Source organism: Aromatoleum diolicum, assembly GCF_012910955.1.
GTDB lineage: Bacteria > Pseudomonadota > Gammaproteobacteria > Burkholderiales > Rhodocyclaceae > Aromatoleum > Aromatoleum diolicum.
On sequence record NZ_WTVQ01000008.1, the window covers coordinates 112301 to 156794 of the forward strand.

A 44494-nucleotide genomic window follows, 5' to 3' on the forward strand; every position below is an offset into this window, starting at 1 on the left:
GCCGCCCCACCTGTCCGCCCAATACGCTGCGACGGTGAGCCGTACCCACGGATCGTTGCTGCTCGCGATCACCGCACACGGAAAACCGAGCTGCCCTTGCGGCAACCACGGCCCAAGGTCATCGCCATGGCCGGCCGACAGTTCGTCGCACAGACCCAACGGACCGAAGCGCGCCGGGTCCGCGGGCGCGACCAGCAAGGCTCCGGCGACCCGCTCCGGCCGGTCAGCGGCTGCGACAACACTGGCGAGACAGCCGAAACTGTGGGCAACGATCCACACCGCGTGCGCCGCCCCGTCTATCTCGCGGCGCACGGCGCCCGCCCAGCGAGCCAGCACCGGTTCGTCCCAGTCGATTCCCGTCACGCGGCGCGCATCGGGCAGCTGCGCCTCCAGCCAGGTCTGCCAGTGAGTAACGCCACTGCCGTGAAAGCCCGGCACGATCAGGGTGGTGTGTCGCATGATGAGGTTTCCCGCGTGGCGTGAAAGTACCTGGCTTGATCGGCGAGGCTCACTTGGCGAAAATCTGGTCGAAGACCCCGCCGTCATCGAAGTGCGTCTTCTGTGTCTTCGTCCAGCCACCGAACAGCCCGTCGATCGTGAAAGTCTTGATCTTCGGGAAGCGCGCCACGTCCTTCGGATCGGCCAGCTCGGGCTTCACCGGGCGGTAGTAATGTTGTGCCGCGATCTTCTGTCCGACCGGCGAGTACAGGTATTCGAGATACGCCTTGGCCACTTCGGCGGTGCCGCGCTTGTTCGCGACCCCATCGACTACCGTGACGGGTGGTTCGGCAACGATAGACACCGATGGCACGATGATCTCGAACTTGTCCGGGCCCAGTTCGTTCACCGACAGGAAGGCCTCGTTCTCCCAAGCCAGTAGCACGTCGCCGATGCCGCGCTGGACGAAGGTGTTGGTTGCCCCCCGCGCGCCCGAATCGAGCACCGGCACATGCTTGAACAGGTCCGTCACGAACGCCTTCGCCTGCGCCTCATCGCCGCCCGCCTTCTGCAGGGCGTAGCCCCACGCGGCAAGGTAATTCCAGCGTGCTCCGCCCGACGTCTTGGGGTTCGGCGTGATCACTTCCACGCCCGGCTTCACCAGATCGCCCCAGTCCTTGATGCCCTTCGGATTACCCTTGCGCACCAGGAATACGATCGTCGAGGTGTAGGGCGAACTGTTGTGCTGCAGGCGCTTCTGCCAGTCGGCCGGAATCTTGCCCGTTTTCGTCGCGATCGCGTCGATGTCGTAGGCCAGCGCCAGCGTCACGACGTCTGCTTCCAGTCCGTCGATCACTGCACGTGCCTGTTTGCCGGCGCCACCGTGGGACTGCTTGATGCTCACATCCTGGCCGGATTTCGCCTTCCAGTACTTCGCAAATTCGGGGTTGAACGCCTGATAGAGCTCGCGCGTCGGGTCGTATGACACGTTGAGCAGGGTGGTCTCCGCCTGAGCGCCTCCGGCGATGCCGGCGGTCAATGCCAGGGCGAGCAGACTGTGGCGCAGAAGACTGGATTTCATGACGACTTTCTCCGATGAAATTGATTTCGACAGGAGAAAATCTACCGTTCGGCGCCTATAACCCGAACCAAGAAAAACAGAAATGGTTATTCATAAATGACTTGGCCTCCATGTCGCGTCGCGAAATGGAGGCCACATTGGCCAGGCCGCGTCGGGTCTGGCAAACGCATCGTGCGGCGATCAGCCGGCGAAATTCTTCGCGGCGAAATCCCAGTTCGCGAGGCTGTTCAGGAAGGTCGCGACGAAGTCCGGCCGGCGGTTGCGGTAGTCGATGTAGTAGGCGTGTTCCCACACATCGATACAGAGCAGCGCCTTGTCGCCGGTCGTCAGCGGGGTGCCGGCGGCGCCCATGTTGACGATATCGACGCTGCCGTCGGCCTTCTTCACCAGCCAGGTCCAGCCGGATCCGAAGTTGCCCACGGCCGAAGCGGTAAACGCCTTCTTGAAGTCATCGAAGGAGCCCCACTTGGCCTTGACCGCATCAGCCAGCGCACCGCTCGGCTCGCCGCCGCCGTTGGGCTTCATGCAGTTCCAGAAGAAGGTGTGGTTCCACACCTGGGCGGAGTTGTTGTACAGGCCGCCGGCCGGCGCCTTCTTGACGATCGCCTCGAGATCGAGGTTCTCGTATTCGGTGCCCTTGATCAGGTTATTCAGGTTGGTCACATAGGCCTGATGATGCTTGCCGTAGTGGAATTCCATGGTTTCGGCCGAGATATGCGGGGCCAGCGCGTCTTTTGCGTAGGGCAGCTGGGGTAGCGTGTGTTCCATTTGTCTCTCCTGTTCAATAGTCAGGTTTGTTGGGATTAAAGCCCGACTATTCTAGTCGGGCTTTGACAAAAGTGGCAATCCCGTGGCGCAATGCCCGGCCGTGCGTGACCGGACTGACGGACCGGCATGACGGGTATGACGGCCATTTCCGTCGTTCATGCTTCCGTACTGTTTACCGTAGCACGCAGACGGCCGTTCGCGAGCTCGACCGACACTGCCTTACCCACATCCGTTTCTGTTGCCGACCGCAGAATGCGGCCTTCGGCATCACGCGTGATGCTGTAACCGCGTGCGAGCACCGCTTGGGGGGCCAGGTGCTGCAAGTGTGCAGACAGCGCCGCGAGCCGCTCGGTGCGCCGCTGCAGCAGGTTCTCGCCGGCCTGTCCAAGACGCCTTGCCGCCCGGGCGCAGCGCTCCATTTCGCGGCGGATGTCCGGTCGCCGCGCCTCAAGCCGCAGGCGCAACATCCGCTGCCCGGCAGTCAGGCGTTCCATGCGGCGCGCCATGGCTGCCGCGAGGCGCACCCCCAGGCGCTCGCTGCGCTCCTGCGCCTGCGCCAGCCGCTCGCGCGGATGGACGAGTCGCAGCGCCGCGCGGTCGAGCCGCTGGGCGAGCGTGTGCATGCGCCGCTGCATTGTCCCCGACAGCGTCTGTTCGAGCATGGCAAGGCGCCCGCGCGCAGCGTGATAGCCGGCACTCGCCAGCTCCGCCGCGCCGGTCGGCGTCGCGGCACGCACATCCGCGGCAAAATCGGCAATCGTGAAATCCGTCTCGTGCCCGACGCCGCTCACCACGGGCACCTCGCACGCACGGATCGCCCGTGCCAGCGTTTCGTCGTTGAATGCCCACAGATCCTCGATGCTGCCGCCGCCGCGGACCACCAGCAGCAGATCGATACCATCTTCCAAGGCGCGCTCCGATGCCTTGCGCACCGTATTGGCCAGTCTCACTCCCGCGCCCTCGCCCTGGACCGGGGCAGGGTAGAGCACCACTTCCATATGCGGCGCACGGCGCCGCAGCGCCGCCAGCACGTCCTGCCATGCCGCCGCCGCCGGCGAGGTGACGACGCCGATACGCCGCGGGTAATGCGGCAACTCGCGCTTGAGTGCCGCATCGAACAGTCCCTCGCCAGCGAGTTTCTCCTTCAGGCGCAGGAAGGTCTCGAACAGGTTCCCCTGTCCCGTCTGACGCAGCGCCTCGATGCCGAGCTGGAAGTCACCTCGCGCCTCATACAATGTGACCAGCGCGCGTGCATCCACCCGCATGCCGTTTTCGAGGCGAAAAGGCAGCAACTGGGCGCGATTGCGCCACATCGTGCAGCGAACCTGCGCCTGCGCATCTTTCAGCGTGAAATACAGATGGCCCGACGGCGCGCGTGTCAGGTTGGAGATTTCACCGCTCACCCACAGCAGCGGGAAGCGTGCCTCCAGCGTTTCGCGAGCCAGCCGGTTGAGGGTCGACACACTCAGGATGCGATCCTGGTCGCGCCCGTTGTTCATGCCGTCCAAACTCGTGGAAAGATCGTTTTGCATGGCGCGGATTGTAGCGGAATCCACAAGCACGACGGCTTGTCAATGCCGTCCTCAAAAAACCTTTCAATTCAAGCTTGTATTTATAAGTGTTTGTTTTTAAGTGAATATTTTGTTGCACAATTTTTCAGCAAAGTGACAAAAGGCTTGTGGCGACAGACCTTTCGGACACTCCCGGCGAAGAATCCACAAACTTATCCACAGCTTTTGTGGATTCTTGTGCCGGGCGATGACATGGGACTGCGCTCTTGCCCTGCAGGCCCCCGGGCGTTAAAGTTCCGCCTTTGCCTTTGCGGAGTTTCATCGCGTGTTTGCGCTCATCCAGGCCTCGGGTTGGACGATCTGGCCTCTGTTGCTGGCATCCGTCATTGCGGTGGCCCTTATCATCGAACGTCTGGTGACGCTGCGCAGATCCAAGGTCGTACCGTCGAGCTTGCTCGACAAGATTGTGGTCGATCTTCGCCAGAAGGGCGTGTCCGCAGAGATGGCAAATCGCGTCGAGGCCCATTCGCCGCTCGGTCGCGTGCTGGCCGCCGGCTTGCGCAATGTCAACAGTTCGCGCGAGGTGATGAAGGAGTCGATCGAGGAAACCGGTCGCGCCGTGACGCACGAACTGGAGCGCTTCCTCACGACGCTTGGCACGATCGCATCGATCAGCCCACTGATGGGGCTGTTCGGCACCATCGTCGGCATGATCGACATTTTCGCGTCGCAGGGTGCGGGCGGCGTCACCAACCCTCAACTGCTCTCACAGGGTATCTCGATCGCACTCAACAACACCGGCCTGGGGCTGATCATCGCGATCCCTGCCACCATTTTCTGGCGCCATTTCCGCGCGCTCGTCGACAGCTTTGTCATCGACATGGAGCAACAGGCGATCAAGCTGGTTGAAGTGGTTCATGGCGAACGCCGCTGATCGGGTGTGAGAATGAATTTCCAGCGCGGCAGGCGTGAGGAGGCACCGGAGATCAACCTGATCCCGCTCATCGACATCATGCTGGTCCTGATCATCTTTCTGGTGCTCACGACCACTTTTTCGAAAGTGTCCGGCCTCGAGATCAACCTTCCGACTGCTGATTCCGAGGCGGCGCCGGACAGCGCGCCCGCCGAGATCGTTGTCGCGGTGAATGCTGCCGGTGACGTCCTCGTCAATCGGCAGCCCGCCGGTGGCAAGGACATCAACGCGATCGCCGCCGCACTCGGTCGCGCAGTGCCTGCGGGCGGAGGCGAACCGCCGGTCGTGGTGATCAACGCTGACGCCAAGGCCGCGCATCAAAGCGTAATTGACGTGATGCAGGCGGCTCAGCGTGCCGGTCTGGGGCATATCACTTTCGCCATTCAGGCGCAGTCCCCCTGAGGCGCCTCGCCTTGGGGCAAGAATTTCGTCGCCGGCGCTGAGTGATGCCGCACAAGGCGCCTGCGTTCTGGCAGTCACCCTCCCTCTTCGCTGTCCTGCTGCTGCCGCTGTCCGGGGTGTTCGCCCTGTTGAGCGGCTTGCGCCGTCTGCTGTTTCGCCTGGGGGTGCTGCGTGCTGTGCGTCTGCCGGTGCCGGTGCTGGTCGTCGGCAATATTGCCGTCGGCGGCAGCGGCAAGACGCCGGTGGTCGAATGGCTGATCGGGTGTCTGCGTGCTGCCGGATTTACGCCGGGCATCGTCAGCCGCGGCTATGGCGGCCGTGTCACTGGCGTTGCGGTCGTGCCGCCGGATGGTGATCCGGAAATTTTCGGAGACGAACCGGTATTGCTCGCCCGCCTTGTCGCCTGTCCCGTTGCAGTGGGGGCGGATCGCCCGGCCGCGGCGCGGGCCTTGCTGGACGCGCATCCCGGCTGCGATGTGATCGTCTCCGACGATGGTTTGCAGCACTATCGCCTTGCGCGCGACGTCGAAGTGGCGGTCGTCGATGAAAATACCCTTGGCAATCGCTGGCTCCTGCCAGCTGGACCGCTGCGCGAGGGGCTCGCCCGCTTGTGCGCCGTGGACGCAGTGCTCGCCCACGGTGAACTCTCGCCAGCGATGGCTCGGCAGCTCGGCGGCTGTCCAGTGTTCGCGATGCGTCTTGAAGGCGCAACGTTTGTCGCGCTCCGGCGCGGTGGCGAGCGCTGCGGCGCCGACGCCTTTCGCGGGCGTCGCGTGCATGCCGTCGCTGGCATCGGACGTCCGGAACGTTTTTTCGCTCAATTGGAGCGGATGGGGCTGGACGTGATCCCGCACCCGTTTCCCGATCACCATCATTTCACCGCATCCGATCTTGATTTCGCTCCCGGCGAACCGAAGATCCTCACCAGCAAGGATGCGGTAAAATGCACAGCTTTCGCGCCCGCCGACACTTGGGAATTCCCGGTCACGGCACATATCGCCGCGGGCGCCGCCGAACACATCCTGGAGAAACTGAGGCATGGACGCCAGACTGCTTGAAATCCTCGTGTGCCCCATCTGCAAGGGCCCCCTCGACTTCGTCAAGGACAAGCACGAGCTGGTCTGCAAGGCTGACCGTCTCGGCTTTCCGATCCGCGACGGCATCCCGGTGATGCTTGAAGAAGAAGCGCGCCAGCTCGGCGCCGAAGAAGTCGACGCCCTGCGCCGCTGAAGATGGCCGGCTTTCACGTCGTCATCCCGGCGCGCTACGCCTCGACACGTCTACCGGGCAAGCCGCTGGCCGATATCGGCGGCAAGCCGATGGTCGTGCGCGTCCTCGAACGGGCGCGCAAAGCCGGTGCTGCGTCAGTGTGGGTCGCCACTGATCACGCCTCCGTACTAGATGCCGTAAAGGCTGCCGGTGGCGATGCGCTGATGACGCGCGCCGACCATGCCAGCGGCACCGACCGACTCGCCGAAGTGGTTGACGCCCTCGGCTGGAGCGCCGACGACATCGTCGTCAACGTGCAGGGCGACGAGCCGCTGATCGAGCCCGCATTGATCGCCGCGGTCGCCCGTGCGCTGGCCGACACGCCGGACGCCGCGATCGCCACCGCGGCGCATCCGCTTGGCGACGCAGCGGAGTTCTTCAATCCCAACGTCGTCAAGGTCGTGTGCGATGCGCGCGACCACGCCCTGTATTTCTCACGTGCGCCGATCCCGTGGGCGCGCGACGCGTTTGCCGCGAGTCGCGAGGCGGTTCCCGCCGGTTTGCCGGTGCAGCGGCACGTCGGCATCTACGCCTACCGCGCCGCCTTCCTGCGACGCTACGCCGGACTCGCGCCATCACCATTGGAGCACTGGGAGGCGCTCGAACAGCTGCGCGCGCTCTGGCACGGTTACCGGATCCGTGTGTTGTCGGTGGCAGAGGCGCCCGCCGCGGGTGTCGATACGCCCGAAGATCTGGAACGCGTAAGGGCGGTGTTTGACCGGGCGGGTCGAGTCGAGTAAGTTTCGGGCTTCATTTTTCACATAACGATGCGGCCGTGGCGATGCGCCGCATGACAGGGAGGATGGTAAATGCGACTGATTCTGTTGGGACCGCCGGGCGCCGGCAAGGGTACTCAAGCGAACTTCATCAAGGAAAAGTTCGGCATTCCGCAGATTTCCACCGGTGACATGCTTCGCGCCGCCGTCAAGGCCGGTACTCCGCTGGGCATCGAAGCCAAGAAGGTGATGGATTCGGGCGGCCTCGTTTCCGACGACATCATCATCGGCTTGGTCAAGGATCGTCTGAAAGACGCCGACTGCAAGTCCGGCTACATGTTCGACGGCTTCCCGCGCACGATTCCGCAGGCCGACGCGATGAAGGACGCCGGCGTGCCGATCGATTTCGTGCTCGAAATCGACGTGCCCGACAGCGAGATCGTCGAACGCATGAGCGGCCGCCGCGTGCACGTGGCCTCGGGTCGCACTTACCACGTCAAGTACAACCCGCCGAAAGTTGCGGGCAAGGACGACGTCACCGGCGAAGACCTGATCCAGCGTGACGACGACCGCGAGGAAACCGTCAAGAAGCGCCTCGAGGTGTACCACGCCCAGACCAAGCCGCTGGTCGAGTACTACACCAAGTGGGCCAATTCCGGTGTCGCCGGTGCGCCGAAGGTCCGCAAGATTGCCGGCCTCGGTGCCGTCGACGAGATTACCGCGCGTGCTTTTGATGCTCTGAAGTAAGCAGGAATTTTCACCTTCAGCGCGGCGAGCGGCGGGATTCATCCCGTTCCCTCGCCGCGTTTGTTTTGCTCAGTGCGCAGGCCCGATGAAGAAAGCCAATCTCCTCTATGCTCAGTCGGGCGGCGTCACTGCCGTCATCAACGCCACTGCCGCGGCAGTGATCGAGGCTGCACGCGCGCGGCCGGACGCTGTCGGCACGGTGCTCGCAGCGCGCCACGGCATTCTCGGCGCGCTTGCTGAGGATCTGATAGATACGGCTGTGCTTGGGCCGGCCGACCTGCGTGCGCTTGCCTGTACTCCTGGCGGTGCCTTCGGTTCCTGCCGTTTCGACCTCGATCCCCCCGAGGTCAATCCTGCCCAGTACGATCGCCTGTTCGCGGTGTTTGCGGCCCACGACATCGGCTATTTTCTCTACAACGGCGGCAATGGTTCGATGGATACCGTTGCCAAAATCTCGCGTGCCGCCGGCCAGCGCGGCTATCCGGTGGTGAGCGTTGGTGTGCCCAAGACGGTGGACAACGATCTAGAAGGCACCGATTGCTCGCCCGGCTTCGGTTCTGCCGCGAAGTATGCCGCCACCGCGATGCTCGAAGCCGGGCTTGATCTTGCCGCAATGGCCAGCCGCAGCGGTCGCGCCTTCGTGCTGGAAGTCATGGGGCGCAACGCCGGCTGGATTGCCGCCGCCACCGCGCTTGCTGCGCGTAATCCCGACGAGCCGCCGCACATAATCCTGATGCCCGAAGTGCCATTCGACGACGAGGTATTCCTCGCTGCGGTCGAAGACACCGTGCGGCGCCTCGGCTACTGTGCGGTCACCGTCTCCGAAGGTATTCGCCGCGCCGATGGCACCTTGCTGATGGAGCAGGAGCACGACGTCAAGGGGCACATTCAGCTCGGCGGGGCAGGGCAGTGCATTGCCCGCCTGATCCACACCCGGTTTGGCTACAAGCACCACTGGGCCATTCCCGACTACCTCCAGCGTGCCGCGGGGCATCTGGTATCGGCCACCGATCACGCGCACGCGCGCGCCGTGGGGCAGGCCGCCGTCGATGCCGCGCTGGTCGGGCACGACTGCGTCATGCCGGCGATCCGGCGCCTGTCGGACGAACCCTATCGCTGGGAGGTCGTACCGGTCGACGTCGCAGCGATCGCCAATCTCGAACGTCGGTTGCCCGCGCGGTACATCCGCGCCGACGGCCTCCACGTCACCGATGCCGCGCGCACTTACCTGCGGCCGCTGATCGAGGGAGAAGTGTTCCCGGCGTTTGCCGGCGGCGTACCGGATTACCCGCGCTTCGCCATGCCCGGCATTGCGTGCAGGCTGCCGCCATATCGTCCCTGACCCACTTTTTCGAGTGAGGATACAAAATCGTGCCGACCATGAAAATCATCTCGTTCAAGGCCATGTTGCTGGCCGCCTGTCTCTCCCTCCCGTGCGGGGCGGCAATCGGTCGGACGCTGCCGCTTCCAGCCGGTCTCGTCAGCCTCGGCAGCGAGCAAGGCGCACACCTTCTGCTCGACAGCGAGGCGCGGCAGGCGTACTGGCCCCTCAGCCTGCAGTTCGTGACGCAAAAAACGCAAACATATTGCGGTGTCGCGACGATCGTGATGGTGCTCAATGCACTCGAGGTTCCCGCGCCGACGGCCCCGGGCATCGAGCCGTTCACGGCTTTCGATCAGGACAACTTCTTCAACGAGCGCACCGACGCGATTCTGCTGCGGCCCGTCCTGGCGAAGATCGGCATGACGCTCGATCAGATAGGCGGGCTGCTTGGCGCCTATTCGGTGAAAGCAGACGTCCGCCATGCGGGCGACGGCGGCCTCGACGAATTCCGTACACTCGCGGTCCGCTATCTCGGTACGCCGGGCAGATACGTGATCGTCAACTACCTGCGCCGGACGATCGGCCAGGAGAGCGGAGGGCACATCTCGCCGCTTGCGGCGTATGACGCGGATACGGACCGTTTCCTGATCCTCGACGTGTCCCGCTACAAGTATCCGCCGGTATGGGTCAAGGCGGCCGACCTCTACGCGGCAATGAATACGCCGGACTCCGACAACGAGAACCGGACTAGAGGTTACGTTCTCGTAACGGCCGGCGACTGAGGGACCGCCGAGCCCCTGCACGGCGCCGCCGAGCCTTCCACCGCGCCGATACCGGATCCGGGCGCTGTCAGTCGTTCCGTGCCGGCCGCTCTCGCGCCGACGCAGGCGGTGTTGACCGGCTGGGCCGCGTCGACTAGGTTTTGTAGTTCTTACCGCCGAGGGAGCTCCGATGAAAACCACGGGCCTTCACGCGTGGGCGTATCTGGTGGCCTGCGTGATCGGGGGTGTCGCGCTGCTCCCTGCGCACGCACAGGCACCGGTCGAGCCCGTGTCGGCATTCGGATTCGAGCCGAAACCGGCCGTCACGGCGCAGCATGCGATCGCGGTAACTGCAAACGCCCACGCGACCGACGCCGCGCTCGCGATTCTGCGCGAGGGCGGCACTGCGGCCGATGCCGCGATCGCAGCGGCGCTCGTGCTGAACGTCGTCGAGCCGCAGTTTTCCGGCATCGGCGGCGGCGGTTTTCTGCTGCATTTCGACGCTCGCAGGGCCCGCGTGAGCGCTTGGGACGGCCGGGAAACCGCACCGATGGCGGTTGATGAGCGCCTGTTCCTGAATGTTGATGGCGAGAAAATGGCTTTCTACGATGCCGTCGTCGGTGGCCGCTCGGTCGGTGTGCCGGGGCTGCTGCGCATGTTCGAGCAAGTACATGCCCGTCACGGGCGGCTGAGCTGGACGAGGCTCTTTGCGCCGGCGATCCGGCTCGCCGAGGACGGTTTCGCGGTTTCGCCCCTGTTGAGCGCGCTGGCCGCGCGGGACCGGTATCTCGCGCACGATCCGGCTGCGCGGGCGCTCTTTTTCGATGCGACCGGCCGGGCGCTGGCGGTCGGCACGACCCTGCGCAATCCGCAGCTCGCGGGGGTCTTGCGGCGAGTCGCGGACGAGGGGGTCGGGGCATTCTACGGCGGCGACATCGCCCGCGACTTGGTCGCGGCGGTCAACGCAGCACCGAATCCAGGGGCGCTTTCATTGAACGACCTTGCGAGTTATCGCGCGCTTGAGCGCGCAACCCTGTGCGCGGGCTACCGGGCGCATCGGGTTTGCGGGATGCCGCCGCCCAGTTCGGGCGGGGCGACGGTGCTCGCGATGCTCGGCATGCTCGAGCGCTTTCGGCTCGCCGAGATCGCCCCGGATTCGGCCTTTGCGGCGCATCTCTTCAGCGAAGCCGGACGCCTTGCGTTTGCCGACCGCGATGCGTGGTACGGCGACCCCGATGCGATGACGGTGAGGCCGGATCGCCTGCTCGATCGCGCCTATCTCGCCGGGCGCGCGGGGCAGATCCGGCTGTCAGGCAGCCTCGGTCGTGCCGCGCCAGGGACCCCGGCGCAAGGGGCTGTGCGCCCGGTCACCCGGCTGAGCGCCGAGCTGCCGGCGACAACGCATCTTTCGGTCATTGATGCCGAAGGCAACGCGGTATCGCTGACGGCGTCGATCGAAGATACGTTCGGCAGCCGCCGCATGGTGCGGGGCTTCCTGCTGAACAACCAGCTCACCGATTTCTCGTTCGCTGGGACCGACGAACGCGGCCCCCACCCGAACCACGTGGGTCCCCGCAAGCGGCCGCGCAGTTCGATGGCGCCGACACTGGTCTTCGATCCGACGGGGCGCCTTTTCGCCGTCACCGGCTCGCCCGGCGGTAGCCAGATAATCAACTACGTCGCCGAGAGCCTCGTCGGCCTGATCGACTGGAAGCTGCCGCCGGACCGGCTCCTCGTCCGACCTCACGCCGGCAGCCGCAACGGACCGACCGAAGTGGAAGACAGCCCGGATGGCCGCGCGCTCGCTGTGCGGCTGACGGCATTCGGGCATGAGCCGGTGATGCGCGAACTCCCCAGCGGCCTGAGCGTGATCGTTCGCGACGGCTCGGGCTGGACCGGAGCGGCAGACCCAAGGCGCGAGGGGGTGGCTGCTGGCTACTGATTCAGGGCGAGGTCGCGGGATTGAGACTGTAGAGACCGACGAGCTTGGCTTCCGCCAGTACATGCCCCGCGATCGCATTGCGCACTTGCGCACCGCCGAACTGTCCCTCCAGCGCGCAGCACTCGACGTCGAGCGCGTACAGCGTGAAGACGTAGCGATGCACCAGCTCGTCATTCCACGGCGGGCACGGGCCATCGTAGCCGTAATAGTCGCCGCGCATGGCTTCGTCACCCTCAAACCAGGCGGTGTAGTCATTGATGCCCTGACGGCTGCCGTAGGCTGCGGCGGGGCCGGGCTTGCCCCCCGGGGTGACCTCCCGCGAGAAGCTGCCCGTCTCAATCTCCCGCAGATTGGCAGACAGGTCGATCAGCACCCAGTGAAAGAAATCGACCCGCGGCAGGCTTGCCGGCACATTGCGACCTTCCTGATTCACGTCGTCGCCCTTGCTCGGGACGTCGGGGTCATGGCAGATCAGTGCGAACGAGCGAGTGCCGGCCGGCACGCCGCTCCAGGCCAGGTGGGGATTGCGGTTTGCGCCGAGGCACACATGCCCGTCAGCGGCCGGAATGCAGAACGAAAATTCTCCGGGAATGCGCGAGCCGTCGGCGAAACTTTGACTGGTCAATTTCATGCTGCTTGACTCCTGGTCTTGTCGGTCGGGGAGAAGCAATCAATCTGCGTCATTGTAGTGCCTCGCAAGCCACGCTGTGCCATCTCGCCGAGGCGCGATGCGGCGCTGGCTCTAGCCGGCGGTGCGACGGCGAAAATCGCGCACCCTGGTCCCCAAAGCAAACAGCGTCGCGAAATATGCCGCGATGCCCGCGGCTACCACTGCGGTGAGGCGCAGCGCACGTGTCGCCGCATCCTGTTTCAGCCATGTGGCCTCTTCGCCCATGCCGAACCATAGCACTCCACCGAGTACCGCAAGCGCCGCGATCAGACGCAGGGCATACACTCCCCAGCCGGCCAGCGGCCGATATACCGCACGCCGGCGCAGTCCCCGGTAGAGCAGGCCGGCGTTCAGCAGCGATGCCAGTCCGATCGACAAAGCCAATCCGGCATGTTTCATGGGCACGATGAACGCCAGGTTCATCAACTGCGTTGCCGCCAGCGTGATCAATGCAATCTTCACCGGAGTGCGGATATCCTGCCGCGCGTAGAAGCCCGGCGCCAGGATTTTCACTAGGATAAGCCCTGTCAGGCCGACGCTGTAGGCGACCAGTGCGAGCCGCGTCTGCAGTACGTCATTGGCGGTGAATGCGCCGTGCTGGAACAAGGTGGCAATAAGCGGCACCGCCAGCAACGCCAGCGCCAGCGCCGCCGGTAATGTCAGCATCAGCGTCAGCCGCAAGCCCCAGTCGAGCAGCGACGAAAACGCCTCCGGTTGCTCGTCGGCATGCATTTTCGATAGGCTCGGCAGCAGGATCGTCCCCAGTGCGGCGCCCAGCAGGCCCGCTGGAAACTCCATCAGGCGGTCGGCGTAATACAACCACGAGACGCTGCCGCTCGCCAGGAACGACGCGAAAATCGTGTTGATGATCAATGAAATCTGGCTCACCGAAACGCCGAGCATTGCCGGCAGCATCAGCTTCGCCACGCGTCGCACGCCCGGGTCGGAGAGGCTCAGGTCGAAGCGCGGCAACAGCCCGATGCGCGCAAGCGGACGCAACTGCAGGGCCAGTTGCAACACCCCGCCGATGAAAACCGCCCAGGCCAGTGCCAGCACTGGCGGGTCGAAGTAGGGCGCCGCAAACAGCGCCATGCCGATGAATGAAAGGTTCAGTAATACTGGTGTAAATGCCGGAATCGCAAAGCGGCTCCATGTATTGAGCACGCCGCCGGCGAGCGCCACCAAAGACATGAACAAGATGTACGGAAAGGTGATGCGCGTCAGTTCGACGGTCAGTGCGAACTTCTCCGGCTCCGCGGCAAAGCCTGGGGCCGAAACCTGGATAATGAATGGCGTCGCCATGATCCCCAGTGCCGATACTGCGGTCACCGCGAGGCCCAGTACCGTCGCCACGCGGTTCACCAGTCGATGGGTTTCCTCCGTCCCCTGGCGATTCTTGTACTCTGCAAGAATCGGTACGAAGGCCTGGGAAAACGCCCCTTCGGCAAACATCCGCCGCAGCAGGTTGGGGAGACGGAAGGCAACGAAGAATGCGTCGGTGGCCATGCCTGCGCCGAACGCGCGTGCGATCACGAAGTCGCGGACGAAGCCGAGAATGCGCGAAAGCAGGGTCATGCCGCTGACGGTGACGAGGGCGCGCAACAGGTTCATCAGGGGGCCGGCCGTGGAAAAAGACGCGATGATAGCCGCTGGCGACGGCCAGCGCACTTGCGTCGAATGATTCAAGGCGGTAAACTCGCGCGCTTTCAAGAACCAATTAACGGAAGAACATTTATGGCCAATTCGGCACAAGCCCGCAAGCGCGCCCGTCAGGCGGTCGTGGCCCGCGCTCACAACGGCAGCCTGCGTTCACGTCTGCGTACCGCGATCAAGGCTGTGCAAAAGGCCGTCGTCGGTGGCGACAAGGCCGCGGCTCAGGTCGTGTTTCGCACCTCGATGAGCACCATCGACAGCATCGCCGACAAGAAGATCATCCACAAGAACAAGGCCGCTCGCCACAAGAGCCGCCTGTCGGCCGCAATCAAGGCGATGGCCGCCTGATCTGCCTGCTTCGGTGGTAAATAAAAACGGCGACTTCGAGTCGCCGTTTTTATTTGGTGTTCGGATTTGAGTGGCGAGGGATGGTCCCGCGTCGCCCTGACGCGAGCGCTTACACGCCAGCCTGATCGTTATCGATCGGTTCCATCTTGAGGTTGTTGTCGTTGGCGAAATTCACCATGAACTTGAACGCCAGCGGTTCGATATCGTAAAGGCGTGCATCGACCACGACAGTCTTCTCGCCCTTCAACGTGCAGCCGGGGCGAACATAAGGGGAGTACATCATGCGATTGTCGGCGCCAAATGCCGACATGATTCCGCACAGCCTGTCCGCCCAGTCGCTGGGTCGGAATGTTTTTCCCTCTCGCGTGACCCCGATGATGATGAAGCTTTCGATCAATTGGTTCATATGGCGCGACTTTGCGGCTGCGGGAATTTCCGGAGTGCGGTGCGCAGGCTGAGGCTGGGCTTGTGGCGCCGCACGAGACGGGGCGGATTCTAGCAGAAAACGCTTTCGTGATTCCGTCATGCGGTCTACAAAATGGCATTGTTCCTGGCGTCGCAAGCTACTCTGGCGAGCGCGTTTGTCGGTCCCCGAAAGCGTTTTTCGTGAGGTGGGTCAATCGGCAGCGAGCCTATACAATCCGGGCTCTTTGGCTTACCATCCAAGCTTCTACCATTCACGGCGGCGCCTGCCGCCGTGTGCGTTTCTGCTTCATCCTGATCGGGGTTATCCATGTCGCATCTCATGAACACCTACGCCAGATTGCCGGTTGCTTTTACGCATGGCGAGGGCGTCTGGCTCTTTGATGAGACGGGCAAACGTTATCTGGACGCCCTCTCCGGAATCGCGGTATCGACGCTCGGGCACAACCATCCGCGCCTCGTACGCGCGATTGCCCAGCAGGCGGCAAGCGTGCTCCACACTTCGAATCTGTACCGCATTCCGCTACAGGAAGAGCTCTCCGACCGCATCGCCGACTTGTCGGGCATGGACGAAGTGTTTTTCTGCAATTCGGGCTGTGAGGCCAATGAGGCCGCGATCAAGCTCGCGCGCTTCTACGGCCACAAGAAAGGTGTTGAGCATCCGGCCATCATCGTGATGGAAAACGCTTTTCACGGTCGCACGCTGGCCACCCTGTCCGCAACCGGCAACCGTAAGACCCAGGCGGGCTTCGAGCCGCTGGTGGCAGGTTTCCTGCGCGTGCCGTACAAGGACATCGGGGCGATCCGTGCGGTAGGCGAGCATAACCACAATGTTGTCGCCGTGATGCTGGAAATGGTGCAGGGCGAAGGCGGCATCAACATCGCCGACGACGCCTTCCAGCGCGAACTGCGTGCCGTGTGTGACGAGCGCGGCTGGTTGCTGATCTGCGATGAAGTCCAGTGTGGCGTCGGCCGCACCGGTCACTGGTTCGGCTTCCAGCAGGCCGGTGTCAAACCCGATGTGATGACCCTTGCCAAGGGGCTCGGGTCCGGCGTGCCGATCGGCGCCTGTGTCACTGCCGGGCAGGCCGCGGGGCTGTTCGGGCCGGGCAATCATGGCTCCACCTTCGGTGGCAACCCGCTGGCGTGCGCGGCGGGGCTTGCCACGCTTGCAGCCATCGAAGAGGACGGCCTCATGCAGAACGCGGTCAAGGTCGGAGACGCGATCCGCACCGGCATGCGCGAGGCGCTCGCAGGTGTTTCGGGCCTTGTAGACATCCGGGGTCGCGGCCTGATGATCGGTATCGAACTGGATCGTCCCTGCGGCGATCTGGTCCGTCAGGCGCTCGACGCCGGCCTGCTGATTAACGTCACTGCAGAACGCGTCATTCGCCTCCTGCCGGCGCTGATCTTCACCGAGCAGGATGCCCAGACGCTCGTGTCCAGGCTGGCTCCGCTGGTGCGCAAGCACCTTGCGCAATGAGGTGCGCGCGATGAATCCGCCCCGACATTACCTGCAGTTCAAGGACTTTACGCGCGAGGAATATCAGCACGTTTTTGATCGCACACGCTGGATCAAGGACAAGTTCAAGCGTTACGAGCCCTACCATCCGCTGTTCGACCGCACGCTGGTGATGATCTTCGAGAAGGCCAGCACCCGCACCCGCCTGTCCTTCGAGGCCGGCATGCAGCAACTCGGCGGCTCGGCGATCTATCTCAATACGCGCGATTCACAGCTTGGTCGCGGCGAACCGGTCGAGGACGCTGCACAGGTCATCTCGCGCATGAGCGACGTCGTGATGATCCGCACCTTCGAACAGGACATCATCGAACGCTTCGCGGCGAACTCGCGTGTCCCGGTCATCAACGGCCTGACCAACGAATATCACCCCTGCCAGATCCTGGCTGATATCTACACCTTCATCGAGCACCGCGGCTCGATCCAGGGCAAGACCGTCGCGTGGATCGGTGACTCCAACAACATGTGCAACACCTGGCTGCAGGCAGCCGAGTTGCTGGACTTCAATGTCCATGTGTCGACCCCGCCGGGCTATGAGGTCGAGCCGGAGCGCGCCGGCCTGTACGGCACGGGCCATTTCGAGCAGTTTGCCGATCCGATGGACGCCTGCAAGGGCGCCGATCTGGTCACGACGGATGTATGGACGTCGATGGGCTTCGAGGCGGAAAACGACGAACGGATGAAGGATTTTGCGGACTGGTGCGTCGACGCTGAAATGATGGCGGCCGCCCGTCAGCATGCAGTGTTCATGCACTGCCTGCCCGCCCACCGCGGCGAGGAGGTGACCGCCGAAGTCATCGACGGCGTCCAGTCGGTGGTGTGGGACGAGGCCGAAAATCGCCTGCACGCCCAGAAGGCGTTGATGGAATATCTGGTGCTCGGCAAGGTTGAAGACTGAGCCGGCCCAAAAATAGCGAATCCTGGCCGCGTGACTGCGGCCTGCCTGTTGAGCGGAAATCGAAAGAGCGGAAATCCAAATGAGCGACGTCAAAAAAGCAGTGCTCGCCTACTCGGGCGGGCTCGATACCTCGGTCATCCTCAAGTGGCTGCAGGACACCTACCAATGCGAAGTGGTCACTTTCACCGCCGACCTGGGTCAGGGTGAAGAGCTTGAGCCCGCGCGCCAGAAGGCACTGAAGTTCGGCATCACGCCCGAGAACATCTTCATCGACGACCTGCGCGAAGAGTTCGTGCGCGACTTCGTCTTCCCGATGTTCCGCTGCAATACCGTCTATGAAGGCGAGTACCTGCTGGGGACCTCGATCGCCCGTCCGCTGATTGCCAAGCGCCAGATCGAGATCGCCCGCGCCACCGGCGCAGATGCGGTGTCCCATGGCGCGACCGGCAAGGGCAACGACCAGGTCCGCTTCGAGCTGGGCTACTATGCCCTGATGCCCGGCGTGAAGGTCATCGCCCCGTGGCGTGAGTGGGATCTGCTGTCGCGCGAAAAGCTGCTTGCGTATGCCGAGAAACACGGCATTCCCATCGAGATGAAGCATAAGCAGGGCGGCTCCCCGTATTCGATGGACGCCAATCTGCTGCATATCTCCTTCGAAGGTCGTCACCTCGAAAACCCGGCTGCGGAGGCCGAAGAGTCGATGTGGCGCTGGACCGTGTCGCCGGAGGCCGCACCGGATGCCGCCGAATACGTCGACCTCGAATTCGAGCGCGGCGACCTTGTGTCCATCAACGGCACGCGCATGAAGGCGCACGAACTCCTCGGCAAGCTCAACGAACTCGGCGGCAAGCACGGCATCGGCCGTCTCGACCTGGTCGAGAACCGTTACGTCGGCATGAAGAGCCGTGGCTGCTATGAAACGCCGGGGGGCACCATTCTGCTGCGCGCCCACCGCGCGATCGAATCGATCACGCTCGACCGCGAAGTCGCCCACCTCAAGGACGACCTGATGCCGCGCTACGCCAGCATGATCTACAACGGCTATTGGTGGAGTCCGGAGCGTCAAGCGCTGCAGGCGCTCATCGATCAGACGCAGCAGGCGGTCAACGGCTGGGTGCGCCTCAAGCTCTACAAGGGTAATGTCATTGTTACCGGCCGCGATTCGAAGACCGACTCGCTGTTCGATCCGACCATCGCCACCTTCGAAGACGACCAGGGCGCCTACAATCAGAAGGACGCGCACGGCTTCATCCGCCTCAATGCGCTGCGCATGCGCATCGCGGCAAACGCCAAGACCAAGCGAGGCTAGGGAGATGTCTCGATGAACGGCGACCCGATCATTTTCGGGCTGACCATTGCGGAATTCGAGGACTACTCGCTCAAGATCCTGCTGTCCGCTCTGATCCTGTACATGCTGTTCATTATCGGCAATCTCGCCCGGCAGTCGAAGGCCGGCCGCTATGGCACGATCTGGCTGTTCGTGGCGCTGGGTCTCGGCTTCGTCGGCTTCGTCGCCAAGAGTTTCATCCAGAAATTTATGGGTATCGAATAGGGAAGCGACATTTCATGAGCATCACCGAAAAATTCGACGGCGTCGCCGTCACCACCAAAGCGAACGTCTATTTCGACGGCAAGTGCATCAGCCACGCCATCACTCTGGCCGATGGCACCCGCAAGTCGGTTGGTGTCATCCTGCCCGCTACGCTTACCTTCAATACCGGTGCCCCGGAAATCATGGAAGGCGTCGCCGGCAGCTGCCGCGTGCGTCTGAAGGGCCCCAATGGTGAAATGGGCGAATGGAAAACCTGGGGTGTCGGCGAATCCTTCAACGTCCCCGGCAATTCCAGCTTCGACATCGAAGTTGCCGGCGAGCCGTATCACTACGTCTGCCATTTCGGCTGACCGGAGCCAGCGATGCCATCATTCGACATCATGTCTGAAGTCGATCTGCCGTCGCTGCGCAACGCCGTCGACGTCGCAAATCGCAAGATCACCGGCCGCTACGACTTCAAGGGCAGCGACGCACGGGTGGAGCAGGGCGACAAAGTCCTCACCCTGTTCGGTGACAGCGACTTCCAGATCGAGCAAATCACCGCCATCCTGCTGCCCGAGATGACCAGCAAGAAGATCGACGTGCGCTGCCTCGAATACGGGGATCTGCAAAAGGTTGGCGGCAACAAGCTCAAGCAGGAACTCAAGGTTCGGGTCGGTGTCGAGCAGGAGTTGGCAAAAAAGGTCGTCCGCCTGCTCAAGGACAGCAAAATGAAGGTCCAGGCTGCCATCCAGGGCGACGTCGTGCGTGTCACCGGTGCCAAGCGCGACATCCTTCAGGACGCTATCGCACTGGTCAAGAAGGAGGTCACGGATTTCCCGCTGCAGTTCGGCAACTTCCGCGACTAATCACTCGTACGCCGGAGGCGTCATGAACGTATCCGCACTCGCTTCAGCCGCCTCCGCCAATGTAGCCACCGTCCAGGCCCAGGCCTCGCTGCTCGTCCTCAAGAAGGCCATGGACCTGCAACAAGCCAACGCCGCGCAACTCCTCAAGGCCCTTCCTCCGGCTTCGGGCCCGACGCCTGGGGCCACGGTGGGTGGGACCATCGACACCTTCGTCTAGTCTTCGCGCCACGGCGCGTCCTGCATAGCTCGTCACGGATGGGCTTTGCATACCATTTGGGTTTGCAGTTTGGGCGCGTTCGAGGCCGATTCGTCGCCTGTGCGCTCCCGCACACGCGGGCGCTCGCCAACCTGTTCGCAACGGTTCGCATTTTTTCCCCCGCCCTACGGCACTCCCTGGAGTTGTTGCTATTTGTCATAATAAAAAATTCAAATAGAATGCTCGCTTCATCTTTGTTGGGAGCGTGGCGATGTATGGGGGGTCACCGCTGATAGAGCGCGAGCGGTACCGAAGGGTTTTGCAGTGGCCCGGCCGTCGAATGGTTCGCGGGTGTACCGGCTATTCGGTAGTCGAACTCGTCGTGGTGCTGGCCATTGCGGCAACCCTTTCGGCCATTGCGCTACCGTCTTTTGCGCGCCTGCTGGCAGAAACACGGGTTGCAGAAGCGTCGAACGACCTGTTCGGGGCCGTCCTTTTGGTGCGCTCCGAGGCGCTCAAACGGCATCGTCGTGTCGTCATGTGCACGAGTGCGGATGCGGTGGACTGCGCCCAGGATATCGGTTGGCACAGCGGCTGGATCGTCTTCGAGGATCCGAATGAAAACGGCAAGCGTGACGGTGATGAATCCCTGTTGCAGGTAGGGCAGGCACGTCCCGGGCAGGTGAGGATGACTGGGACGGACAAGCTTGGCAATTACGTTTCGTACGTCGCATCCGGGCGGACGGAGCAGTTAAGCGGCGCGTACCTGATGGGCACGCTGACTATCTGCAGCGAAGGTGTCGCGAAGAAGATCGTCATCAACCACGCTGGCCGCCCGCGTCTGGCCGGGGCAAGCTGCTAGCGGTCTCTGCAGCGGCGCAAGTAAAAACGGGCGCGGGCCGTTGGTCGAACGGTCCACTCCCGCGCGTACGCCAGACTGCTAGTCTATTTTCTTGTAGCGATAGACCTTCGTTCGGTCCTTCTTGATAGGAATCGGCGGAAGTTTGACTTCCAAGGCAGAGCCTCCCGGTGCATCCGGTTTGCCGCCAATGATGAACGGGACGATGGTGCCGTTCACGAGGACGGTTCCGGTAACCGCGGAGGGGGGGAGGCCGCCGCCGACAAACTCTTCAGAGCGGGTCGTGCCTTCAGGTGCCAGCCCGCTGCACGTCGCACCGCCATGAAGGAAGCACGCCGCATAGCCGCGCGCCGTGCCTAGCGACGAACATTTATCCTTGTTTTTCGCCTGGAAAGTGCTGAAGTTGACAAAGCCTCCCACAGTTGCCGGCGTCGTCACGACCTGCTCGTTAGGCCCTGCGTCACTCGTGTCGTCCAGATCGATGACCCAGCCGCGTGGCCGCGTAAAAATCGATGAGAATACGGGCGTGTAATCGAGTGTCGTCTTGGTGGTGTTCATCAATTCACAGCCGCCGTCGAGGATTGTGTCATTCGGGGCGTCGCAATCTTTCCCGTTGTCGTCGATCGTATCGAAATTTGTTACGACGGCGTATTCATCCCAAAAGCCGTAGAAGCGGTTCTTCGTCTTTGCAGCGGCTGAAGTGTCCAGCGGTTTCTCGCGGTTGCCCGAGCCAACGAGGACGACGTTGAAATTTCCGACCGTGACAACGTCCGGTGCATAGAGAAATTTCCGGTTGCGGATGTTTTGAGTTGACCAATCTGCGATCGTCGCTACCTTGGTTACCGTCCAGTGGCTCTGATCCTGTGTTGCCGGGCCGGAGGGGTTGGTCAGATTGATCCGCCACACATTGCCGGACGTATCGACTGCGTAAATCAGATCCGAGAACCCGTCGCTATTGGTGTCGATGGGAACCACGTCTGCGACGATCCGCCCCGCCGAGGTGCCGAGGTCGATATAGCGGAGCTGCGTACCGGATTTTGCGTCGAGTACGAAAATGCCACTTCCGGTCTTGGCTGCCGAGCAGTCGCGCGGTTCCGTGTCTTCGCAGGTGTCGTAGCCGGCACCAAAAACGGTGTATAGCTTGGACTGATTCTTTACGCGGACGACCCTCGGCGCCGACCAGGTTTGACCCAGCTTGGCCACGTCGCCAGCGCCAAAACAATTGCCCGACTGGTCGCAACCGAACCGCCACAACGGTTTTGGGGCTTCATCAGCCGGATGTGCTGTCGCGTCGAATGCGTATATCATTTTACCGCCTCGGCGCATCGAGGGGTAAATATACGTCACGCGGGAACCTGTGCCGTCGGCGTTTGCCGGACCAATGTAGGCGCCGATCGAGCCGTCGAAGAAAAAGTCCTTCGGCGCCGTGGGGTCATCCTTGAAAGTCACAAGTGGAAAATTAAGCCGATTCCGCTTTAGGCGCGACCTGAATTCCGGTGCGAGGAATGCCCACAATTCGGTACCGCTGCGCGCAGCGGTTTCCGACTTGTTGCCATTGACGGCCCTGAACAGGCCGTCGTCGGCGCCGTAAAAAACAACGATGTCATCCACGCCGTTGCTGCCGTAATTGATCGCCAGCGGGCGGGAGTGCACCACCCCGCCATGGATAGTCGGACGCATCACGCTGCTGCCGCGCTGATACTGTTCGTTCACCGAAGTCGTGGCCGTGTTGTAGCCGTCACCGACGTTGTCGCCCCGAATCCAGAGATCATCGTCGCCAGGCGTCGCTCCCGGAAAATCGACACTCGTTGTGCAATTTGCCGGCGCAGAGGCGCAGGTCTGGATGTTTCGCGAACTCGTGGGCGTGATGTTGCGCAGCTTTTGGGCAACACCGCCGCGCTCGACGACCCGGCCGTCCGGACGGTCGTTGAATTCGAACTTGAAGTCGAATGAGGGACAGCTTCCATCCGGGATGTCGTAGTCTGGGGTCGGAGATTCCGTCACCGTCTTCCAGTACTCGCCCGAATCGCTGGTCCAGAAACTGCGCGCGCAGGCCTGCAGGAAGCCCGTGTTGGCGTTGTCGATGGCTGCTTCGCCGTCGGCGTCAGCGAGGAATAGCGAGCGCACGGTGACGCTGCCGACGGGCGTTTCCTCAAGTGCGAACTGATACTGCTTCAGGTTGCCTGCCCAGCGCGGACGCCCTTTCCCGTCAGGCCGGAACATGCCGATGAATACCTGGTTCAGGTAAGTGCCCTGCGTATTCACGCTGATCGGCAACGACGCGGACGCGAAGGAACTGTTTACTGCGGAAATTTGCGTAAGAATGGTTTTCAAACCGTCGATCAGTGCCTGCAGGTCGCCATTGACCTTGACTGCTCCGCCTACGCCGGACCCCCCATTCCTGGCCATGCTGTTCAGAAGTGCCGTCTGGGCGAGGTCTTCGCTCTTGTTGAAGACGTTTATCGTGAACGTCTTGACTGGCTGGTGCCCGGTTACCTCACTCACATCGGTAAGCGCCAGAAACTGAGCCCATTCGTCCGCAAACCGGACCGTGTTTGTGTTCGTTACATAAAGTTGCGCGGGCTTCAGTCCCAGTCGGCTCATGACCAAATTGGACGGCGGGGAGACCTTTGTGTCCGTTGTCGGTTCCTGGTTCGGGAAGCTGTTGCCAACGAGGACGATGTAGTTGTTTCCGCAGGAGTCGGCGGAAATCGGGCTAAGGTATTCGTTCTTGGACGGCGTCTTGAAGGCGGTTTCGTCCTCAAGCGTAGTTCGCAGCGAATACGGTGCTGGACCATATCCTTTCGCTCCGACCGGAGACCCCATGGCCGTTGCGGCCGTTCCCCTTGTGTTGGCGTAGCCCCCAAAGTACTTGAATGCCTCATACATCGCACTGCCGTAATCGATGGAGGACGGAACCTTGTAGTCGGGGTCTCTGATCTCCTTGTCGATCTCATCGAGTGATGCCAGAACGCCGTCCGGATCAGTGCATCCAAAGGACTCGGGGGCCAATAGCTGGACCCTGTTCCGGATGTAGCCTGCTACGCCACTTGTGCTGTCCGCGGTCCCCGCGTCGTTGAACAGCATCAGACCGAGGTTGACGGTGAAGGGTTTGGCGGATTTACAGGCCAATTCATTGAGCACCACCCTGAGGGCTCGCACTTCGGCTTGGCCCTGTACTAACCTTGTATCAGTGCCGAAAATTTGATCAACGTATCCTCGACAGGTGTCATCCTTGCACTTGGCTCTCACCGTGTCCTTTTCCCACGCTTGGTCGGCAGCAGACCAATTCGACGAGTTATCGAGAACAAGAAGAACGTTCGGCGAAGCCGCGCTTGTTTCCTGCGCAGTGTAAATGTCGATATCTTCGGCATGGCCGAGGGGCGCTACGCCGAGGCCGAGCAACGCGAGCGTCATCGCGAAATGTAATTGTCTGCTCATCTTGGGACTCCGTTCCGTTTTGCTGTCAGAGTGTTTCATTCGCAGGCATCCTTCGCTTCTGCGTAGTCGATCCGCATTTCTACTCCCTGCATGACCTGTGCTTTGGTGCCGGTTCCGGGGAGTTGGACCTCCGCGGTCATTTCCCATAGCGACGTTGCGCATAGGGAATTGTCATTAAAGCTGGCGTTGTCGACGACAATCGTCAAGCCGGATCCGGACGCGCTGCCGAAGCACGGGAGGTTGTCGGTGGGCACGCGTGCCTCTTCCTTCAACTCGCCATCAACAAGCACCATTGATTTCTCCACCAATTCGCCTTTCTTCAGGTAGCGGTAGCGGTTGCATTTCGGCGGGGGAATCTTGATGGCATAGTTTGTCGCCTCCGTGGCGGTCACGCCGGAAAATGCCGGAAGCGTTTCGGTGCGGTCGACATTGATGGCGGTAAAACTATTGGAGTTGAGCGCCAGATCGAGATGGTAATTCGCGGCGTCCTCTGCTTCCTTCTGAAACTGTTCGTTTCCGACAACCAGAAGGTTGGTATTGGCAAGCCGGATCGCGGAAACCGCTAGCAAGGTGATGAGAATCAGCATGATCAATCCGACAAAAAGAACCGCGCCTTTCTGCCGGGTGAGCGCTTGTGGATGGATCATTTGGTTCTCCGCGCTACAGGATGAGTCAGTTCGACATAGGTGTTGAAGACATGCCGCTTGAAGGCGTCGCCGGGTGCGATGGGGTCCTTGCTTCCAAGCTGGTAAGTCTTTGCGTCGAGATAGCCCGGACTCGGATCGATGGCGCGGGCGATAAGCCAGACGCGGACGCCGACAATGTTGATCAGCTGGTTTGCAGCAGGTGCTTCACTGAAAAGGTCGGGCGAGCCATCACCACTGGTGTCGAGCGCGTATTCGAAATGCAGGTCATCAATGCCTTCAACGAGCGCTACCGCGGTGCCGGCCCCCGCGGGGCTGAAATCGACGCGCTTAAGGGTCGGGATGCCATCTCCCGCCACGTTGTTCTGGTCGACAAAGAAGACCCGCCGGATGTACTGGTGAACGGGGGCAAGGTTGGCCGCACAGTCAATCTGTTTGAGGTTGAATACACCGGCGCCTGGGGTCTTGATTTTGAATCGTATATCGGGGGTCGTACTGACATACTCGTTGCCGCATAGGGATACCTGCAAATAACCCCGGTTGGCGTCGAGTGCGCCTGGCGCGGTGATCGCAGTCGAGGCTCGCTGGACGAAAAGCATGCCGGTGCCGGCCTTCGAACTCGCAATGCACGCGAAATTGCCTGCGTTAACCCCTTCAACCGCAATGTCCATCGAGGCTTTCCACACATCGAGGTCGGCCGAGCATGGGCTGGCGGTTGTCGACGGCGGACTGTCGACGATCGACAGGGTGGTGTAATAACCTGCGAGCGAGATCTCGTCCTCGAGGATCTGCATCGCGTAGCGGCCGTTTTCAAGTTGCTGCGCAGCCTTGTCCAGTTCCCGGCGGGACTGGCTGTTGTTGATGAAGATCGTGGTCATGGCGCCGATCACCAGCAGCCCCAGGGTCATCGAAATCATCAACTCGACGAGCGAAACACCTCTCTCAGCAGAGAGGGAGCGGCATTTTCCGGATGGATCGCGTTTTTCAGGTCTTTGCATGATTGCTTACACGCCGGCGAGTTTCGGAATGAGAACGCGGGTCACGACAGCTCGGCGCAGTCCGTCCCCGTAGTCGACTGCATTTGCGCACTGGGCACCTGGGGTGTTGGCGTCAGGCGATTTCGTGGACGTCAGGCCCTGCCAGATGCCGACGATGAAGTACTCGGCGAGCGCATCCTCACTGGGGGGGACGACGGAGATCAGACATCCGCGCATCCCGATCGGCGCGCCGATGCTGCCGGCGTCGGTTGTTTCGGCGACGCCCTTCATGGCATTGCTCCAGTCGCACAACTGGAGTGCAGCCCCCGTTTTTCCGGCGCAATTTGCCGGTTGGGCGTCGCCGACCCCGAATGTGGTAAGGCTTGCCGCGTTGAATCCGGCAATATGCTGGCGCCCGGCCGCCACGCGATTTGCCATGTCCTGCACCAGCATGAGCGCCACTGAGCGCTGGTAGGCCTCCATCTCGACGACGTTCGCCTTGGTCTGCAGGCCCGCGAGTCCCAGTAATCCGATCGCGAGAATCACCATCGACACCAGCACTTCAAGCAGGCTGAAGCCCGCCTGCCGAAGTTGTCGGTGCCGCAGAAGTCGAGTTTGGTTCATCAGCACGCTCCTTCGGTCAGTCGGGGTCTGCCCGTGGTGTCGAGGCGGATGCAGCGCTGCACGTCGGTTCCCGATGCTGTCACGGTGATCGCTGCATTCGCGCCTGCGATCAGCCTACCGGTCGCGCCATAGGTGATCGCCGGGTTCGCCGGACTGAAGCTCAGGCCTGCAAGCGGCGACTGCGAATGGACGCTTTGCGCGCCAACCTGAACTGTCCAGCCCTTGGATAAGTCAGAGCCCGCTACGGCAAAGGTCGCATTGGCGTTGTTCTTGAGTGCTTCGCTGCGAGCAATGATCATCGAGTCATAAAGTGCCGATGCGGCCGCGCGAACACGCTGCGTCGCCAGCAGGCCCTGGAACGAGGGGTATCCGATGCCGGCGACGATTGCGAGTATCGCGATGGTCACCATCAGTTCGATGAGTGAAAACCCCTGCACCCGGATAACGTCCGTTCCGTGTTCGCGAGCGCGCCTCACGGTTGTCATTATCTTGCGCCCCAGCAGTCCGCTGCGTTCCCGGAGCCGGAGATGGACTTCGCGCCGGTCTGGTCGAGGCTCAGCGTGCCGCACTTCGCATCGTTCGTGGCCTGACTCCCGCTCGGTGCCGCCTGGATCGTGAACGTGGTTGCGGTCGGGGCACCGACGACGCTTATCGCATAGTGCTTGCTGACCTCGCTCGGCGCGGTGCTCATGCCGATGTCGCTCAGCGATCCGAATGTCCTGGCATCCAGCCGGTACTGTTGCTGGCGGGTGGCGACGTCGAGGAGATGCGCGGTAGCGACGCTGCGATTGGCGCGCACGATGTAGGATTGGTAGGCCGGATAGGCGACGGCAGAGAGAATCCCGATGATTGCGACCACGATCATGACTTCGATCAGGGTGAAGCCGTTGCGGAGTGGCTGCCGTGCAAGGTGTTTTGAGCTCACGATGGAATCCGTATCTTGAATGGGTACGTGAATAATATGGTCGAGCTGACATCCTGGGTGCAGGCTAGTGAAAATTGGCGCAAACCTGAAGCCGTGTCCGATGAGCGTCTCATTTGAGCGCACGAGTGGCAGGGCGGGGTGGCGCCGTCGGGCTTGGCGTTCAGTGCTGGCGGCGCATTGGAGAAGCTTTTGCCCTGTGTCGCGTGGCGAAGCCGCGTGCGTCTCTCCATGAATTTTTCAGCTTTGAGGTTTGGCACGTGGATACTCCGCCTTCGCAGAACATAGTGACGCTTCCCGATTTCCGCAATCTCGGGGTGATGTTGCGGACGCTCGTGATCGCCGAGGCCGCCAATCTCGTCGCCTTGGTGGCTCACGCCCCGGACATGTTCGAGGCCTTAACGCGGGTCGGATCCGCCGCCTTGCCCTTCGAGTCGTCCTTGTTGATGGTTGTGCTGCTGCTGTTCGTGCTCGCACCGTGGTTGAGCGGTCTGCAGTACCGGCAAGGGGTCGGGGCTGTGGTGGCGATTGTTGCGTTTGTGTCAGGCGGGCTGGACCTTGGCCTGCGCGCCTGGGCCGGAGTGGTGCCGATGGCAGGTGCGGCGAAGGCGGCGGCGCTTGGTGCCTTGCTGGCGGCGCTGATTCTGGGCTACTTCAACTGGCGCCAGAGAGTCCTGTCCCCAGCGCTTGCGAACGCGCGCCTGATGGCGCTTCAGTCGCGCATTCGGCCGCATTTTCTCTTCAATTGTCTGAATACTGCGGTGTCCCTGGTCCGGCAGGATCCGCGTCTGGCGGAGCAGGTGCTGCTGGATATGGCCGATCTGTTTCGTGTGCTGCTGGCGGACAGCCGCGCGCTGGTGCCTCTTGCCGACGAGGTTCGCCTCGCCAAGTCGTACCTGGAAATCGAGCAGTTGAGGCTCGGGGGGCGGTTACGGGTGCAGTGGGACTGCGAAGCGGCGCCACTTGGCGCCCAGGTGCCAATTCTCGTATTGCAACCCCTGCTCGAAAACGCGGTCCGTTATGGGGTCGAGCCGTCGGCGGATGGTGGGGATGTGTCTGTCGCGATCAATGTTCATGGAAGACAACTCGTCATCGAAGTCTGCAATCCGGTTGCCGGTTCGGACGGCCCCCCGCCGACCGGTAACCGGATTGCTCTGGCAAACATCGCCGAGCGTCTTGCGCTGCATTTTGATGCGGAAGGCGGCTTGCGTACTTCCTCCCGTGGGGGGCAGTTCGTCGTGAAGGTGAGCATGCCGTTGTCGGATGCCGATGCACGGCAAAAAACCGGGGCTGGCGGTGCAGGATGAGGCGGTTGGCAGTTCTTGTTTCAAGCGGTAACCTTTACTGATTCCCGGTGCTGAGATGTCGCTCGGGCGCTTGGGCGTGGCGTAGGTAGCGGTAATTCCTGAGGATCGGTGATGGTGCGTGTGCATCGGTTGGTGCGTTGGTGGTTGATCGCGCTTTGCGGGTCGGGGGCGGCGGCGTCAATTGCGGCCGAAGTTGAATTGGCTGGCGTATTCGGCAACAAAGCCGTGCTGGTGATTGATGGTGGCGCGCCGAAAACGCTTGCAGTCGGTGAGCAGACTCGCGACGGGCTTCGGTTGCTCGAGGTGTCGGGCGCTGCGGCAGTCGTCGAGCTTGATGGGCGGCGCCAAAGACTTGCCTTGGGCGCGGCGCCAGTGCGAACCGATCAGGCCACATCAGGGGCGTCCGGTGTCAGTCTTTTCCCGGATTCCCGCGGGCATCATTTTTCGAACGGCAGCATCAACGGCGCGTCGGTTCGTTTCCTCGTCGATACCGGCGCAAGCATGATTTCCATGGGTGCGGCGGATGCCCGGCGCGCAGGGATCAATTATCGGGGCGGTATTGCGGGCGTTTCCGAAACGGCGAGCGGTCCGGCAAGGGTCTGGCGGGTGCGCCTGGATACGGTGCGTCTGGGTGACATCACGCTTCACGGTGTGGATGGTCTGGTCCACGAAAACGATTTGCCGTTCGTGCTGCTAGGCATGAGTTTCCTCAGTCGCATGGATATGCAGCACGAGGGGAGCCGGCTTGTCTTGCGGAAGCGCTATTGAGGAGATTTGTGTGAGGGGTGACGGGGGCTTCGGTTTTGCCAGGAATGCCGACTGGCTGAGGGATCGTTTCGTCGATGCACCGGACATGGCGCCGGTGCGCGAAGAGGGGGTGCCAACGATCGAGCTTCGTCCCGCTGCGGTGCTGGTGCCGGTGGTTGTTCGCCCGGACGGGCTGGCAGTGCTGCTGACCCGTCGCACGGATCATCTACACCACCACCCGGGGCAAATCAGTTTCCCCGGTGGGCGGGTCGAAGAGTCGGACGTGTCCCCCGTGATGACCGCATTGCGTGAAACCGAAGAGGAAATCGGCCTCGACCCGGACCGCGTCGAACTGCTCGGCGAACTGCCTGACTATTGCACCGGGACCGGTTTTCGTGTGAAGCCCGTGGTCGGACTGGTGCATCCGCCGTTCGAACTGAAGCTCGACAGCTTCGAAGTCGCCGAAGCTTTCGAGGTGCCGTTGTCCCATTTCCTCAATCCGGCCAACCACCAGAGGCACAGCATGGAGTATCAGGGGCGGATGCGTCAGTACTACGCAATGCCTTACGGTGATTACTTTATCTGGGGCGCGACCGCGGGGATTCTGGTATCGCTTTACCGGTTTTTGCGCGACGAGTGAGTGCCGTGCTTGGTCGCATGTTTACTTACCTCGCGCATTTGCATCCATAGATGGGCTCACGGGGTTGACGTTGACGTCAACTGCAATTATGTTGCGAGCCCATACGGCCGCGCATGGGCGGTACTCATAGGGAGTTGGGCATGAAGATCGAGAACAGTGTATTCGTGGTAACAGGTGGTGGCTCGGGTCTCGGTGCGGCGACAGCCCGGATGCTGGTCGCTGCGGGGGGCAAGGTTGTGCTCGCCGACGTCAATTGTGACGCGGGTGAAGCGGTTGCGACAGAGCTCGGCACCGCTGCGGCGTTCGTGCAAACGGACGTCACCAGCGAGGAGAGCGCGAAGGCGGCGATCGATCGCGCGGTGTCGGGCTTTGGCGGGTTGCAGGGGTTGGTGAACTGTGCCGGGATTGCTCCGGCGGAGAAGGTGGTCGGACGTGAGGCTCCGCATCGGCTCGAATCCTTTGCGCGCGCGATCGGAGTCAATCTGATCGGTAGCTTCAACATGATGCGCCTTGCGGCGGACGTGATGAGCAAGGCTGCGCCCAACGAGGAAGGTGAGCGCGGCGTGATCATCAGCACCGCGTCGGTGGCGGCATACGACGGACAGATCGGCCAGGCAGCCTATGCCGCGTCGAAGGCGGGTGTCGTCGGTCTGACTCTGCCCGTGGCGCGCGAAATGGCACGGTTTGGCGTGCGGGTGATGACCATTGCGCCGGGGATCATGGAGACTCCGATGCTGATGGGCATGCCGCAGGACGTTCAGGATTCGCTCGGCAAGACCGTACCGTTCCCCTCACGCATGGGGCGGCCGGCTGAATACGCTGCATTGGTGCGCCACATCATCGAGAATTCCTACCTTAATGGCGAGACGATCCGCCTCGACGGCGCCATCCGCATGACGGCGAAGTAAAATCGGCGCAGTGCCTGTCCGATATCTCAACAGCGGGGCGCGCCGATGCAGGTGAGGCCCCGTTTTTGTTGACCGGTGCAGTGCTGCGCTGCGTTGGTGGGTATGGGGAAGTGTGTTAAAAGAGCATTCCCGTTTCACCCGTCGCGCGCGTTCCCGATTTGCCGGTCTGAATGAGTCAATCCCAAACTGCCGTTGCCGCCCCGGACTCGTCCGGCGAAGAGTGTTACCACTGCGGCCTGCCGATTCCGGCTCAGACGCATCACCATGTCGTTATTGATGGCGCCGAGCGGCACTTGTGCTGCGTGGGGTGCGAGGCGGTGGCGCGCGCCATCGTCGCAAACGGACTGACGGACTACTATCGCCACCGCGATGCGATGCCGGAACCGCAGAAGGAAGCCCTGCCTGCCGAACTGCAGGAGCTCGGGCTGTTCGATCATCCGGACTTCCAGAAAAGCTTCGTTCAGCCCGTTGGCGAGCATGAACGCGAAGCGTCGCTGATTCTGGAAGGCATCACCTGTGCCGCCTGCGTGTGGCTGAACGAGCAGCACGTAGCGCGACAGCCGGGCGTGTCGATCGTCGAGATCAACTATGCAACACGCCGTGCGCGGGTGCGGTGGGATGAGCGCCGGATCCGTTTGTCCGAAATCCTCGCCGCAGTGCAGGCGATCGGATATCGGGCTTACCCGTACGACGCGGAGCGTTCCGAGCAGATTGCGCATCGCGAACGTCGATCGATGCTGTGGCGGGTGTTTGTCGCCGGCTTCGGCATGATGCAGGTAATGATGTACGCATTCCCGGTGTATCTGGCGGACGATGGCGACATGACGCCAGACATCGAGCGGCTGATGCGCTGGGCGAGCCTGGTCCTCACGCTTCCCGTCGTGCTTTATTCGGCGGCGCCATTTTTCCGCCGGGCACTGCGCGATGTGAAGCTTCGCCGCCTGGGTATGGACGTGCCGGTGGCCCTTGGCGTTGGAAGTGCCTTCGCGGCCAGCGTCTGGGCCACGCTTGTCGGCGGTGGGGAAGTGTATTTCGACTCGGTGACAATGTTCGTGTTCTTCCTTCTGTGCGGCCGCTATCTGGAGATGGTGGCGCGTCAGAAGGCGGTGCGCGGCGTCGAAGAACTGGGCAAGGTGTTGCCGGCTTTCGCCGAACGCCTGCCGGCCTGGCCCGCACAGGCAGGCGAGCGGGTCCCGGTGTCCCAACTGGTGCCGGGGGACGTGCTGCGTGTGCGTCCGGGTGAAGTGGTTCCGGCCGACGGCGTCGTGATCGACGGGCGCAGCGAAGCCAACGAGGCTTTGTTGACGGGTGAGAGCCTGCCCGTTCCGAAGCTGCCGGGCAGCTCGGTAACCGGCGGTAGTATCAACGTTTCGAGCCCGCTGACGATTCGCGTCGAACACATTGGGGACGCCACCCGGCTTTCTGCGATCCAGCGCCTGATGGAGCGCGCCGCGAGCGAGAAGCCACAGATCGCCCAACAGTCCGATCGCGTGGCCGTGATGTTCATCGTTGCGCTGTTGGTGCTTGCATGTGTCACCGGCGTCGCCTGGTACTTTATCGATCCCGGCCGGGCCTTGTGGGTGTTCGTCTCCGTGCTGGTGGTCGCGTGTCCATGTGCTCTGTCGCTTGCTACACCGACCGCTCTCACGGTAGCCACCGATGCACTCGCCCGTATGGGGGTTCTGGTGACGCGCGGTCATGCAATCGAGACACTGGCGCGCGCAAATCACTTCGTCTTCGACAAGACCGGCACGCTGACCTATGGGCGAATGCACCTGGAGGAGACTTTTCCACTCGGCGACCTGGACGAGCCCGAACTGCGGGCACGGGCAGCGGCGCTGGAGCAGGGATCGGAACACCCGATTGCCGAAGGCTTGCGCCGTTCCGCCGAAGGCCTTGCGCTGCCTGTGGTGGATGGGCTCGCTGCGGAGACCGGGTTGGGGGTCAGTGCAAGGCTGAATGGTGACCAGAACTGGCTAGGTCGGCCGGATTTCGTTGCCGAACGCCTGCAAATGACGCTGCCGCCGCAGCTGTCGGGTTTTGCCGCGCGCGGCGGGTCAGTGATTGCGCTGGGCGGCCGCGGTGGCTGGCTCGGGTTGTTTCGCCTGGCCGACGTGCCACGAAGCGAGGCGCGGGCGCTCACGGAAAAACTCGATCGCGAGGCCATTCCCATGACGGTGTTGAGTGGAGATACCCCGGCGGTTGTAAGCTTGATCGCCGAGCAGTTGGGCATTGCTGATGCCCAGGGTGGGATGACCCCTCAGGGGAAACAGGCCTTCATCGCGAGTCTGCAGCGCCAGCCCGGTGTGGTCGTGGCAATGGTCGGAGACGGTGTCAACGATGCGCCGGTCTTGGCGCAAGCGCATGTTTCGGTGGCGATGGGTGGTGGTACCGAACTAGCGCGCACGCAGGCGGATATCGTACTGCTGAGTGAGAATCTGGCCGGGTTGGGGCGCGGCATCGACGTCGCGCGCCGGACCCTTCGGATCGTCCGCCAGAATCTGTGGTGGTCTTTTGCCTATAACTTCACGTCCGTGCCACTCGCGATGGCGGGTCTGGTGACCCCCTGGATGGCCGGGATCGGCATGGCGGGCAGTTCGCTGCTCGTCGTGCTTAATGCCCTGCGCTTGCAGGCTCGGCATCCGGAATCCTGAGCTTCACATGGAAAGCCTATACATTCTCGTCCCGTTGTCGGTCGTGCTCGTTTTCGTGATCGGGATCATCTTCTGGTGGTCGCTCCGCTCCGGGCAATACGACGATATGGAAGGTCCGGCTTATCGCATGTTGATGGACGATCGTGATCCCCCGCCTAAGGACGCAAGTGACGTTGAGCGCGACGACACCGGCCGGACGGAGTGAGGGGACGTGCAGTGATGGAGGCTTTCGATCTGCTGGTGTCAGGTTTGTTGACTTTCATCAAAGCCCCCAATTTAGGGGAAAGGCATACTTCCTCCATGGTTTTCACGGTTGCCGCGCGGTCTATGGCCAGGCGACAACCGAGGCAGGAAATTTTTGTCTCTCTGTTGGGGTTGGGGGTGCGCTAATGCGCACCCTTTTTTTTTGCCGTGAATTTTGTCCTATGATGGAGTAATTAGTTTCCATTTTTTGTAAGTGGGTATTTTCACCCACTGCCGCAGTGCAATACAATGACGGTCGAAGTCACGGGCCCGTGATGAACGTCGCAAGCCGGCGCCGCGGAGCCTCGTGCAACGGTTTCTTCATTAAAAGGGGAGTTACATGCAATCGCAGGCGACTTATAACTACAAAGTCGTGCGCCAGTTCTCCGTTATGACGGTCATATGGGGAATTGTGGGCATGCTGGTGGGCGTGATTGTCGCAGCTCAGCTTGTTTGGCCGCAGTTGAACCTCGGCGAATGGCTGCACTTCGGCAGGTTGCGCCCGTTGCACACCAACGCGGTCATTTTTGCCTTTGGTGGTTGTGCGCTGTTCGCAACGTCATATTTTGTTGTGCAGCGCACGTGTCATGTGACGCTGTTTGCGCCTGCTCTGGCAGCCTTCACGTTCTGGGGCTGGCAACTGGTGATCGTGCTTGCGGCGATAACCTTGCCGCTGGGTTTTACCTCGGGGAAGGAGTACGCCGAACTCGAGTGGCCGATCGACGTGCTGATCGCAGTCGTGTGGGTGTCGTATGCGATCGTGTTTTTCGGGACGATCGCCAAGCGCAAGACCACACACATCTACGTCGCCAACTGGTTCTTCGGAGCATTCATCCTGACCGTGGCACTGCTGCACATCGTCAATAGCGCTGCGCTGCCTGTGTCGCTGACAAAGTCGTATTCGGCATACGCCGGCGTGCAGGACGCGATGATCCAGTGGTGGTACGGGCACAATGCGGTCGGTTTCTTCCTGACCGCGGGCTTCCTTGGGATGATGTACTACTTCGTTCCGAAGCAGGCTGAACGTCCGGTCTATTCCTATCGCTTGTCGGTGGTGCACTTCTGGGCGCTGATCTTCACCTACATGTGGGCCGGTTCGCATCACCTGCACTACACGGCGCTTCCTGACTGGACCCAGTCGGTGGGCATGATATTTTCGTTGATCCTGCTGGCGCCTTCGTGGGGTGGCATGATCAATGGCGTCATGACGCTGTCGGGTGCCTGGCACAAGCTGCGCACCGATCCGATCCTGAAGTTCCTTATCACCTCGCTGTCCTTCTACGGCATGTCGACCTTTGAAGGCCCGATGATGTCGATCAAGACGGTCAATGCGCTGTCGCACTACACCGACTGGACCGTCGGTCACGTGCACTCCGGTGCGCTCGGTTGGGTGGCGATGATCTCGATCGGCGCGATGTATTACCTGATTCCGCGCATGTACGGCAAGACGCAGATGTACTCGACCGCCCTGATCAATACTCACTTCTGGGTCGCGACGATTGGCATCGTGCTCTACATTGCTTCGATGTGGATTGCCGGTGTGATGCAGGGTCTGATGTGGCGCGCAACCAATGCGGACGGCACGCTGACCTATTCGTTTGTGGAGAGTGTCAAGGCCAGCTATCCGTTCTGGGCGATCCGACTGACCGGTGGCGTGCTCTTCCTGAGTGGGATGCTCATCATGTTCTACAACATGGTGAAGACAATTGCCGGTGAGAAGGCGTACAACGCGCCCGTCATCGCACCCGCTGCTGCTCACGCTTAATCGGAGAGAAGTGTCATGGCTCAATCGAAACACGAATTTGTCGAGCGCAGTGTCGGCTGGCTGATTGTGCTCACCTTGCTGACGGTGAGCGTCGGCGGCTTGGTCGAAATCGTGCCGCTGTTCTTCCAGAAGACCACGACCACGCCGGTCGATCGTACTGGCAAGCCGCTTAACGTGAAGCCCTATGAACCACTGCGGCTCGTGGGGCGCGATATCTACGTGCGCGAAGGCTGCTATAACTGCCACTCGCAGATGATTCGCCCGTTCCGCGCGGAAACCGAACGTTATGGCCATTATTCGGTGGCCGGTGAGTTCATCTACGATCGCCCGTTCCAGTGGGGTTCGAAGCGCACCGGTCCCGACCTCCATCGGGTGGGGGGGCGTTATTCGGACGAGTGGCATCGCGTGCATCTGATTAATCCGCGTGATGTTGTCCCCGAGTCGAACATGCCGGCCTTCCCGTGGTTGAATCGCCCGGTCAAGGCTGACGACATCGAGGACAAGATGCGTACGCTGCGCACGCTGGGGCATCCCTACTCCGACGATGAGATCGCCGGTGCGCGGGCGGCGCTCGACGGCAAGTCCGAAATGGACGCCATCATCGCCTACCTGCAGGGCCTCGGTACCGCGCTTTCAAACTTCAAGTGATTAGCAGGAGACGCGCCATGGATATCAACGATTTCCGATCCCTCTTTACCGTGCTCGGGCTGACGTGTTTCCTGGGTATCTGTTTCTGGGCATACAGCAAGAGTGCCCGGGCCGGGTTCGAGGAGGCGGCGCTGCTCCCCTTCACCGACGATGATGCGCCGGCCTCTTCTGGCGGCCGGCAGGGCAAGGAAGGATAAAAAAATGGCTGACTTTGTTAGCGGCTTCTGGAACATGTACGTGATGGGGCTGGTCGCCCTGAGCTTGTTGTTCTGTCTGTTCATTCTGATGTCGAACAACAAGCGGGAGACCGGCCCAGTCGAACTGCACGGCCATGTGTGGGACGAAAATCTGGCCGAGTACAACAACCCGTTGCCGCGCTGGTGGTTGTACCTTTTCTGGATCACCTTGGTGTTTGCGGCGGTGTACCTGGTGATGTATCCGGGCTTCGGGAACTCCAAGGGGGTGCTCGGGTGGAGTGCGGTCGGCCAGTACGAGACCGAGATGCGTGCCGCCGAAGCTCGTTACGCTCCGATTTTTGCGAAATTCCAGGGTATGGACGTAGCCGCCGTGGCGGCCGATCCGGAAGCTCAGGGCGCGGGCAAGCGCCTGTTCGTGACGTACTGTGCGCAATGTCATGGTGCCGACGCACGAGGAGCCAAGGGTTTCCCCAATCTGTCCGACACCGCATGGAACTGGGGAGGGGAACCGGATACGATCAAGACGACAATTACCGGCGGTCGCATGGGCATGATGCCGCCGTTTGGTCCGGCATTGGGGGGCGAGGGCGTAAAGGATGTGGCCAACTATGTCCGTTCGTTGTCCGGCCTGGCGCATGATTCGCTGCGCGCGCAGCGCGGCGCCGAGCTGTTCCAGCAGAACTGCGCAGCCTGCCATGGACCGGAAGCGAAGGGAACCGCGGCGATGGGCGCGCCGAACCTGACCGACGGCGACTGGTTGTATGGATCGTCCGAAGCAACGATCACCGAGACTGTTTCCAACGGCCGCACGAATCGCATGCCGGGCTTCGGGGAATTCCTCGGGGACGCCAAGGTCCACCTGCTGGCTTCGTATGTTTACGGGCTGTCGAACACCAAGCCTGCGCAGTAACAAATAACAAGCAGCTTGTCGCATCATTCCCCGGGGTTTGCCCCGGGGAAAATTCTGGTTGCTAGATTAGAAGATACGGATATAGCGATAATGGGCAGTCCGGTGCAAAAGCGGAAATCCACGAACCCGCAAAGTCTTGCCGTTCAGTCTGACGAGCTTTACGCTGCCCGCCAGAAGATTCACGTTCGTTCCGTTTCCGGCTTGTTCGCGAACTGGCGATGGGTTCTGGTGTGGCTTACCCAGATCCTGTATTACGGTCTGCCGTGGCTGACCTGGAACGATCGTCAGGCCGTCCTGTTTCATCTCACCGAGCGCAAGTTCTATATTTTTGGTTGGGTCTTCTGGCCGCAGGATGTGTTTTACCTGGCCATCCTGTTGATCATTTCCGCTTACGCGCTTTTCTTCTTCACTGCCATCGCCGGACGACTGTGGTGCGGTTATGCCTGTCCGCAGACGGTCTATACGGAAATTTTCCTCTGGATCGAGGAGAAAATTGAGGGCGACCATAACAAGCGGCGCAAGCTTGAGGCTGCGCCGATGGATGGTCGCAAATTCGCACTGCGTAGCGCCAAGTACACGGTGTGGGCGCTGTTTTCGTTGTGGACCGGTTTCACGCTCGTTGCGTATTTCACGCCGCTCGCTGAGTTGCTGCAATCAGCGGCGACCTTCAGTTTCGGATCCTGGGAAATTTTTTGGATCCTGTTTTACGGTGGTTTCACCTACCTGTTCGCTGGCGTTTTGCGCGAACAGGTGTGCAAGTACATGTGCCCGTATGCGCGCTTCCAGAGCGTGATGTTCGACCCGGACACGCTTGTCGTTACCTACGATGAGGAGCGCGGAGAGGCGCGGGGCGCCCGCAAGAAGGGCGTGGATCCGCGCAGTATCGGCATGGGGGATTGCATCGATTGCGGCATTTGTGTGCAGGTCTGTCCCACCGGTATCGACATCCGTAACGGTCTCCAATACGAATGCATCGGCTGCGCGGCGTGCATCGACGGCTGTGATCAGGTCATGGATAAGATGGGTTATCCGCGCGGCCTGATTCGTTATTCGACCGAAAACGCGCTCAAGAAGCACTGGGGGCGTCGCGAAATCGTGATGCATGTGCTGCGTCCGCGAACCCTGATCTATGGCGGCATTCTTGCCCTTGTCTGTCTGGCGTTGCTGTGGGGACTGGCAACCCGAACCGATCTGCGTATCGACGTAATCCGCGATCGCGCGATGCTGGCGCGTGAAGTGCAAGGCGGGCTGATCGAGAACGTGTATCAATTGCAGATCATGAACATGCAGGAAGTCAAACGGGTGCTCGACATCCGCGTATCCGGTCTGGATGGGATTCGCCTCGACGGACCTCAGCGCGTAGAGGTTCAGCCGGCCAGCACGGAGTCGGTGACGGTCCAGGTGCGTGTCCCCCCGGAGGCCGGTGCGCCCGGATCGCACGAGATTTTCTTCGATGTAAGCGTCACCGATGACCCAAAGGTCGCGGTACGTGAGCAGACGACCTTCCATCTTCCCCGATAACCGGAGTTCAGCATGCGTGTTGCAAGCCTTAAATCATCGACTGAACCCTGGTATCGGCAGGGATGGCCCTGGTTTCTCATGGCCATTCCCGCTGTGTCAGTGGTTGCCGGTCTGGTGACGCTTTGGCTCGCGGTCAGCACTTGGGACGGCTTGGTGGTCGATGATTACTATCAGGAAGGCAAGACCATCGAGAAGACGCTCGCACGCTCGGAGCGCGCGGCGGAACTCGGGCTGGTTGCAGAGCTCAGTGTCCGTTCTGACGAGGTGAGTCTCAGCCTAACCGCGGCAGCCGGAGTAACGTTGCCACCGACCGTAGTGCTGACCATTGCACATCCGACGCGCGCCGGCATGGATCAGGTGCTGCTGCTGAAGCCGCGCGATGGCGTATTCGTTGCGCCCGTCGCGCCGCTGTCGGCGGGGCGCTGGCTGATTCAGATGGAGGACGAATCTCGCGGTTGGCGCATGAACGGAACGGTCAACGTGCCTGCCGATGCGGTTGTCCGGATTGTCCCGACGCGTTCCTGATTTCCGGTTGAGGGGGAGTGTGCAATGCTGAAGTGGATACAGGTTTTGTGGCCTTCGTTTCTGATTGCCGGCATCGCAGAGGCGGTTTTCTTTACTGTGATCGATCCGCAGGAGCTGTATCTCTTTGGTGAGCCGGTCAAGTATTCGCTGACTGCAACGTATTCGATCGGCTTTTTCGGTTTCTGGCTGGTGGGGGCGTCGTCGAGTCTGTTGACGCTCTTCTTTCAGCGCAGCGCAGCGCAAATCAACGCGCAACGCTAGTTGCGCTGCGCACCAGCGACCATTGCGGTGATATGCCCTCGATATGTTCGAGGGCTCTTGTGGGCCGTCAACGCGATTCGGTCGCCAATCCTGGTTACCGGTACACCAGCACTGGAATCTTGCTGTGGGTAAGCACTTTTTGTGTTTCGCTGCCCAGCAGCAGGCCGGCAATGCCGCGTCGGCCATGGGACGCCATGAAGATCAGATCGCAGCCATGGCGCTCTGCTGCGTCGATGACAGCTTCGTAAGGCACTTCATTAACTATTGTGTCCGAGTCGGAGGCGACACCAGCCGCGTCGGCAGCTGCCTTTGCTGCGTCAAGAATGCGTTTAGCTTCATCGGCCGCAGCTTTTCCGAACTGCTCCGGCGTGGTCGGGTCAATCAGTGCGCCTTCGCCATAAATCGGCATGGGGAAGTCGGGCTGTGCATAGAAAAACGTGATCCGTGCGCCTGCATCCTTCGCAAACAATACGGCCCGGGATACGGTGCTCTCGGACAACGGTGAGCCGTCGGTCGGGACGAGTATGTGCTTGAACATCGTGCTTCTCCCTTTTTTCGCATGGACGCTTGATTATAGCCAGCTCCCTCGCTGTAATGCGACTGAATGGGGGGCGACGCATTGAGCATGTCAATTGCGTCGGGCATGACCGAGAGCAGTCTCTTGTCGATGCGGGAGGGATTATGGAAGTGACATTTTACGGCGCCGCTGGGGAAGTCACCGGTTCCTGCGCGCGGGTGCGATACGACGGCGGCGTCTTTCTCGTCGATTGTGGCTTGTTTCAGGGGGGGCGCGATGCTGCGCGCAGAAATCTGCAGGCTCTGGATCTGGATCTGCGCGGCATTGACTTCGTCCTGCTGACGCACGCTCACCTAGACCACTCCGGGCTCGTGCCGCGTCTCGTTTCGCTCGGCTACCGCGGCAAGATTTACGCGACCGCTGCGACGGTGGATCTACTTGGGGTGATGCTGCTCGACTCCGCTCACATCATGGAGAAGGAGGCCGAGTGGATCAACCGGGGCAAGCGACGTACGAACCTGCGTCGTGGCTATGAGATTGCACCGCTCTACACAGTGGATCAGGCACGTACGAGCCTTGCGAGCTTGCGCAAAGTGGATTACGAGCAGGAAATCGCACCGCATGCCGGCGTGCGTTTCCGCTTCCATGATGCGGGGCATATCCTTGGTTCGGCGATCATCGAACTGGATATCGAAGTTTCCGGCCAATCGCGCAAACTGGTGTTCAGTGGAGACCTGGGGCAGCCGATGCGCCCGGTGTTGCGTGATCCCACGGTGATTCGTGCGGCCGACTACCTGTGTGTCGAATCGACCTATGGCAATCGCGCACACCGGGCGATGACAGAGACCGAGAACGAATTGGTCCATGTGCTCAGAAATACGCTTGAGCAAAAGCACGGCAATGTCATTATTCCGGCCTTTGCCGTGGGCCGCACACAGGAGGTGCTGTTCGTGCTCGCCAATCTGGTTCGTGAGGGCCGGGTGCCGCATCTGGAAGTGGTGGTCGACTCGCCAATGGCGTCTGCGGTGACGGAAATGACCTTGCGTTACGATGAGCTGTGGGACGATGAAACTCGCGAGTTGCTCGCGTGGGTGCGGGCACACCCGGAACGTATCCGGTTACGCTTCGTTCAGGACGTGGAAGAGTCGATTGCGCTAAATAGCCAACGCTCCGGGCTAGTAATCATTTCAGCCAGCGGAATGTGCGAGGCAGGGCGCATCAAGCATCACCTGCATTACAACATCGGGCGCAGTGAATGCAGTGTGGTGATTTGTGGTTTCCAGGCCGCCGGTACCCTTGGGCGGCGCCTGGTGGACGGTGCGCGCACGATCACGCTGTTCGGCGAACGGATGGCGGTGCGTGCAGAAATCCACACTATCGGTGGCCTCTCGGCGCATGCCGATCAGCCGGCGTTGCTCGGCTGGCTAAGGCAATTCGAGGCCCAACCGCGTCAGACCTTCATCGTTCATGGTGAGCATGATGCCGCATCGGCACTTGCCGATGCGATGGGTGAGCGCCTGAACTGGTCCCGCATTACGATACCCACACCGGGACACGCCTATACCTTGCCGTGACGCCTGGCGTGGTGCCGGATGGAGCGACCCGATCCCGAGGAGTGAATGACTGTGACGAACCGAAAGTCTGCGAAGCGAACCGATGCGATCGACCCGGCGAAGGCAGCCAGGCATGCCCTGCGTGAACTCCATGACACGGTGGAGGGGACGCTGGACCCGCTGGGGATGGCCGCTCCGATTGTTCATGCACAACTGGCATGGCTGGCGCATCCGCAGGAGCTTGCCGAGCGTTTGGTGAGTCTGTCGAGTGACCTCTGGCGGCTGCAGTGGCATTCCGCCTATCGGTCGCTTGGCTTGCCGAGCAAGGATCCTGTCAGCCCCAATGCGGATGACGAGCGCTTCTCGGATCCGGTGTGGACGGACTCCGCCAGCTGGGATCTGACAAAGGAGTGGTATCTGGCATTTACGCACCACATGCAGGACATGCTTTTCGATACGCCCGGGCTGTCGAGCAAGGAGCGTCGGCGAGCGGCTTTCTGGTGGCGCAAGTGGCTCAACGCAGTTGCCCCGACCAATTTCTTCTGGACCAATCCGGTCGCGATCCGCAAGGCGGTCGAAAGTCGTGGCGAAAGCCTGGCGCATGGGTTCCGCAATATGTTGTGCGATTTTGAGGCGGGCGACGTGCGCATGAGCAGTCCCGGCGACTTCAAGGTTGGTGAGAACCTCGCGACAACAGCCGGTGCGGTTATCTTCCGAAATCAGTTGCTGGAGGTAATTCATTACGCGCCGACGCGACCAAAGGTGCATGCCCAGCCGGTTGTCATCGTCACGCCGTGGATCAACAAGTTCTACATTCTCGACCTTGTGTCCAAGAAGAGCATGGTGCGCTACCTGCTCGACCAGGGGCTGGACGTATTCATCACCAGCTGGAAAAACCCCGACGCGTCGATGCGCGACGTTCGTTTCGACACCTACCTGCAGGATGGCGTTCATGCCATCGTTGAAACCGCACGCCAGTTCACCGGTGCGCCGAAGGTGCATGCCGTAGGCTACTGCATTGGCGGTACCGTCCTGGCGATGTACATGGCTTGGGCCAATAAGCGCTTCCCTCCGGATGAAGTGCCTGTTGCGGACTGGACCCTGCTAACGACCCTGGTCGACTTCCATAAGCCGGGTGATATCGAAGTGTTCATCGACGATGCGAGCGTCCGCTACCTTGCGGAGAATATGGCGCGCAAGGGGTTTCTCGACGGCAAGGAAATGGCCTCGGCGTTTCGTTTGTTGCGTTCGAACAGCCTGATCTGGCATTACGTGGTGCATGGCTGGCTGTATGGCGAAGCGCCGTTGGCCTTCGATGTGCTGTACTGGAATATGGACACTACGCGGATGCCTTTTGCCATGCATTCGTGGTACCTGCGCGAGCTCTACCTTGAAAATCGCCTGATTGAGCCCGGCGCGCTAACGGTCGCCGGCGAAGCCCTTGATCTGTCAAACGTTACACAGCCTCTGTATGCCGTGTCCGCCGAGGACGATCACATCGCGCCGTGGACGCAGACCTACCGTATCAATAACCTGGTGACGGGGCCGAAACGCTACGTTCTTTCGAGCTCCGGGCACATTCTCGGGATCGTCAATCCGCCAGTGAATCCGCCCAAGCGAAAATTCTGGGTCGCCGATGCTCGTCGTTCCGAGAAAGCGGACGACTGGCGTAACCGCGCCGCTGCACATTCGGGCAGCTGGTGGGGGGACTGGATGTTATGGCTTAAGCCGCGTTGCGGTGAACTGGTCGAGGCGCGGTTTGCTGCATCGAAGGACTTTCCGGCGTTGGCCGCAGCTCCGGGAACCTACGTGCTGGAGCGCTGAACCGTACTCGTCGCAGTTGATACGAGTCAAGGTGGAGGCCCGGGTGCGCGGAGAAAATGCCAACGCGCGCTCGGGTTTTTTTGCGATGTTTCAGCCCTGATGGCGGGCGAGTCGGGACGGGTCGTGCAGTGAGATGTGTTTGCCGTGCACGGTGATGAGGCCGGCGTCGGCAAGGTCGTGGAATATTCGCGAAAGGGTTTCCGGCGTGAGGTTGAGCCGTGACGCGATCACCTGCTTGCTGGTAGGTAGCTCGATGTCGCAGGCGCCGGGGCTTTCTTCGTCGCTGACTTGCTGAAGCAGGTAACCAATGACGCGCTGCATACTCGAGCGCAGGGAATAGGTTTCGACATCCTGAATCATGCCGTGCAGGCGGATGGCCATGCCGGCGAGCAGTTTGCGGGCAAAGCCGGGGTCCTGATCGATCAGGTCCGAGACAACCGCCTGTCCGACGTGCAGAAGGTGGGTGGCAACGAGGGCTTCCGCAAACACGGGGTAGGAACGGTTAAGAAACATCACCGCTTCGCCAAAGCTGTGCATCGGGCTGATGATCTCGACAACCTTTTCATTTCCCTGTGCGGACGAGACGGCGAGCTTCATCTGACCGGATACGACGAAATAGAAGCCATGCACCGGATCGCCACGCTGGAACAGCACCTCGCCTTTTTCCAGTTGGCGCTCGCGTGTGTAGCGGGCGACGCGATCGATGTCATCGTCCGAGAGTTCGCTGAAGAAAGATACCCGGCGCAGCAGGGTGGGAATGTCGACAGG

The 44494-nt window shown here is 61.5% G+C and carries 48 protein-coding genes (1 of these 48 only partly in view); 33 read left to right on the forward strand and 15 right to left on the reverse strand.

What is annotated here, in order from left to right:
• From GPA25_RS06965 to xseA, 4 genes are all read right to left on the reverse strand, one after another.
• Nucleotides 1-459: the 5' portion of an RBBP9/YdeN family alpha/beta hydrolase gene (locus GPA25_RS06965; protein ID WP_169259640.1), read on the reverse strand. The gene continues 228 nt to the left of window position 1, outside the view; only the first 459 of its 687 coding nucleotides appear in the window; the start codon lies at nt 457-459; its stop codon lies off the left edge, out of view.
• A 49-nt stretch (nt 460-508) separates the two neighbouring features.
• Nucleotides 509-1519, reverse strand: coding sequence for a sulfate ABC transporter substrate-binding protein (locus tag GPA25_RS06970; protein ID WP_169259641.1), 1011 nt, complete (start codon nt 1517-1519; stop codon nt 509-511).
• Nucleotides 1520-1699: 180 nt separating this feature from the next.
• The gene (locus tag GPA25_RS06975) at nt 1700-2287 is read right to left on the reverse strand and encodes a superoxide dismutase (protein ID WP_169259642.1); all 588 of its coding nucleotides are present in this window, start codon (nt 2285-2287) and stop codon (nt 1700-1702) included.
• A gap of 155 nt (nt 2288-2442) precedes the next feature.
• Complete coding sequence (gene xseA / locus GPA25_RS06980; RefSeq protein ID WP_246265438.1) at nt 2443-3786, reverse strand: exodeoxyribonuclease VII large subunit; 1344 nt, start codon at nt 3784-3786, stop codon at nt 2443-2445.
• A gap of 337 nt (nt 3787-4123) precedes the next feature.
• On the opposite strand from xseA, the gene GPA25_RS06985 reads away from it, so the two are divergent.
• From GPA25_RS06985 to GPA25_RS07025, 9 genes are all read left to right on the forward strand, one after another.
• Nucleotides 4124-4732: a MotA/TolQ/ExbB proton channel family protein gene (locus GPA25_RS06985; protein WP_169259643.1), complete on the forward strand. Its 609-nt coding sequence runs from the start codon at nt 4124-4126 to the stop codon at nt 4730-4732.
• Nucleotides 4733-4744: 12 nt separating this feature from the next.
• Nucleotides 4745-5173, forward strand: a complete 429-nt coding sequence (locus GPA25_RS06990; protein ID WP_169259644.1) for an ExbD/TolR family protein — start codon at nt 4745-4747, stop codon at nt 5171-5173.
• Nucleotides 5174-5217: 44 nt separating this feature from the next.
• Nucleotides 5218-6231 (forward strand): tetraacyldisaccharide 4'-kinase, encoded by a 1014-nt coding sequence (gene lpxK / locus GPA25_RS06995; RefSeq protein WP_169259645.1) that lies wholly within the window; start codon nt 5218-5220, stop codon nt 6229-6231.
• Nucleotides 6212-6403 (forward strand): Trm112 family protein, encoded by a 192-nt coding sequence (locus tag GPA25_RS07000; RefSeq protein ID WP_169259646.1) that lies wholly within the window; start codon nt 6212-6214, stop codon nt 6401-6403. Before lpxK ends, GPA25_RS07000 begins: the two co-directional genes overlap by 20 nt.
• Before the next feature lie 2 nt (nt 6404-6405).
• Nucleotides 6406-7182 carry a 3-deoxy-manno-octulosonate cytidylyltransferase gene (kdsB, locus tag GPA25_RS07005; protein ID WP_169259647.1) on the forward strand — a complete coding sequence of 259 codons (777 nt, stop codon included), beginning with the start codon at nt 6406-6408 and terminating at the stop codon, nt 7180-7182.
• 69 nt (nt 7183-7251) lie between these two features.
• The gene (gene adk, locus GPA25_RS07010) at nt 7252-7905 is read left to right on the forward strand and encodes an adenylate kinase (protein ID WP_169259648.1); all 654 of its coding nucleotides are present in this window, start codon (nt 7252-7254) and stop codon (nt 7903-7905) included.
• 85 nt (nt 7906-7990) lie between these two features.
• A complete protein-coding gene (locus tag GPA25_RS07015; protein WP_169259649.1) occupies nt 7991-9247 on the forward strand; it encodes a 6-phosphofructokinase in 1257 nt (418 codons plus the stop codon).
• A gap of 38 nt (nt 9248-9285) precedes the next feature.
• Nucleotides 9286-10011 carry a phytochelatin synthase family protein gene (locus GPA25_RS07020; RefSeq protein ID WP_169259692.1) on the forward strand — a complete coding sequence of 242 codons (726 nt, stop codon included), beginning with the start codon at nt 9286-9288 and terminating at the stop codon, nt 10009-10011.
• 169 nt (nt 10012-10180) lie between these two features.
• Nucleotides 10181-11932 (forward strand): gamma-glutamyltransferase family protein, encoded by a 1752-nt coding sequence (locus GPA25_RS07025; RefSeq protein WP_169259650.1) that lies wholly within the window; start codon nt 10181-10183, stop codon nt 11930-11932.
• Nucleotide 11933: 1 nt separating this feature from the next.
• Here GPA25_RS07025 and GPA25_RS07030 read toward each other — a convergent pair whose 3' ends face one another.
• Both GPA25_RS07030 and murJ read right to left on the reverse strand, forming a co-directional pair.
• Nucleotides 11934-12563: a YbhB/YbcL family Raf kinase inhibitor-like protein gene (locus GPA25_RS07030; RefSeq protein ID WP_169259651.1), complete on the reverse strand. Its 630-nt coding sequence runs from the start codon at nt 12561-12563 to the stop codon at nt 11934-11936.
• 111 nt (nt 12564-12674) lie between these two features.
• A complete protein-coding gene (murJ, locus tag GPA25_RS07035; protein ID WP_169259652.1) occupies nt 12675-14213 on the reverse strand; it encodes a murein biosynthesis integral membrane protein MurJ in 1539 nt (512 codons plus the stop codon).
• A gap of 123 nt (nt 14214-14336) precedes the next feature.
• Here murJ and rpsT point away from each other — a divergent pair, with 123 nt between their 5' ends.
• Nucleotides 14337-14603, forward strand: coding sequence for a 30S ribosomal protein S20 (gene rpsT, locus GPA25_RS07040; protein WP_169259693.1), 267 nt, complete (start codon nt 14337-14339; stop codon nt 14601-14603).
• A 109-nt stretch (nt 14604-14712) separates the two neighbouring features.
• Here the strand turns inward: rpsT and GPA25_RS07045 are convergent, their stop codons facing one another.
• Nucleotides 14713-15009, reverse strand: a complete 297-nt coding sequence (locus tag GPA25_RS07045; RefSeq protein WP_169259653.1) for a DUF3579 domain-containing protein — start codon at nt 15007-15009, stop codon at nt 14713-14715.
• Between the two features lie 327 nt (nt 15010-15336).
• On the opposite strand from GPA25_RS07045, the gene GPA25_RS07050 reads away from it, so the two are divergent.
• From GPA25_RS07050 to GPA25_RS07085, 8 genes are all read left to right on the forward strand, one after another.
• Nucleotides 15337-16509 carry an aspartate aminotransferase family protein gene (locus tag GPA25_RS07050; protein ID WP_169259654.1) on the forward strand — a complete coding sequence of 391 codons (1173 nt, stop codon included), beginning with the start codon at nt 15337-15339 and terminating at the stop codon, nt 16507-16509.
• Between the two features lie 10 nt (nt 16510-16519).
• Nucleotides 16520-17443 carry an ornithine carbamoyltransferase gene (argF, locus tag GPA25_RS07055; RefSeq protein WP_169259655.1) on the forward strand — a complete coding sequence of 308 codons (924 nt, stop codon included), beginning with the start codon at nt 16520-16522 and terminating at the stop codon, nt 17441-17443.
• Nucleotides 17444-17522: 79 nt separating this feature from the next.
• Nucleotides 17523-18752 carry an argininosuccinate synthase gene (locus GPA25_RS07060; RefSeq protein ID WP_169259656.1) on the forward strand — a complete coding sequence of 410 codons (1230 nt, stop codon included), beginning with the start codon at nt 17523-17525 and terminating at the stop codon, nt 18750-18752.
• 12 nt (nt 18753-18764) lie between these two features.
• On the forward strand, nt 18765-18995 hold the full coding sequence (locus GPA25_RS07065) for a DUF2788 domain-containing protein (RefSeq protein ID WP_169259657.1): 231 nt from the start codon (nt 18765-18767) through the stop codon (nt 18993-18995).
• A 14-nt stretch (nt 18996-19009) separates the two neighbouring features.
• Entirely contained in the window at nt 19010-19345 is a 336-nt protein-coding gene (ppnP, locus tag GPA25_RS07070; protein WP_169259658.1) for a pyrimidine/purine nucleoside phosphorylase, read from the forward strand.
• Nucleotides 19346-19357: 12 nt separating this feature from the next.
• Nucleotides 19358-19843 (forward strand): YajQ family cyclic di-GMP-binding protein, encoded by a 486-nt coding sequence (locus GPA25_RS07075; protein WP_169259659.1) that lies wholly within the window; start codon nt 19358-19360, stop codon nt 19841-19843.
• A gap of 22 nt (nt 19844-19865) precedes the next feature.
• Nucleotides 19866-20060, forward strand: a complete 195-nt coding sequence (locus GPA25_RS07080; RefSeq protein ID WP_169259660.1) for a YjfB family protein — start codon at nt 19866-19868, stop codon at nt 20058-20060.
• 361 nt (nt 20061-20421) lie between these two features.
• Nucleotides 20422-20901, forward strand: coding sequence for a GspH/FimT family pseudopilin (locus GPA25_RS07085; RefSeq protein ID WP_169259661.1), 480 nt, complete (start codon nt 20422-20424; stop codon nt 20899-20901).
• Between the two features lie 78 nt (nt 20902-20979).
• Here GPA25_RS07085 and GPA25_RS07090 read toward each other — a convergent pair whose 3' ends face one another.
• The 6 genes from GPA25_RS07090 to GPA25_RS24195 are packed head-to-tail and all read right to left on the reverse strand — an operon-like array spanning nt 20980 to nt 27509.
• A complete protein-coding gene (locus GPA25_RS07090; protein WP_169259662.1) occupies nt 20980-24339 on the reverse strand; it encodes a pilus assembly protein in 3360 nt (1119 codons plus the stop codon).
• Nucleotides 24340-24374: 35 nt separating this feature from the next.
• Nucleotides 24375-24986 (reverse strand): hypothetical protein, encoded by a 612-nt coding sequence (locus GPA25_RS07095; protein WP_169259663.1) that lies wholly within the window; start codon nt 24984-24986, stop codon nt 24375-24377.
• Complete coding sequence (locus GPA25_RS07100; RefSeq protein WP_169259664.1) at nt 24983-25981, reverse strand: PilW family protein; 999 nt, start codon at nt 25979-25981, stop codon at nt 24983-24985. Before GPA25_RS07100 ends, GPA25_RS07095 begins: the two co-directional genes overlap by 4 nt.
• A gap of 6 nt (nt 25982-25987) precedes the next feature.
• Nucleotides 25988-26584, reverse strand: coding sequence for a type IV pilus modification protein PilV (pilV, locus tag GPA25_RS07105; protein ID WP_169259665.1), 597 nt, complete (start codon nt 26582-26584; stop codon nt 25988-25990).
• Nucleotides 26584-27069, reverse strand: a complete 486-nt coding sequence (locus tag GPA25_RS07110) for a GspH/FimT family pseudopilin (protein ID WP_343034862.1) — start codon at nt 27067-27069, stop codon at nt 26584-26586. Before GPA25_RS07110 ends, pilV begins: the two co-directional genes overlap by 1 nt.
• A complete protein-coding gene (locus GPA25_RS24195) occupies nt 27069-27509 on the reverse strand; it encodes a type IV pilin protein (RefSeq protein WP_343034864.1) in 441 nt (146 codons plus the stop codon). Before GPA25_RS24195 ends, GPA25_RS07110 begins: the two co-directional genes overlap by 1 nt.
• A 284-nt stretch (nt 27510-27793) precedes the next feature.
• On the opposite strand from GPA25_RS24195, the gene GPA25_RS07120 reads away from it, so the two are divergent.
• From GPA25_RS07120 to GPA25_RS07180, 13 genes are all read left to right on the forward strand, one after another.
• Nucleotides 27794-28813, forward strand: a complete 1020-nt coding sequence (locus GPA25_RS07120) for a sensor histidine kinase (RefSeq protein ID WP_343034865.1) — start codon at nt 27794-27796, stop codon at nt 28811-28813.
• A 111-nt stretch (nt 28814-28924) separates the two neighbouring features.
• A complete protein-coding gene (locus GPA25_RS07125) occupies nt 28925-29581 on the forward strand; it encodes a retropepsin-like aspartic protease family protein (RefSeq protein ID WP_169259667.1) in 657 nt (218 codons plus the stop codon).
• An 85-nt stretch (nt 29582-29666) separates the two neighbouring features.
• The gene (locus GPA25_RS07130) at nt 29667-30200 is read left to right on the forward strand and encodes a CoA pyrophosphatase (protein WP_169259696.1); all 534 of its coding nucleotides are present in this window, start codon (nt 29667-29669) and stop codon (nt 30198-30200) included.
• 140 nt (nt 30201-30340) lie between these two features.
• Nucleotides 30341-31108 carry a 3-hydroxyacyl-CoA dehydrogenase gene (locus GPA25_RS07135; RefSeq protein WP_169259668.1) on the forward strand — a complete coding sequence of 256 codons (768 nt, stop codon included), beginning with the start codon at nt 30341-30343 and terminating at the stop codon, nt 31106-31108.
• A 170-nt stretch (nt 31109-31278) separates the two neighbouring features.
• Entirely contained in the window at nt 31279-33762 is a 2484-nt protein-coding gene (locus GPA25_RS07140) for a heavy metal translocating P-type ATPase (protein WP_169259669.1), read from the forward strand.
• Nucleotides 33763-33769: 7 nt separating this feature from the next.
• Entirely contained in the window at nt 33770-33967 is a 198-nt protein-coding gene (gene ccoS / locus GPA25_RS07145; RefSeq protein WP_169259670.1) for a cbb3-type cytochrome oxidase assembly protein CcoS, read from the forward strand.
• A 378-nt stretch (nt 33968-34345) separates the two neighbouring features.
• Entirely contained in the window at nt 34346-35770 is a 1425-nt protein-coding gene (ccoN, locus tag GPA25_RS07150) for a cytochrome-c oxidase, cbb3-type subunit I (protein ID WP_169259671.1), read from the forward strand.
• Nucleotides 35771-35785: 15 nt separating this feature from the next.
• Entirely contained in the window at nt 35786-36418 is a 633-nt protein-coding gene (gene ccoO / locus GPA25_RS07155; RefSeq protein ID WP_169259672.1) for a cytochrome-c oxidase, cbb3-type subunit II, read from the forward strand.
• A 17-nt stretch (nt 36419-36435) separates the two neighbouring features.
• On the forward strand, nt 36436-36615 hold the full coding sequence (locus GPA25_RS07160; protein ID WP_169259673.1) for a cbb3-type cytochrome oxidase subunit 3: 180 nt from the start codon (nt 36436-36438) through the stop codon (nt 36613-36615).
• A gap of 4 nt (nt 36616-36619) precedes the next feature.
• A complete protein-coding gene (gene ccoP, locus GPA25_RS07165; protein ID WP_169259674.1) occupies nt 36620-37525 on the forward strand; it encodes a cytochrome-c oxidase, cbb3-type subunit III in 906 nt (301 codons plus the stop codon).
• 90 nt (nt 37526-37615) lie between these two features.
• Complete coding sequence (ccoG, locus tag GPA25_RS07170) at nt 37616-39046, forward strand: cytochrome c oxidase accessory protein CcoG (protein WP_169259697.1); 1431 nt, start codon at nt 37616-37618, stop codon at nt 39044-39046.
• 12 nt (nt 39047-39058) lie between these two features.
• A complete protein-coding gene (locus tag GPA25_RS07175; RefSeq protein WP_169259675.1) occupies nt 39059-39571 on the forward strand; it encodes a FixH family protein in 513 nt (170 codons plus the stop codon).
• 24 nt (nt 39572-39595) lie between these two features.
• Complete coding sequence (locus tag GPA25_RS07180) at nt 39596-39832, forward strand: hypothetical protein (protein WP_169259676.1); 237 nt, start codon at nt 39596-39598, stop codon at nt 39830-39832.
• A 94-nt stretch (nt 39833-39926) separates the two neighbouring features.
• Here the strand turns inward: GPA25_RS07180 and GPA25_RS07185 are convergent, their stop codons facing one another.
• Entirely contained in the window at nt 39927-40370 is a 444-nt protein-coding gene (locus tag GPA25_RS07185; RefSeq protein WP_169259677.1) for a universal stress protein, read from the reverse strand.
• 143 nt (nt 40371-40513) lie between these two features.
• Here GPA25_RS07185 and GPA25_RS07190 point away from each other — a divergent pair, with 143 nt between their 5' ends.
• Complete coding sequence (locus tag GPA25_RS07190; protein WP_169259698.1) at nt 40514-41923, forward strand: MBL fold metallo-hydrolase RNA specificity domain-containing protein; 1410 nt, start codon at nt 40514-40516, stop codon at nt 41921-41923.
• A gap of 165 nt (nt 41924-42088) precedes the next feature.
• Nucleotides 42089-43726, forward strand: a complete 1638-nt coding sequence (locus GPA25_RS07195; RefSeq protein WP_211162993.1) for a PHA/PHB synthase family protein — start codon at nt 42089-42091, stop codon at nt 43724-43726.
• A gap of 90 nt (nt 43727-43816) precedes the next feature.
• On the opposite strand, the gene GPA25_RS07200 is transcribed toward GPA25_RS07195, so the two are convergent.
• Nucleotides 43817-44494: Crp/Fnr family transcriptional regulator (locus GPA25_RS07200; protein ID WP_246265440.1), on the reverse strand; the 678-nt coding region annotated here is incomplete at its 5' end.

Coding starts and splice junctions, on each gene's coding strand:
- GPA25_RS06970 (WP_169259641.1), bottom strand. CDS start 1,519: ATGAAATCCAGTCTTCTGCGCCACAGTCTGCTCGCCCTGGCATTGACC.
- GPA25_RS06975 (WP_169259642.1), bottom strand. CDS start 2,287: ATGGAACACACGCTACCCCAGCTGCCCTACGCAAAAGACGCGCTGGCC.
- xseA (WP_246265438.1), bottom strand. CDS start 3,786: ATGAACAACGGGCGCGACCAGGATCGCATCCTGAGTGTGTCGACCCTC.
- GPA25_RS06990 (WP_169259644.1), top strand. CDS start 4,745: ATGAATTTCCAGCGCGGCAGGCGTGAGGAGGCACCGGAGATCAACCTG.
- lpxK (WP_169259645.1), top strand. CDS start 5,218: ATGCCGCACAAGGCGCCTGCGTTCTGGCAGTCACCCTCCCTCTTCGCT.
- GPA25_RS07000 (WP_169259646.1), top strand. CDS start 6,212: ATGGACGCCAGACTGCTTGAAATCCTCGTGTGCCCCATCTGCAAGGGC.
- kdsB (WP_169259647.1), top strand. CDS start 6,406: ATGGCCGGCTTTCACGTCGTCATCCCGGCGCGCTACGCCTCGACACGT.
- adk (WP_169259648.1), top strand. CDS start 7,252: ATGCGACTGATTCTGTTGGGACCGCCGGGCGCCGGCAAGGGTACTCAA.
- GPA25_RS07015 (WP_169259649.1), top strand. CDS start 7,991: ATGAAGAAAGCCAATCTCCTCTATGCTCAGTCGGGCGGCGTCACTGCC.
- GPA25_RS07020 (WP_169259692.1), top strand. CDS start 9,286: ATGAAAATCATCTCGTTCAAGGCCATGTTGCTGGCCGCCTGTCTCTCC.
- GPA25_RS07025 (WP_169259650.1), top strand. CDS start 10,181: ATGAAAACCACGGGCCTTCACGCGTGGGCGTATCTGGTGGCCTGCGTG.
- GPA25_RS07030 (WP_169259651.1), bottom strand. CDS start 12,563: ATGAAATTGACCAGTCAAAGTTTCGCCGACGGCTCGCGCATTCCCGGA.
- murJ (WP_169259652.1), bottom strand. CDS start 14,213: ATGAACCTGTTGCGCGCCCTCGTCACCGTCAGCGGCATGACCCTGCTT.
- rpsT (WP_169259693.1), top strand. CDS start 14,337: ATGGCCAATTCGGCACAAGCCCGCAAGCGCGCCCGTCAGGCGGTCGTG.
- GPA25_RS07045 (WP_169259653.1), bottom strand. CDS start 15,009: ATGAACCAATTGATCGAAAGCTTCATCATCATCGGGGTCACGCGAGAG.
- GPA25_RS07050 (WP_169259654.1), top strand. CDS start 15,337: ATGTCGCATCTCATGAACACCTACGCCAGATTGCCGGTTGCTTTTACG.
- argF (WP_169259655.1), top strand. CDS start 16,520: ATGAATCCGCCCCGACATTACCTGCAGTTCAAGGACTTTACGCGCGAG.
- GPA25_RS07060 (WP_169259656.1), top strand. CDS start 17,523: ATGAGCGACGTCAAAAAAGCAGTGCTCGCCTACTCGGGCGGGCTCGAT.
- GPA25_RS07065 (WP_169259657.1), top strand. CDS start 18,765: ATGAACGGCGACCCGATCATTTTCGGGCTGACCATTGCGGAATTCGAG.
- ppnP (WP_169259658.1), top strand. CDS start 19,010: ATGAGCATCACCGAAAAATTCGACGGCGTCGCCGTCACCACCAAAGCG.
- GPA25_RS07075 (WP_169259659.1), top strand. CDS start 19,358: ATGCCATCATTCGACATCATGTCTGAAGTCGATCTGCCGTCGCTGCGC.
- GPA25_RS07080 (WP_169259660.1), top strand. CDS start 19,866: ATGAACGTATCCGCACTCGCTTCAGCCGCCTCCGCCAATGTAGCCACC.
- GPA25_RS07090 (WP_169259662.1), bottom strand. CDS start 24,339: ATGAGCAGACAATTACATTTCGCGATGACGCTCGCGTTGCTCGGCCTC.
- GPA25_RS07095 (WP_169259663.1), bottom strand. CDS start 24,986: ATGATCCATCCACAAGCGCTCACCCGGCAGAAAGGCGCGGTTCTTTTT.
- GPA25_RS07100 (WP_169259664.1), bottom strand. CDS start 25,981: ATGCAAAGACCTGAAAAACGCGATCCATCCGGAAAATGCCGCTCCCTC.
- pilV (WP_169259665.1), bottom strand. CDS start 26,584: ATGAACCAAACTCGACTTCTGCGGCACCGACAACTTCGGCAGGCGGGC.
- GPA25_RS07110 (WP_343034862.1), bottom strand. CDS start 27,069: ATGACAACCGTGAGGCGCGCTCGCGAACACGGAACGGACGTTATCCGG.
- GPA25_RS07125 (WP_169259667.1), top strand. CDS start 28,925: ATGGTGCGTGTGCATCGGTTGGTGCGTTGGTGGTTGATCGCGCTTTGC.
- GPA25_RS07130 (WP_169259696.1), top strand. CDS start 29,667: ATGGCGCCGGTGCGCGAAGAGGGGGTGCCAACGATCGAGCTTCGTCCC.
- GPA25_RS07135 (WP_169259668.1), top strand. CDS start 30,341: ATGAAGATCGAGAACAGTGTATTCGTGGTAACAGGTGGTGGCTCGGGT.
- GPA25_RS07140 (WP_169259669.1), top strand. CDS start 31,279: ATGAGTCAATCCCAAACTGCCGTTGCCGCCCCGGACTCGTCCGGCGAA.
- ccoS (WP_169259670.1), top strand. CDS start 33,770: ATGGAAAGCCTATACATTCTCGTCCCGTTGTCGGTCGTGCTCGTTTTC.
- ccoN (WP_169259671.1), top strand. CDS start 34,346: ATGCAATCGCAGGCGACTTATAACTACAAAGTCGTGCGCCAGTTCTCC.
- ccoO (WP_169259672.1), top strand. CDS start 35,786: ATGGCTCAATCGAAACACGAATTTGTCGAGCGCAGTGTCGGCTGGCTG.
- GPA25_RS07160 (WP_169259673.1), top strand. CDS start 36,436: ATGGATATCAACGATTTCCGATCCCTCTTTACCGTGCTCGGGCTGACG.
- ccoP (WP_169259674.1), top strand. CDS start 36,620: ATGGCTGACTTTGTTAGCGGCTTCTGGAACATGTACGTGATGGGGCTG.
- ccoG (WP_169259697.1), top strand. CDS start 37,616: ATGGGCAGTCCGGTGCAAAAGCGGAAATCCACGAACCCGCAAAGTCTT.
- GPA25_RS07175 (WP_169259675.1), top strand. CDS start 39,059: ATGCGTGTTGCAAGCCTTAAATCATCGACTGAACCCTGGTATCGGCAG.
- GPA25_RS07180 (WP_169259676.1), top strand. CDS start 39,596: ATGCTGAAGTGGATACAGGTTTTGTGGCCTTCGTTTCTGATTGCCGGC.
- GPA25_RS07185 (WP_169259677.1), bottom strand. CDS start 40,370: ATGTTCAAGCACATACTCGTCCCGACCGACGGCTCACCGTTGTCCGAG.
- GPA25_RS07190 (WP_169259698.1), top strand. CDS start 40,514: ATGGAAGTGACATTTTACGGCGCCGCTGGGGAAGTCACCGGTTCCTGC.
- GPA25_RS07195 (WP_211162993.1), top strand. CDS start 42,089: ATGGCCGCTCCGATTGTTCATGCACAACTGGCATGGCTGGCGCATCCG.